Source organism: Pseudomonas sp. S2_A05 (genome assembly GCF_054668485.1).
Genome location: NZ_CP162775.1, coordinates 5,163,358 through 5,221,028, shown reverse-complemented (window position 1 = coordinate 5,221,028; position 57,671 = coordinate 5,163,358). Strand labels below are relative to the sequence as shown.

At 61.6% G+C, this 57,671-nt stretch carries 49 protein-coding genes and 3 pseudogenes (2 of these 52 only partly in view); 33 read left to right on the top strand and 19 right to left on the bottom strand.

The window, feature by feature from the left end; all coding sequences use genetic code 11:
- The 16 genes and pseudogenes from AB4O12_RS23725 to AB4O12_RS23650 form a co-directional block, all read left to right on the top strand.
- A protein-coding gene (locus AB4O12_RS23725; protein WP_252877295.1) for a glycosyltransferase family 2 protein crosses the window boundary here: on the top strand, positions 1 to 160 show its final stretch. It extends 575 nt beyond the left edge of the window; 160 of the gene's 735 nt are visible here — the last part of the coding sequence; the start codon falls outside the window, past its left edge; it ends in the stop codon at positions 158 to 160.
- Positions 157 to 1,104: an LpxL/LpxP family acyltransferase gene (locus tag AB4O12_RS23720; protein WP_122881227.1), complete on the top strand. Its 948-nt coding sequence runs from the start codon at positions 157 to 159 to the stop codon at positions 1,102 to 1,104. The genes AB4O12_RS23725 and AB4O12_RS23720 overlap by 4 nt, the downstream gene beginning before the upstream one ends.
- Positions 1,085 to 2,629 carry an HAL/PAL/TAL family ammonia-lyase gene (locus tag AB4O12_RS23715; protein WP_252879297.1) on the top strand — a complete coding sequence of 515 codons (1,545 nt, stop codon included), beginning with the start codon at positions 1,085 to 1,087 and terminating at the stop codon, positions 2,627 to 2,629. The genes AB4O12_RS23720 and AB4O12_RS23715 overlap by 20 nt, the downstream gene beginning before the upstream one ends.
- A complete protein-coding gene (locus AB4O12_RS23710) occupies positions 2,622 to 3,047 on the top strand; it encodes an acyl-CoA thioesterase (RefSeq protein WP_122508515.1) in 426 nt (141 codons plus the stop codon). The genes AB4O12_RS23715 and AB4O12_RS23710 overlap by 8 nt, the downstream gene beginning before the upstream one ends.
- Positions 3,044 to 3,646, top strand: coding sequence for an outer membrane lipoprotein carrier protein LolA (locus AB4O12_RS23705; RefSeq protein WP_122601438.1), 603 nt, complete (start codon positions 3,044 to 3,046; stop codon positions 3,644 to 3,646). Before AB4O12_RS23710 ends, AB4O12_RS23705 begins: the two co-directional genes overlap by 4 nt.
- Positions 3,630 to 5,960: an MMPL family transporter gene (locus AB4O12_RS23700; protein ID WP_460059805.1), complete on the top strand. Its 2,331-nt coding sequence runs from the start codon at positions 3,630 to 3,632 to the stop codon at positions 5,958 to 5,960. The genes AB4O12_RS23705 and AB4O12_RS23700 overlap by 17 nt, the downstream gene beginning before the upstream one ends.
- Entirely contained in the window at positions 5,957 to 7,120 is a 1,164-nt protein-coding gene (locus AB4O12_RS23695) for a cation:proton antiporter (RefSeq protein ID WP_460059804.1), read from the top strand. The genes AB4O12_RS23700 and AB4O12_RS23695 overlap by 4 nt, the downstream gene beginning before the upstream one ends.
- Positions 7,107 to 8,354 carry an NAD(P)/FAD-dependent oxidoreductase gene (locus AB4O12_RS23690; protein WP_460059803.1) on the top strand — a complete coding sequence of 416 codons (1,248 nt, stop codon included), beginning with the start codon at positions 7,107 to 7,109 and terminating at the stop codon, positions 8,352 to 8,354. The genes AB4O12_RS23695 and AB4O12_RS23690 overlap by 14 nt, the downstream gene beginning before the upstream one ends.
- The gene (locus tag AB4O12_RS23685; protein WP_125925750.1) at positions 8,351 to 9,076 is read left to right on the top strand and encodes a class I SAM-dependent methyltransferase; all 726 of its coding nucleotides are present in this window, start codon (positions 8,351 to 8,353) and stop codon (positions 9,074 to 9,076) included. Before AB4O12_RS23690 ends, AB4O12_RS23685 begins: the two co-directional genes overlap by 4 nt.
- Positions 9,076 to 9,687, top strand: a complete 612-nt coding sequence (locus AB4O12_RS23680; RefSeq protein WP_460059801.1) for a hypothetical protein — start codon at positions 9,076 to 9,078, stop codon at positions 9,685 to 9,687. The genes AB4O12_RS23685 and AB4O12_RS23680 overlap by 1 nt, the downstream gene beginning before the upstream one ends.
- Complete coding sequence (locus tag AB4O12_RS23675; RefSeq protein ID WP_310219283.1) at positions 9,684 to 10,880, top strand: beta-ketoacyl-[acyl-carrier-protein] synthase family protein; 1,197 nt, start codon at positions 9,684 to 9,686, stop codon at positions 10,878 to 10,880. Before AB4O12_RS23680 ends, AB4O12_RS23675 begins: the two co-directional genes overlap by 4 nt.
- Positions 10,877 to 11,341: a hotdog family protein gene (locus AB4O12_RS23670; protein ID WP_056787367.1), complete on the top strand. Its 465-nt coding sequence runs from the start codon at positions 10,877 to 10,879 to the stop codon at positions 11,339 to 11,341. Before AB4O12_RS23675 ends, AB4O12_RS23670 begins: the two co-directional genes overlap by 4 nt.
- Complete coding sequence (locus AB4O12_RS23665; RefSeq protein ID WP_460059800.1) at positions 11,334 to 12,062, top strand: 3-ketoacyl-ACP reductase FabG2; 729 nt, start codon at positions 11,334 to 11,336, stop codon at positions 12,060 to 12,062. The genes AB4O12_RS23670 and AB4O12_RS23665 overlap by 8 nt, the downstream gene beginning before the upstream one ends.
- Positions 12,062 to 13,288: a beta-ketoacyl-ACP synthase gene (locus tag AB4O12_RS23660; RefSeq protein WP_150741717.1), complete on the top strand. Its 1,227-nt coding sequence runs from the start codon at positions 12,062 to 12,064 to the stop codon at positions 13,286 to 13,288. Before AB4O12_RS23665 ends, AB4O12_RS23660 begins: the two co-directional genes overlap by 1 nt.
- 29 nt (positions 13,289 to 13,317) lie before the next feature.
- Positions 13,318 to 13,761, top strand: coding sequence for an excinuclease (locus tag AB4O12_RS23655; protein WP_095181023.1), 444 nt, complete (start codon positions 13,318 to 13,320; stop codon positions 13,759 to 13,761).
- Between the two features lie 135 nt (positions 13,762 to 13,896).
- Positions 13,897 to 14,333, top strand: a pseudogene (locus tag AB4O12_RS23650) (excinuclease).
- Between the two features lie 103 nt (positions 14,334 to 14,436).
- Here the strand turns inward: AB4O12_RS23650 and AB4O12_RS23645 are convergent.
- Complete coding sequence (locus tag AB4O12_RS23645; RefSeq protein ID WP_056787362.1) at positions 14,437 to 15,339, bottom strand: LysR family transcriptional regulator; 903 nt, start codon at positions 15,337 to 15,339, stop codon at positions 14,437 to 14,439.
- A 118-nt stretch (positions 15,340 to 15,457) separates the two neighbouring features.
- Here AB4O12_RS23645 and AB4O12_RS23640 point away from each other — a divergent pair, with 118 nt between their 5' ends.
- Positions 15,458 to 16,732, top strand: coding sequence for an MFS transporter (locus AB4O12_RS23640; protein ID WP_056787358.1), 1,275 nt, complete (start codon positions 15,458 to 15,460; stop codon positions 16,730 to 16,732).
- Positions 16,733 to 16,908: 176 nt separating this feature from the next.
- Here AB4O12_RS23640 and hemE read toward each other — a convergent pair whose 3' ends face one another.
- From hemE to AB4O12_RS23585, 11 genes and pseudogenes are all read right to left on the bottom strand, one after another.
- Positions 16,909 to 17,976: a uroporphyrinogen decarboxylase gene (hemE, locus tag AB4O12_RS23635; protein WP_076565240.1), complete on the bottom strand. Its 1,068-nt coding sequence runs from the start codon at positions 17,974 to 17,976 to the stop codon at positions 16,909 to 16,911.
- Between the two features lie 251 nt (positions 17,977 to 18,227).
- Positions 18,228 to 19,646, bottom strand: a complete 1,419-nt coding sequence (locus AB4O12_RS23630; protein WP_007909438.1) for an FAD-dependent oxidoreductase — start codon at positions 19,644 to 19,646, stop codon at positions 18,228 to 18,230.
- A 33-nt stretch (positions 19,647 to 19,679) separates the two neighbouring features.
- A complete protein-coding gene (gene gltB, locus AB4O12_RS23625; RefSeq protein ID WP_252887194.1) occupies positions 19,680 to 24,125 on the bottom strand; it encodes a glutamate synthase large subunit in 4,446 nt (1,481 codons plus the stop codon).
- 350 nt (positions 24,126 to 24,475) lie between these two features.
- Positions 24,476 to 26,062 carry an AAA family ATPase gene (locus tag AB4O12_RS23620; RefSeq protein ID WP_041477574.1) on the bottom strand — a complete coding sequence of 529 codons (1,587 nt, stop codon included), beginning with the start codon at positions 26,060 to 26,062 and terminating at the stop codon, positions 24,476 to 24,478.
- 10 nt (positions 26,063 to 26,072) lie between these two features.
- Positions 26,073 to 27,173 (bottom strand): 3-dehydroquinate synthase, encoded by a 1,101-nt coding sequence (gene aroB, locus AB4O12_RS23615; protein WP_460059798.1) that lies wholly within the window; start codon positions 27,171 to 27,173, stop codon positions 26,073 to 26,075.
- A 152-nt stretch (positions 27,174 to 27,325) separates the two neighbouring features.
- Positions 27,326 to 27,844: a shikimate kinase AroK gene (gene aroK / locus AB4O12_RS23610; protein ID WP_024011270.1), complete on the bottom strand. Its 519-nt coding sequence runs from the start codon at positions 27,842 to 27,844 to the stop codon at positions 27,326 to 27,328.
- A gap of 4 nt (positions 27,845 to 27,848) precedes the next feature.
- Positions 27,849 to 29,927, bottom strand: a complete 2,079-nt coding sequence (gene pilQ, locus AB4O12_RS23605) for a type IV pilus secretin PilQ (RefSeq protein WP_150638039.1) — start codon at positions 29,925 to 29,927, stop codon at positions 27,849 to 27,851.
- Positions 29,928 to 29,940: 13 nt separating this feature from the next.
- Positions 29,941 to 30,465: a pilus assembly protein PilP gene (locus tag AB4O12_RS23600; RefSeq protein WP_041477571.1), complete on the bottom strand. Its 525-nt coding sequence runs from the start codon at positions 30,463 to 30,465 to the stop codon at positions 29,941 to 29,943.
- Positions 30,462 to 31,086, bottom strand: a pseudogene (pilO, locus tag AB4O12_RS23595) (type 4a pilus biogenesis protein PilO). The gene AB4O12_RS23600 and the pseudogene pilO overlap by 4 nt, the downstream one beginning before the upstream one ends.
- Positions 31,083 to 31,649, bottom strand: a complete 567-nt coding sequence (locus AB4O12_RS23590) for a PilN domain-containing protein (RefSeq protein ID WP_460059797.1) — start codon at positions 31,647 to 31,649, stop codon at positions 31,083 to 31,085. The pseudogene pilO and the gene AB4O12_RS23590 overlap by 4 nt, the downstream one beginning before the upstream one ends.
- Positions 31,649 to 32,713 (bottom strand): pilus assembly protein PilM, encoded by a 1,065-nt coding sequence (locus tag AB4O12_RS23585; RefSeq protein WP_150741723.1) that lies wholly within the window; start codon positions 32,711 to 32,713, stop codon positions 31,649 to 31,651. Before AB4O12_RS23585 ends, AB4O12_RS23590 begins: the two co-directional genes overlap by 1 nt.
- A 219-nt stretch (positions 32,714 to 32,932) precedes the next feature.
- Here AB4O12_RS23585 and AB4O12_RS23580 point away from each other — a divergent pair, with 219 nt between their 5' ends.
- The gene (locus AB4O12_RS23580) at positions 32,933 to 35,377 is read left to right on the top strand and encodes a penicillin-binding protein 1A (protein ID WP_374046344.1); all 2,445 of its coding nucleotides are present in this window, start codon (positions 32,933 to 32,935) and stop codon (positions 35,375 to 35,377) included.
- A gap of 321 nt (positions 35,378 to 35,698) precedes the next feature.
- Here the strand turns inward: AB4O12_RS23580 and AB4O12_RS23575 are convergent, their stop codons facing one another.
- The 3 genes from AB4O12_RS23575 to rpmE all read right to left on the bottom strand — a co-directional run bounded on the left by AB4O12_RS23575 (position 35,699) and on the right by rpmE (position 38,197).
- Positions 35,699 to 36,967 carry a malic enzyme-like NAD(P)-binding protein gene (locus tag AB4O12_RS23575; protein WP_016772053.1) on the bottom strand — a complete coding sequence of 423 codons (1,269 nt, stop codon included), beginning with the start codon at positions 36,965 to 36,967 and terminating at the stop codon, positions 35,699 to 35,701.
- Positions 36,968 to 37,151: 184 nt separating this feature from the next.
- Positions 37,152 to 37,934 carry a thermonuclease family protein gene (locus AB4O12_RS23570; protein WP_460062501.1) on the bottom strand — a complete coding sequence of 261 codons (783 nt, stop codon included), beginning with the start codon at positions 37,932 to 37,934 and terminating at the stop codon, positions 37,152 to 37,154.
- A 41-nt stretch (positions 37,935 to 37,975) separates the two neighbouring features.
- On the bottom strand, positions 37,976 to 38,197 hold the full coding sequence (rpmE, locus tag AB4O12_RS23565) for a 50S ribosomal protein L31 (RefSeq protein ID WP_041477565.1): 222 nt from the start codon (positions 38,195 to 38,197) through the stop codon (positions 37,976 to 37,978).
- Between the two features lie 284 nt (positions 38,198 to 38,481).
- Here rpmE and AB4O12_RS23560 point away from each other — a divergent pair, with 284 nt between their 5' ends.
- Positions 38,482 to 40,701 carry a primosomal protein N' gene (locus AB4O12_RS23560; protein ID WP_041477564.1) on the top strand — a complete coding sequence of 740 codons (2,220 nt, stop codon included), beginning with the start codon at positions 38,482 to 38,484 and terminating at the stop codon, positions 40,699 to 40,701.
- Positions 40,702 to 40,791: 90 nt separating this feature from the next.
- On the opposite strand, the gene AB4O12_RS23555 is transcribed toward AB4O12_RS23560, so the two are convergent.
- A complete protein-coding gene (locus AB4O12_RS23555) occupies positions 40,792 to 40,914 on the bottom strand; it encodes a hypothetical protein (RefSeq protein WP_256674698.1) in 123 nt (40 codons plus the stop codon).
- Between AB4O12_RS23555 and argS the strand changes: the two genes are divergently transcribed.
- The 9 genes and pseudogenes from argS to AB4O12_RS23510 all read left to right on the top strand — a co-directional run bounded on the left by argS (position 40,913) and on the right by AB4O12_RS23510 (position 51,586).
- On the top strand, positions 40,913 to 42,649 hold the full coding sequence (gene argS, locus AB4O12_RS23550; protein WP_041477563.1) for an arginine--tRNA ligase: 1,737 nt from the start codon (positions 40,913 to 40,915) through the stop codon (positions 42,647 to 42,649). The genes AB4O12_RS23555 and argS overlap by 2 nt on opposite strands.
- Position 42,650: 1 nt before the next feature.
- Positions 42,651 to 43,361 (top strand): SPOR domain-containing protein, encoded by a 711-nt coding sequence (locus AB4O12_RS23545; protein ID WP_076565226.1) that lies wholly within the window; start codon positions 42,651 to 42,653, stop codon positions 43,359 to 43,361.
- Between the two features lie 290 nt (positions 43,362 to 43,651).
- Positions 43,652 to 44,182 (top strand): ATP-dependent protease subunit HslV, encoded by a 531-nt coding sequence (hslV, locus tag AB4O12_RS23540; RefSeq protein ID WP_007968352.1) that lies wholly within the window; start codon positions 43,652 to 43,654, stop codon positions 44,180 to 44,182.
- Positions 44,183 to 44,237: 55 nt separating this feature from the next.
- The gene (gene hslU / locus AB4O12_RS23535) at positions 44,238 to 45,575 is read left to right on the top strand and encodes an ATP-dependent protease ATPase subunit HslU (RefSeq protein WP_041477561.1); all 1,338 of its coding nucleotides are present in this window, start codon (positions 44,238 to 44,240) and stop codon (positions 45,573 to 45,575) included.
- Positions 45,576 to 45,728: 153 nt separating this feature from the next.
- The gene (locus AB4O12_RS23530) at positions 45,729 to 46,106 is read left to right on the top strand and encodes a gamma-butyrobetaine hydroxylase family protein (RefSeq protein WP_056787320.1); all 378 of its coding nucleotides are present in this window, start codon (positions 45,729 to 45,731) and stop codon (positions 46,104 to 46,106) included.
- 257 nt (positions 46,107 to 46,363) lie between these two features.
- A complete protein-coding gene (phaC, locus tag AB4O12_RS23525; protein WP_041477559.1) occupies positions 46,364 to 48,043 on the top strand; it encodes a class II poly(R)-hydroxyalkanoic acid synthase in 1,680 nt (559 codons plus the stop codon).
- 215 nt (positions 48,044 to 48,258) lie between these two features.
- Positions 48,259 to 49,113, top strand: coding sequence for a poly(3-hydroxyalkanoate) depolymerase (gene phaZ / locus AB4O12_RS23520; RefSeq protein WP_016772063.1), 855 nt, complete (start codon positions 48,259 to 48,261; stop codon positions 49,111 to 49,113).
- Positions 49,114 to 49,253: 140 nt separating this feature from the next.
- Positions 49,254 to 50,935 (top strand): annotated as a pseudogene (gene phaC / locus AB4O12_RS23515) (class II poly(R)-hydroxyalkanoic acid synthase).
- A gap of 30 nt (positions 50,936 to 50,965) precedes the next feature.
- Complete coding sequence (locus AB4O12_RS23510) at positions 50,966 to 51,586, top strand: TetR/AcrR family transcriptional regulator (protein WP_024011259.1); 621 nt, start codon at positions 50,966 to 50,968, stop codon at positions 51,584 to 51,586.
- Between the two features lie 254 nt (positions 51,587 to 51,840).
- On the opposite strand, the gene AB4O12_RS23505 is transcribed toward AB4O12_RS23510, so the two are convergent.
- The 3 genes from AB4O12_RS23505 to AB4O12_RS23495 all read right to left on the bottom strand — a co-directional run bounded on the left by AB4O12_RS23505 (position 51,841) and on the right by AB4O12_RS23495 (position 53,686).
- Positions 51,841 to 52,746, bottom strand: a complete 906-nt coding sequence (locus AB4O12_RS23505) for a phasin family protein (protein WP_150638025.1) — start codon at positions 52,744 to 52,746, stop codon at positions 51,841 to 51,843.
- 10 nt (positions 52,747 to 52,756) lie between these two features.
- A complete protein-coding gene (locus tag AB4O12_RS23500; RefSeq protein WP_076565216.1) occupies positions 52,757 to 53,179 on the bottom strand; it encodes a phasin family protein in 423 nt (140 codons plus the stop codon).
- Between the two features lie 231 nt (positions 53,180 to 53,410).
- Positions 53,411 to 53,686: a polyhydroxyalkanoic acid system family protein gene (locus AB4O12_RS23495; protein ID WP_056787308.1), complete on the bottom strand. Its 276-nt coding sequence runs from the start codon at positions 53,684 to 53,686 to the stop codon at positions 53,411 to 53,413.
- A gap of 154 nt (positions 53,687 to 53,840) precedes the next feature.
- Here AB4O12_RS23495 and ubiE point away from each other — a divergent pair, with 154 nt between their 5' ends.
- The 5 genes from ubiE to AB4O12_RS23470 all read left to right on the top strand — a co-directional run.
- Positions 53,841 to 54,611: a bifunctional demethylmenaquinone methyltransferase/2-methoxy-6-polyprenyl-1,4-benzoquinol methylase UbiE gene (gene ubiE / locus AB4O12_RS23490; protein WP_016772069.1), complete on the top strand. Its 771-nt coding sequence runs from the start codon at positions 53,841 to 53,843 to the stop codon at positions 54,609 to 54,611.
- Positions 54,611 to 55,234 carry a ubiquinone biosynthesis accessory factor UbiJ gene (locus tag AB4O12_RS23485; RefSeq protein WP_016772070.1) on the top strand — a complete coding sequence of 208 codons (624 nt, stop codon included), beginning with the start codon at positions 54,611 to 54,613 and terminating at the stop codon, positions 55,232 to 55,234. The genes ubiE and AB4O12_RS23485 overlap by 1 nt, the downstream gene beginning before the upstream one ends.
- A complete protein-coding gene (gene ubiB / locus AB4O12_RS23480) occupies positions 55,231 to 56,835 on the top strand; it encodes a ubiquinone biosynthesis regulatory protein kinase UbiB (protein WP_056787303.1) in 1,605 nt (534 codons plus the stop codon). Before AB4O12_RS23485 ends, ubiB begins: the two co-directional genes overlap by 4 nt.
- Positions 56,836 to 56,955: 120 nt before the next feature.
- Entirely contained in the window at positions 56,956 to 57,357 is a 402-nt protein-coding gene (gene hisI / locus AB4O12_RS23475) for a phosphoribosyl-AMP cyclohydrolase (RefSeq protein WP_007899278.1), read from the top strand.
- Positions 57,350 to 57,671 carry the 5' portion of a phosphoribosyl-ATP diphosphatase gene (locus AB4O12_RS23470; RefSeq protein ID WP_003220849.1) on the top strand. 11 nt of this gene lie beyond the right edge of the window, so only the first 322 of its 333 coding nucleotides appear in the window; it begins with the start codon at positions 57,350 to 57,352; the stop codon falls past the right edge of the window. Before hisI ends, AB4O12_RS23470 begins: the two co-directional genes overlap by 8 nt.

Below are 57,671 nucleotides of genomic sequence, written 5' to 3'. Positions count from 1 at the left end.
GATGCGCTGGCTGCAGACCAGCGTGCATTACCCGCTGGACGGCGTGTCGCACTTCCGCCTGTTCCACGACAACGCGCTGATTTCCAGCATGCACACGCGGCTGTTCTTCGGCATGTTGCTGCGTTGGCCGGTGATCCTCTGGCGGCGGTGGAAACCATGAGCGAAGAAGTCGACAAGAAGCACTGGGCCGACCGCGAAGAGCGCGGAAGTTTCCTGCTGATGAAATTCACCGCGTTCGCCGCCAAAGTCCTCGGCCGGCGCCTGCTCAGCCCGTTGCTGTACGGCATCGTCCTGTATTTTTTCCTCTTCGGCCGCGTCGCCCGGCGCAGTGCCTGGCAGTACCAGCAGCGGCTGGCTGAGTGGAGCCGGCGCGACGACCTGCGCCCGAGCCACTGGCGGGTGTTTGGCCAGTTCATGACCTTTGCCGATTCGCTGCTCGACAAGCTCGACGTGTGGAACGGCAAGCTGAGCATCGAGCAGATCGAAATCATCGACCCGGCGCTGCTGCGCAAGCAGTTGCGCGGCAGTCGCGGGCAACTGCTGGTCGGCGCGCATCTGGGCAATCTCGAAGTGTGCCGGGCGCTGGCGGAGATCGGCGAAAAGGTCACCATGAACGTGCTGGTGCACACCAAGCACGCCGAGCAATTCAATCGCCTGCTCGGCGAGGCCGGGGCGACCAATCTGCGCCTGATTCAGGTCAGCGAACTCGACCCGGTGATCATGCTGCAACTGCACGAACGGCTGGAACGCGGCGAGTGGCTGGCGATTGCCGGTGACCGCGTGCCGCTGCACGGCGGGCGCAGCGTGACGGTGGACTTTCTCGGCCATCCGGCGCCATTTCCGCAAGGCCCGTGGTTACTGGCCGGCCTGCTCAAGTGCCCGGTCAATCTGCTGATGTGCCTCAAGCAACCCGACGGCCACTATCGCCTGACTCTCGAACCGTTCGCCGACGCGGTGGTGTGGACACGCCGCGAGCGCGAGCAGGTCATTCATCAGTGGGCCACTCGCTACGCGCAGCGCCTGAGTCACTATTGCCTCGAAGCCCCGCAGCAATGGTTCAACTTTTACCCTTTCTGGAAGACCGATGACGACGCCAACCCATGAGCCGGTAACCTTCGGCGAACGCCCTTTGCGCATCGAAGACGTGCTGGCCCTGGCCAACCGTCAGGCGCCCGTGGAATTGCAGGCTGACGCCGACTATCGCGAGCGCATCGCCAAGGGCGCGCGGTTTCTCGATTCGCTGCTGGACAAGGAAGGTGTGATCTACGGCGTCACCACCGGTTACGGCGATTCCTGCGTGGTCGCGGTGCCGCTGCATCACGTCGAGGCGCTGCCGCGTCATCTCTACACCTTTCATGGTTGCGGCCTGGGCAAACTGCTCGACGCGCAGGCGACCCGCGCGGTGCTGGCGGCGCGCTTGCAGTCGTTGTGTCACGGCGTTTCCGGGGTGCGCGTCGAACTGCTCGAGCGTCTGCACGCGTTTCTCGAATACGACATCCTGCCGCTGATTCCCGAAGAAGGTTCGGTGGGTGCCAGCGGCGATCTGACGCCGCTGTCCTATGTCGCCGCAACCCTGTCCGGCGAGCGCGAAGTGCTGTTCCGTGGCGAACGTCGTCAGGCTGCCGACGTGCATCGCGAGCTCGGCTGGACGCCGCTGGTGCTGCGCCCGAAAGAGGCGCTGGCGCTGATGAACGGCACAGCGGTGATGACCGGCCTCGCCTGTCTCGCTTTCGCCCGCGCCGATTACCTGCTGCAACTGGCCACGCGCATCACCGCGCTCAATGTCGTCGCGCTGCAAGGCAACCCGGAGCACTTCGACGAACGCCTGTTCGCCGCCAAACCGCACCCGGGGCAGATGCAGGTCGCCGCGTGGCTGCGCAAGGATCTGGCGATCGACGCGCCGACCGCGCCACTGCATCGTCTGCAGGATCGTTATTCGCTGCGTTGCGCGCCGCATGTGCTCGGCGTGCTGGCCGACAGCCTGAACTGGCTGCGCGGCTTCATCGAAACCGAGCTGAACAGCGCCAACGACAACCCGATCATCGATGCCGAAGCCGAGCGCGTTCTGCATGGCGGGCACTTCTACGGCGGGCACATTGCCTTTGCCATGGACAGCCTGAAAAACCTCGTGGCCAACGTCGCCGATCTGCTCGATCGGCAATTGGCGTTGCTGGTCGACGAGCGCTACAACCACGGCTTGCCGAGCAACCTCTCCGGCGCCCCCGCCGATCGGGCCATGATCAATCACGGCTTCAAAGCCGTGCAGATCGGCACCAGCGCCTGGACCGCCGAAGCACTGAAAAACACCATGCCGGCCAGCGTGTTCTCGCGCTCCACCGAGTGCCACAACCAGGACAAGGTGAGCATGGGCACCATCGCCGCCCGTGATGCGATTCGCGTGCTGGAGCTGACCGAACAGGTCGCCGCCGCCACGCTGCTCGCCGCCAATCAGGGCGTGTGGCTGCGCGCTCAAGCCGCCGATGCGCGCCCGCTGCCGCCGGCACTGGCAGCGATGCACGAAGAGCTGGGCAAGGACTTCCCGCCGGTCATCGAAGACCGCGCCCTGGAAGGCGAACTGCGCCTGTGCCTGCAACGCATCGCCGCGCAACACTGGAGGCTGCATGCGTAGTGCCGGAGTGCTTCACGCCGATACCGAGATTCTGGTGCCGTTTTTCGACGTCGACACCATGCACGTGGTCTGGCACGGCCATTACGTCAAATATCTCGAAGTGGCACGCTGTGCGCTGCTGGACAAGATCGGCCATAACTACACGCACATGGTCGACTCGGGTTACGCCTGGCCGATCATCGACCTGCAACTTCGCTACGTGCGCGGCGCGGTGTTCGGCCAGCGGCTGAACGTGCGCGCCAGTCTGGTCGAGTGGGAAAACCGTCTGAAGATCAATTACCTGATCACCGACCTGCAGACCGGCGAACGCCTGACCCGCGCCAGCTCCGTGCAGGTCGCCGTCGAAGTCAGCAGCCGCGAGATGCAACTGGCTTCACCCAAAGTCTTCACCGATGCCGTGGAAAGGATGCTGCGATGAATGTGTTTTATAGAAGCCTCGGCGCGTTGACGCTGCTGGCCGTGTCGTCATGGGCCAATGCCTTCGAACTGCAACAACTGAGTGAACAACTGGCGAAACCGGATGTTATCCACGGCCAGTTCATCCAGGAAAAACACCTGCGCGCCCTGCCGCAGCCGCTGATCAGCAAGGGCAGCTTCGTCCTCGCTAAAAATCATGGCCTGCTGTGGCTGTTGAAAACTCCGCTGCAACAGGATTACCGCATCACCGCCAATGGCATCGCCCGCCGTGACACCAACGGCTGGCAACTGCTGCCGAACAAGAGCGCCGGCGCCGAGCAGAACCGTTTGTTCCTCGCCGTACTGCAAGGTGACAGCAGCGGTTTGCAGCGGGATTTCGAACTGGCCCTGAGCGGCACGGCGCAGCAGTGGCAACTGACCCTGACGCCGCGTTCGGTGCTGCTCAAGCAAGTGTTCAAGCAGATCAATATCGACGGCGGCGCCCTTGTGCAAACCATCGAGCTGCTGGAAACCCAGGGCGACAGCACCCTGCTGCGCATGCAGGACAGCACGGCCGAGCAACCCTTGAGCGAAGCGGAGCAACATGACTTTGCCGAGTGAACGCAAGCTGCCCTGGCTGTTTCTGAGCCTGCTGCTGGCCGTCGTCGCGCTGGCTGCCTGGCAGTGGCGCGACGGTGCGCCGCTGTCGGCCAATCTCATGGAGCTGGTGCCCGGGACCGATCCCGACGCGCTGGAATTGCGCGCCGAACAGCGCATGCAGGAGCCGCTCAACCGCGAAATGCTGGTGCTGGTCGGCCACGCCGATCGCCAGCAAGCGCTGACCATGGCTCAACAACTGGGCGAACAATGGCAGGCCAGCGGTCTGTTCGAAACCGTGCAGTGGAACCTGCAAGCCGACTTGCCGGCGCTGCGCAAGCAATTGCTGCAAGGACGCCTTGCGATGCTCTCGGCGGATGATCGGCAGCTACTCAGCAAGCACCCCGACGCGTTCATCCAGCAGCGGGTGCAGGCGCTGTTCGATCCGTTCAGCGGCTTTACCCTGGTGCCGAGCCAGGACGACTGGCTGGGCCTGACCGGGCGCATCCAGAACAGCCAGCCGAAACATGGCGCAGTGCAACTGGACATTGGGAGCGGCGCACTGGTCGCCGATGCCGACGGCAAGAGCTGGGTGATGCTGCGTGCGCGCACCACCGGTAACGCCTTCGATATGAATCTGCCGCTGCAAGTGGCAGAGCTGCTCCAGCACAGCCGCGAACAGGCGGCGAAAGGCGACGTGCAGTTGCTCGCCGCCAGTGGCCTGCTCTACGCCGCCAACGGCCAGCAACAAGCCACCCGCGAAATGACCTGGGTCGGCGGTGGTGCGGCGGTCGGCATTCTGCTGTTGCTGCTGTTGGCGTTTCGCCGCTGGGGCGTGCTGCTGGCATTTGTTCCGGTGCTGGTCGGCATGCTGTTCGGCGCGGTGGCCTGCGTGGCGCTGTTCGGCCACATGCATGTGATGACGCTGGTGCTCGGTTCGAGTCTGATCGGCGTCGCCGTCGATTACCCGCTGCACTATCTGTCCAAGAGCTGGAGCCTCAAGCCGTGGCGCAGCTGGCCGGCCCTGCGCCTGACCTTGCCGGGGCTGACCCTGAGCCTGATCACCAGCGTTATCGGCTACCTAGCGCTGGCCTGGACACCGTTCCCGGCGCTGACGCAGATCGCCGTGTTCTCCGCCGCCGGCTTGCTCGGTGCCTATCTGTCGGCGGTCTGCCTGCTGCCGGCGCTGCTGAAAAATGTCCAACTGCGCCCGGCGCAATGGCCGCTGCGTCTGGCCGAGCGCCTGATTCATCTGCGCGAGGCGCTGCTCGGTTGCATGCGCACGCCCGCGCTGCTGGCCCTGCTGATCGCCTTCTGCATCGGCGGCTTGATGCAGTTGCAGAGCAAGAACGACATCCGCCAATGGGTCGGCGCGCCGCAGCATCTGACCGACGAAGCGCAGACCATCGCGCGCATCACCGGGTATCAACCGACCAGCCAGTTCTTCCTGATCCGCGCTGCCAATCAGGAGCAATTGCTCGAGCGCCGGGCAGCGCTGAGCGAACGGCTGCAGCAGCTGGTCAACCTCGACAAACTGCAAGGCTATCTGGCCCTTGATCAACTGGTCAGTGCGCCGAGCCAGCAACAGCAAGTGCGCGAATCACTGAACAAGCTGCCGTCGTTCTGGCAACCGCTGCTCGATCTCGGCGTGCCGGCGGCTGCGTTGCAAAATGAATTGCAGCAGTTGCAGACCCTGCCCGCCGAAGACATCGACGCCGCGCTGGCCGGCCCGCTCGGTGAGCCGTATCGGACACTGTGGCTTGGACCGACTGAAGACGGCGTCGCAGCGATGACCAGTTTGCAGGGCTTGAACAATCCGTCGTTGTTGCGCGTGCAGGCGCTCGATTTGCCGGGAGTGGTGCTGGTCGATCGCCTCGGTGATCTGAACAAGGTGTTCGCCGCCACGCAGATCAGCGCCGCCGAACTGAAACTGGCCTCCTGCGTGTTGATCGTGCTGGTGCTGATGCTGCCGTTCGGCCTGACCGGCGCCCTGCGTATCGTCGCCCTGCCGCTGCTGGCGGCGCTGTGCAGTCTGGCCAGCCTTGGCTGGCTCGGTCAGCCACTGACCCTGTTCAGCCTGTTCGGCCTGTTGCTGGTGACGGCGATCAGCGTCGATTACGCAATCCTCATGCGCGAACAGGTGGGCGGCGCGGCGGTGAGCCTGCTCGGCACCTTGCTCGCCGCCGTCACCACGTGGCTATCGTTCGGCCTGCTGGCGGTGTCCAGCACCCCGGCGGTGAGCAATTTCGGCCTGTCGGTGAGCCTCGGCCTGGCGTTCAGCTTCATGCTCGCGCCGTGGGCCGGGCGCCATGAACCGGTTGCGGAGCCAGCGGCATGATGGTCTTCGGCTTCTGGTTGCTGGCCTTGGCGCTGTTTGCCCTGGCGACTCGTGTCGGCCGTCACTTCGGCCTGATTCCGATCGTCAGCCAGTTACTGCTGGCGAGCTTCGGTTTGCCGTTGCTGATGTATTTCTGGATCGAGCCGGGCTGGCAGCTCAGCGGCGCACAACTGATCGCCCCTGACTGGCTGAAAGATCTCTACAGCCTGAGCTTCGCCTTGCTGCTCGGGCACATCCTCAGCGATGTCATCGATCTGCGTCTGGATCGCCAGAGCGTAAAAATCGCTGTGCCGAGTTTCGCTGTGCCGTTCGCTTGCGGGCTGGCGGTCGCGTATTGGTTGCTGCCGTCGCAGCCGTGGCTCAGCGCATTGGCCATCGGACTGGTCTTCGCCATTACCGCGATCCCGGTGTTGTACCTGTACCTGCGTCATATCGATTACCCGCCCGCTGCCACGCGGCGGCTGGTGCAGACCGCGATCCTTATCGATCTGACTTGCTGGACGCTGTTCGGCCTAGCCCAAGGCAGCCTGCACCTGAGCAGCCTGTTGCTGCCTGTGGCCATGGCCGGCGTGCCGCTGCTTTTGCACCTGCTGCGCGCGCGTCGCCCGCTGACCTACAGCCTCGGCTTCTTCGCGTTGCTGGTCATGGCCGAGCATTACAAACTCAACGCGCTGATTTTCGGCATCGGCTACCTGCTGTGCATGGCGCTGTTGAAAGTGCCGTTGGTGCTGCCGTTGCCGGCGCGCTGGATGAGCCGTTTGCAGACATGGATCGCGATCCCGCTGATCCTCACGTTCGGCATCGTTCAGATCGACGTGCATAGCGCCCTCGCCAGCCTCGACGCCGGGCAGTGGGCGGCGCTGCTGCTGTTGCCGATTGCCAGTAAACTGCTCGGCAACTGGCTCGGCCTCGGTTGGGCGGGCGCCTCGTTCGCGGGTGCCAGCCGCTGGCGCGAAAGCGTGCTGCTGAACATTCGCGGCCTGAGCGAAATCGTCTTTCTCAATCTGTTGTTGCAGCAACAGCTCATCACCCCGGCGCTGTATTTCGCGCTGATGCTGATGGGCCTGATCGCGACGCTGCTGCCGGCCCTGATCGGCCTGCATCGCGCGCCCCTGAATCTGAACAGTCCTCTGCCCCGGAGCTCACGTGCCAATCGTTGAAATGGAATCCCGTCAGGTCGTGATCATCGGTGCCGGCCCGTCCGGTGCTATCGCCGCTGCCCTGCTCAAGCGCAAGGGCCACGATGTGCTGGTGCTCGAGCGCCAGCACTTCCCACGCTTCTCCATCGGCGAAAGCCTGCTCAGCCACTGCCTGGACTTCGTTGAAGAAGCCGGCATGCTCGACGCCGTCAACGCCGCCGGGTTCCAGCGCAAGACCGGCGCGGCGTTTGCCTGGGGCGAGCGCTACAGCGCTTTCGATTTTGGCGACACTTTCACCGCCGGCAAGCCGACCACGTTCCAGGTGCAGCGCGCCGATTTCGACAAGTTGCTGGCCGATCAAGCAGCATTGCAAGGTGCGGAAATCCGTTATGGCGATGCGATTGTCAGCGTCGATTTCGATCAGGCGAAACCACAACTCGATGTGCGCCGCGAAGATGGCAGCGAGTACCGCGTCGAAGCCGATTTCGTCCTGGACGCCAGCGGCTACGGCCGCGTGCTGTCGCGCTTGCTCGACCTCGAAGCACCTTCGAATTTCCCGGTGCGTCAGGCCGTGTTCACCCATGTCGAAGATCACATCGACAATCCGGCGTTCGACCGCGAAAAGATCCTCGTCACCACCCATCCCGAGCATCGCGATGTGTGGTTCTGGACCATCCCGTTCAGCAACGGCCGCTGCTCGGTGGGCGTGGTCGCGGCTGAAGAACATTTCCGGGGCCGCGACAGCGACCTCGATGCCTGCCTGCGCAGCTTCATCGCCGAGACGCCAAGCCTCGCCGGGGTTCTAAACAACGCGGTCTGGGACACCCCGGCGCGCACCCTCGGCGGCTATGCGGCCAACGTGAAAACCCTGCACGGCCCGGGCTTTGCGCTGCTGGGCAACGCCGCAGAATTCCTTGACCCGGTATTCTCCTCCGGCGTGACCATCGCCATGCGTTCGGCGAGCATGGCCGCCGGTGTGCTGCATCGTCAGTTGCAGGGGGAAGCGGTCGACTGGCAACGTGAATTTGCCGAACCGTTGAAACGCGGCGTCGATACCTTCCGTTGCTACGTCGAAGGCTGGTACGCCGGCACCTTCCAGGACGTGATTTTCTATGAGGACAGCCAAGCGGAAATTCGCCGGATGATCTGCTCGATCCTCGCCGGTTACGCCTGGGACGAGCGCAACCCGTTCGTCAGTGAAGCGCGGCGCCGGCTGAAGATGATTTCCCAACTCTGCGCGCAGGACGCCTCATGAATTACTTGAGCGACAGTTACGTCGAGGAAACCCGCTTCGGTCTCTGGTTCTTGCGCAGCCACACCTGGCAGCACCATGTGCTGCGCGTGGCGATCAACGATTTGCGTGGATTATTCAGTGAGCCGCTGCCGGAACACCCGGTGCTGCTCGACGCCGGTTGCGGTCAGGGCAAGTCCTTCGGCCACCTGCGTCAGACCTTCGCCCCGCAGCGACTGATCGGCGTCGACGCCGACCCGCACAGTTTGCAACTCAGCGCCGAAGAGGCCACCCGCCTGGGCATGCCAGTCGAGTTGATCGGCAGCGATTGCGCCACGCTCAACGTCGCCGATGCCAGCGTCGACCTGCTGTTCTGCCACCAGACCTTCCATCATCTGGTCGAGCAGGAAAAGGCCTTGGCCGAGTTCTATCGCGTGCTCAAGCCAGGCGGCTATCTGCTGTTCGCCGAATCCACCGAGGCTTACATTGATACCTGGGTGATTCGCTGGCTGTTCCGCCATCCGATGCATGTGCAGAAGAGCGCCGCCGGCTACCTGCAGATGATCCGCGAGCAGGGCTTCGAGTTTGCCGAGCGCAATGTGTCCTACCCGTATCTGTGGTGGAGCCGGTCGAAGGATTTTGGTTTGCTGGAGCGGTTGGGGTTGAGCAAACCCAAGCCATTCGGTGAGCGCGAAGAGACGCTGGTGAATGTCGTCGCGCGCAAGCCATTGCAGGAATCTGTCTGATGTACGGCTATCGATCTGAACACCTGAAACCCTGTGGGAGCGAGCCTGCTCGCGAAAGCGGTGTATCAGTCAGCCAAAGTGGCGAATGTCAGATTGCATTCGCGAGCAGGCTCGCTCCCACAGGGTTTGCTGCATGGCTGGTGATCGTTTTGTCAGCCCTGCTGCTCAGCGCCTGCGCCAGCCAGCCACCGCTACCAGCGGCCAACCCGACGCTGCCTCTGCCGCTGCAACTGCACATTGAGCGCGAGCAAGCCGGGCAGCGTCAGGACTGGCTGCTGGTGATCCAGCGCGAAGGCGCCGGCACGCGTTGGTCGATGATGGATCCGCTGGGCATTCCCCAAGCCCGTCAGCAACTGATCGACAGGCACTGGCAGGCCGATGGTCTGCTGCCACCGAACCCGGAAGCGCGGGAGTTGTTCGCCGCATTGCTGTTCGCCCTGACGCCTCCTGCCGAACTGCTGCGCAATTATCCCGACGCCCGGCAACAGGCCGATCAGCGTTCACTGCCGGCGCGCTGGAACGTCCGCTATTCACAACCGTTGAGCTTCCAATTGAATCTGCCCCAAGGCCCGCACTATCGCGTTTCCCAGTTAGGTGAATCGACGCCATGACCGCTTACCTGAATGCCCTCGGCGTGATCTGCGCCCTGGGCCGCGACAAGTCTGAAGTCGCGCGCAATCTGTTTGCCGGCGACTGTTCGGGGATGCGCCGCGAGTCCGGCTGGGTCGCCGAACGTGAACTGCCTGTGGCTGGCGTACACGGTGAATTGGCGGCGATCCCTGCGGACCTGGTCGAGCACAGCAGTCGCAACAATCAGCTGTTGCTGGAAGCCGCGCTGCAGATCCGGGACGACATCGATCGTGCGATCCAGACCTTTGGCCGCGAGCGCATAGGCGTGGTGCTCGGCACCAGCACCTCAGGCATCGACGAGGCCAGCCGGGGTCTGGCGCATTACATCCGCGAACAGCAATTTCCCCACGAGTACGACTATCGCCAGCAGGAACTCGGCGCCCCGGCGAATTTTCTCGCCGAATGGCTGCAACTGAGCGGCCCGGCCTACGTGATTTCCACCGCCTGTACCTCCAGCGCCCGCGCGCTGATGAGCGCTCAGCGCCTGCTCGATCTGGGCCTGTGCGACGCGGTGCTGTGCGGCGGCGTCGACAGTCTGTGCAAGCTCACGCTGAACGGTTTCTCATCGCTGGAAGCCGTTTCAGATGAGCGCTGCAATCCGTTCTCCGCCAACCGCAACGGCATCAATATTGGCGAAGCAGCGGTGCTGTTCGTGATGAGCAAACAGCGCGGCGAAGGCCCGGGAATCGCCCTGCTGGGTGCGGGCGCCAGCTCGGATGCGCACCATATCTCCGCGCCGGAGCCGAGCGGTCGCGGCGCCCTGCAAGCCATGCAGAAAGCCCTTGGTCGCGCGCATCTGCAAGCCGGGCAAATCAACTACCTGAACCTGCACGGCACCGCCACCCAGCACAACGACGCGATGGAAAGTCTGGCGGTCGCGGCGCTGTTTCCCCAAGGCGTCGCCTGCTCGTCAACCAAGCCGCTGACCGGCCACACCCTCGGCGCGGCTGGCGCGCTGGAAGCGGCGTTCTGCTGGCTGAGCCTGAGTGCCGACAACCCTGAGCAGGCGTTACCGCCGCATATCTGGGACGGCCAGGCCGATCCCGCGCTGCCGCCGCTCAAGTGGGTGACCGCGAGCGAACGCCTGACGTCCATTGCACCGCGCTACCTGATGAGCAACTCGTTTGCCTTCGGCGGCAACAACGTCAGCCTGATTATCGGAGACGCCCCATGAGCCACTGGCCGCTCGCCGAACTGCTGCCGCATGCCGGCGACATGATTCTGATCGACGCCATCGAGCGCTTCGATGACGAGCAGATTTTCACTCGCCTCACGGTCAAGCCCGACGGCCTGTTCAACCTGCCCGACGGCAGCCTGCCGGCGTGGGTCGGCGTTGAGCTGATGGCGCAGAGCGTCGCCGCTTTCGCCGGTTGCCACGCCCGGCAAAAAGGCAATCCGCCGGAGCTGGGCTTTCTCCTCGGCACGCGCAAATTCGAGTGCAACGTCGAAGCCTTCGCGCCTGGCAGCGTGCTGACCATCCACGGCCTGCGCTCACTGGAAGACGACAACGGCATGGGCGTATTCGAATGTCACATCCACGGTGACGGCATTCATGCCAGCGCCCGGCTGAACGTGTTCCGTCCGCCGCATGCCAACCAATATCTGCAACAGACAAAGGAGTCGCACGATGACTGAATTCGTACTGGTCACCGGCTCCAGCCGTGGCATCGGCCGCGCCATTGCCTTGCGTCTGGCGCAAGCCGGGCACGACATCGTCCTGCATTGCCGCAGCGGCATGACCGAAGCCCAAGCGGTGCAGGCCGAAATCGAAGCGCTGGGCCGCAGCGCACGCATCCTGCAATTCGACGTCGCCGACCGCGAATCCTGCAGAAGCATTCTCGAAGCCGACGTTGAAAACCATGGCGCCTATTACGGCGTGGTGCTCAACGCCGGGCTGACCCGCGACGGCGCGTTTCCGGCGCTGAGCGATGACGATTGGGACGTGGTCCTGCGCACCAACCTCGACGGTTTCTACAACGTTCTGCACCCGGTGATGATGCCGATGATCCGTCGTCGCGCCGCCGGGCGCATCGTCTGCATCACCTCGGTGTCGGGCCTGATCGGCAACCGTGGCCAAGTCAATTACAGCGCCTCGAAGGCCGGCGTGATCGGTGCGGCAAAGGCATTGGCGATCGAGCTGGGCAAGCGCAAAATCACCGTTAACTGCGTCGCCCCTGGCCTGATCGACACGGCCATGCTCGACGAAAACGTGCCGGTGGAGGAACTGATGAAAATGATCCCCGCGCAACGCATGGGCACCCCTGAAGAAGTGGCCTCTGCGGTGAATTTCCTGATGTCGGCGGAAGCCTCGTACATCACCCGTCAGGTCCTGGCGGTCAACGGAGGCCTGTGCTGATGAAGCGCGTCGTCGTCACCGGCATGGCCGGCATCACCTCGCTGGGCAGCGACTGGCCGACCATTGCCGGCAATTTCGCGGCCAATCGCAGCGGCATTCGCCGCATGGACGAGTGGGATCGCTTCACTGAACTCAACACACGTCTGGCCGGACCTATCGATGATTTTCTCGTACCGTCGCACTGGACCCGCAAGCAGTTGCGCAGCATGGGCCGGGTTTCGCGACTGGCGGTCGGCGCAGCGGAAAAAGCCTTGGCTGACGCTGGCCTGCTCGGTGACGAATCGATCAAGGACGGGCGCATGGGCGTCGCTTGTGGTTCATCTACCGGTAGCACTGACGAGATCAAAGCCTTCGGCAACATGCTGCTCAACTCGGTGGCCGAGGGGCTCAACGCCAACTCCTACGTGCGGATGATGCCGCACACCACCGCCGCCAATATCAGCATTTTCTTCGGCCTCACCGGCCGCCTGATCCCGACCTCCAGCGCCTGCACCAGCGGCAGCCAGGGCATCGGCTACGCCTACGAAGCAATCAAGTTCGGCCGCCTGCCGTTGATGCTCGCCGGCGGTGCCGAAGAGCTGTGCCCGACTGAAGCCATGGTGTTTGACGCGCTGTACGCCACCAGCCTGAAAAACGATGCACCACAGACCAGCCCACGCCCGTACGACAAGGGCCGCGACGGTCTGGTGATTGGTGAAGGTGGCGGCATGCTGGTGCTTGAAGAGCTGGAACACGCCCTCGCCCGTGGCGCGCACATTCACGCGGAAATCGTCGGTTTCGGCAGCAACGCCGACGGCCAGCACACGACCCGCCCGGAACAGGTCACCATGCGCCGCGCCATGGAGCTGGCCTTGGAAGATGCCGGCCTCAGTCCGGACGCCATTGGCTATGTGAACGGCCACGGCACCGCGACCGAACAGGGCGACATCGCCGAAACGTTGGCCACCAGCGGCTTGTTCGGCGAACACATGCCGATCAGCTCGCAAAAGAGCTTTCTCGGCCACACCCTCGGTGCCTGCGGTGCGCTGGAGTCATGGTTCAGCATCGAGATGCTCAACAGCGACCGTTACGTGCACACCTTCAACCTCGACGAGGTCGACCCGCACTGCGGCAAGCTCGATTACCTGCGCGGCGAGTTTCGTCAGATGCACCACGATTACGTGATGAACAACAACTTCGCTTTCGGTGGCGTCAACACTTCGTTGATCTTCCGCCGCTGGGCATAACCGAATCAATCCAGGTCAAGGAGACCTACATGCACTTCAAGAAATTCGCCGCCGTTACCCTGCTGCTCTGCGCCCTGCCAGCGGTCAGCCAGGCCCGCGACACGGCGGTCTACCTGCCATTCGACAAAGCCGTCGCCGAAGCCACCCGCTCCGGCAAGATCGATGGCAGCGTGAAATTCTATCTGGCCGGCAACACCCCGGCCGGTAAAGTCACCGTGGTCAGCGCCGACGCCGTGACCAACAAGAAAACCAACGCCTTCAACAAGTCCGACGAAGTCGCCTGCGAATGGGTTGCCCAATCGGCAATCATCAGCCTGCACCAGGCCGCGAAAAACGCCGGCGCCAACGCCGTGACCAACATCGTCAGCTTCTACAAGCGCAACGAGCGCAAGGACGCGCAAACCTACGAATGCCACGCCGGCGCGATCATGGCGGGCGTTGCGCTGAAGGGTGATCTGGCGAAGGTTCAGTAAACGCCAGAAATGACAAAGGGCGCCGTTTGGCGCCCTTTTTATTTGCAGTGATTCAGCAGCATCTACACTCGCTGATGCAGGTCGCAGCACCGTCACCTGCCCTCGCAGTCTCTTTCACCGTCAAAGGAGATGACCATGCAAGTGAAAGCCCTGATGGCCGCTGCGCTTATCGCCCTGCTGCCAAGTGCCAGCCATGCCACCAACCTCATGTACATGCCTTTCGAAACCGTGCTGTCGGACGCCATTCGCGCCGGTCGGCTGGATGGCAGTGTGAAGTTCTACCTGATCGGCAACGGGCCGCAGGGCACTCAGCAGTTGCTGGCCAAGGGGTGGTCAGTGATTTGAAAACCAACGGCTTCAACAAGAGCGATCAGGCTTCGTGTGAATGGGTGTTGCAGTCGAATCTGATCAAATTGCAGGCTGATGCCAAGCGGGTCGGGGCGAATGCGGTGGTCAATATCGTCAGCTACTACGACCAGCGTGTACGCAAGGATTTGAATACCTACGAGTGCCGGGCAGGAGTTTTTGTTACCCGGGTGGCTTTGAAGGGGGATTTGGTGCGGTTGCCCTGAAATCTGTGATGTTTGGGCCGACGCCTTCGCGAGCAGGCTCGCTCCCACCTTGGAATGCGTTTCCCTGTGGGAGCGAGCCTGCTCGCGAAAGCGCCAGCCGCCTTCACACCGTCAGCGGTTCAACCTTGCGCGTAAGCAGTTCGACAAACGCCTTGGCCATCGGCGATTTCTGATCTTTGCGCTGCACCAGCCACACCGCCGAAATCGCTTCGGGATCGAGCAGCGGGCGGTAGACCACGCCGTCGATGCGCATGCGTTGGTAGGACGCTGGCAGCACCGATACACCCAAGCCCGCCGCCACCAGACCAATAATGGTCATCGCCTCACCAGCCTCTTGAGCGAAGTGCGGGCTGAAGCCGGCGTCACGGGCCAGGTTTAGCAGTTGCGCATAGAGCCCGCTGCCATAGCTGCGCGGGAAAAATACGAACGGTTCCAGCGCCAGCGCCGAGAGAAACAGGCCTTCATCGCTACTTTGGGCCAGTGGATGCTTGGAACTGAGCACCGCCACCAATGGCTCGCGCATCAACTCCACAACACTCAGTGAATCTGGCAATCCCAGCGGGCGCATGATGCCGACTTCGATCGACTCGTCCACCAGAGCGTCGGCGACCATGGTGCTGCTCATTTCGCGCAAATTCAGATGCACCGCCGGAAAGCGCTGACGAAAGGAAAAAATCGCCTGCGGAATGGTCGAGTTGAACGGCGCCGACGAGGTGAAACCAATCTTCAACTCACCCAGCTCACCAAGTTGCGCACGCCGGGCAACATCCGCGGCCTTGTCGACCTGCGCCAGCACCAGCCGCGCCTCCTGCAGAAACAGCCTGCCCGCCTCGCTCAATTCGACCCGACGATTGGTGCGCTCGAACAAGCGCGCGCCGAGCTGTTGCTCCAGCGCCTGAATCTGCTGGCTCAGCGGTGGCTGGGAGATGCCCAGCACCTGTGCGGCGCGGCCAAAATGCAGTTCTTCGGCGACGGCGATGAAGTAACGCAGATGACGCAATTCCATAGAATTTCCATTAGGTCGCAAAAGCTATCAAACAGGTCGAACAATATATTGGATAGAAACATTAGCCAGCTATATGATTTTTTCATTGCCTGCCCGGCTGTGCTTTCCGAGGTCTGAAGTGAAAACTGCTGTCGCGCCCCTTGCCCACGAAATCCCGCCCGCAGCCGACGACGATGCCCTCGCCGAGCTGCAGGAGATCTACATCGAAAAAGGCACGCCGGCGTTCATGCGCACGGTGCTGGCGCTTTTCTGTGGCGGCTTTGCGACGTTCGCGCTGCTCTATTGCGTGCAACCGATGATGCCGCTGCTGTCCCACGAATACGGGATCAACGCGGCGCAGAGCAGTCTGATCCTCTCGGTGGCAACCGGCATGTTGGCCTTCGGCCTGCTGATCACCGGGCCGATCTCCGACCGCATCGGCCGTAAACCGGTGATGGTCGCGGCATTGTTCGCTGCCGCGCTATGCACCATCGCCAGTTCGATGATGCCGAGCTGGCACGGAGTGCTGATCATGCGCGCATTGATCGGCCTGTCATTGAGCGGTCTGGCAGCGGTGGCGATGACCTATCTGAGCGAAGAAATCCATCCTCAACACATCGGCCTGGCGATGGGTTTATACATCGGCGGCAACGCGATCGGCGGGATGAGCGGACGCTTGATAACTGGCGTGCTGATCGACTTCGTCAGCTGGCACACGGCGATGCTGGTGATCGGCGGTCTGGCGCTGGTCGCGGCGGCGGTGTTCTGGAAGATCCTCCCGGAGTCGCGCAACTTCCGCGCCCGCTCACTGCACCCGCGCAGCCTGCTCGACGGCTTCACCATGCACTTTCGCGACGCCGGCCTGCCGCTGCTGTTTCTTGAAGCGTTCGTGCTGATGGGCGCGTTTGTCACGCTGTTCAACTACATCGGCTACCGCTTGCTGGCTGCGCCGTACAACCTCGATCAGGTATTTGTCGGATTGCTCTCGGTGGTCTACCTGTCGGGGATCTACAGCTCGGCGAAGATCGGTTCGCTGGCGGACAAACTGGGGCGGCGCAAAGTGCTCTGGGCGACGATTGCGCTGATGTTCGCCGGGCTCGCGCTGACGATGTTCACGCCGCTGTTGCTGGTCATCATCGGCATGCTGGTGTTCACCTTCGGCTTCTTCGCTGCGCACTCGGTGGCGAGCAGCTGGATCGGCCGGCGCGCGTTGACCGCCAAGGGTCAGGCGTCGTCGCTGTATCTGTTCAGTTATTACGCCGGGTCGAGCATTGCCGGGACTGCGGGCGGGGTGTTCTGGCATCTGGGCGGGTGGAACGGCATCGGCCTGTTTATTGGTGCGTTGTTGCTGATTGCCCTGCTGGTGGCGTTGAAGCTGGCGAAGTTGCCGCCGTTGCAGGGTGTCAAAGCCTGACATAAAACCCTGTGGGAGCGAGCCTGCTCGCGAATGCACTGTGTCAGGCAACATCAGTGTTGAATGACACACCGCTTTCGCGAGCAGGCTCGCTCCCACAGTTGATTTGGGTACGACATTAGATCGTGCAAAAGAAAACGCCCGGCATTGGCCGGGCGTTTTTTATTGGGCGCTGATCACTCGTGATACTGCGCTGACAGCTCATGCACCGCACGCAGGAACGCGCCGGCATGTTCCGGATCAACTTCCGGGGTGATGCCATGACCAAGGTTGAACACGTGGCCGCTGCCCTTGCCATAACTGGCCAGAATGCGCCCGACTTCAGTGCGGATCGCTTCCGGTTTGGCGTAGAGCACGGTCGGGTCCATGTTGCCTTGCAGCGCGACCTTGTCGCCGACACGGGCACGGGCGTTGCCGATGTCGCAGGTCCAGTCCAGGCCGAGGGCGTCGGCGCCGGCTTCGGCGATGCTTTCCAGCCACAGGCCGCCGTTCTTGGTGAACAGAATCACCGGCACTTTGCGTCCGTCGTTCTCGCGGATCAGGCCGCTGACGATTTTCTTCATGTAAGCCAGGGAGAATTCCTGATACGCCGCCGCCGACAGGTTGCCGCCCCAGGTATCGAAGATCTGCACCGCTTGCGCACCGGCCATGATCTGGCCGTTGAGGTACGAAGTCACCGACTGCGCCAATTTGTCGAGCAGCAGGTGCATGGCTTGCGGGTTGTCGTAGAGCATCGCCTTGGTCTTGCGGAAGTCTTTCGAGGAGCCGCCTTCAACCATGTAAGTCGCGAGGGTCCACGGACTGCCGGAGAAACCGATCAACGGCACGCGACCGTTGAGTTCGCGACGGATGGTGCTGACCGCATCCATCACGTAGCCGAGGTCTTTGTGCGGATCCGGGATCGGCAGGGCTTCGATATCGGCCAGGGTACTGACGACTTTCTTGAAGCGCGGACCTTCACCGGTCTCGAAGTACAGGCCCTGGCCCATGGCATCGGGAATGGTGAGGATGTCGGAAAACAGGATCGCCGCGTCCAGTTGCGGGTAGCGGTCGAGCGGTTGCAGGGTGACTTCGCAGGCGAATTGCGGATTCATGCACAGGCTCATGAAGTCGCCGGCATGCGCGCGGCTGGCGCGGTACTCCGGCAGGTAGCGACCGGCCTGGCGCATCATCCACACAGGGGTGACGTCAACGGGTTGCTTGAGCAGGGCGCGGAGGAAACGGTCGTTCTTCAGGGCAGTCATGTCGGCATCCGGAAAAAAAGTGCGGGCATTTTCTCAGAGCGCGAGGCAAAAGGCACGGATGTGGGTCAGCCTTTTGTCTATCGGGTCAATTTGTCGCGCTGGAATGCGCTATCAGCAACACCGAGAAACAACTGTGGGAGCGAGCCTGCTCGCGAAGAGGGCTTCACATTCAACATCTCTGTTGACTGATCCACCGCTTTCGCGAGCAGGCTCGCTCCCACAATTAATCCCATTCCAATTTTGGAAAGTGATCAGACACCCAGGTAATCGAGGATCCCTTCAGCCGCATTGCGCCCCTCGAAGATCGCCGTCACCACCAGGTCGGAACCGCGCACCATGTCGCCGCCGGCGAAGATTTTCGGGTTGCTGGTCTGGTGCTTGTACTGACCTTGCTCAGGCGCAACAACGCGGCCCTGGCTGTCGGTCTGGATCTCGAACTGTTCGAACCACGGCGCCGGGCTCGGGCGGAAGCCGAAGGCGATGACCACGGCATCGGCCGGAATGATCTCTTCGGAACCCGGGATCGGCTCGGGGCTGCGACGGCCACGGGCATCCGGTTCGCCGAGACGGGTCTCGACCACCTTCACGCCTTCGACCTTGTCTTCACCGACGATAGCGATCGGCTGGCGGTTGTAGAGGAATTTGACGCCTTCTTCCTTGGCGTTCTTCACCTCTTTGCGCGAGCCGGGCATGTTCGCTTCGTCACGACGATAAGCGCAGGTCACCGACTTGGCGCCCTGACGGATCGAGGTGCGGTTGCAGTCCATCGCCGTGTCGCCGCCGCCGAGTACCACGACCTTCTTGCCTTTCATGTCGACGAAATCTTCCGGCGACTTTTCAAAGCCCAGGTTGCGGTTGACGTTGGCAATGAGGAAATCCAGCGCGTCATAAACGCCCGGCAGATCCTCCCCGGCAAAACCGCCCTTCATGTAGGTGTAGGTGCCCATGCCCATGAACACCGCGTCGTATTCGGCGAGCAGTTGTTCCATGGTCACGTCTTTACCGACTTCGGTGTTGAGACGGAACTCGATGCCCATGCCGGTGAAGACTTCGCGACGATTGCTCAGCACGGTCTTTTCCAGCTTGAACTCGGGGATGCCGAAGGTCAGCAGGCCACCGATTTCCGGGTTCTTGTCGAACACCACCGGGGTTACACCGCCACGCACCAGCACGTCGGCGCAACCCAGACCCGCCGGGCCTGCGCCGATGATCGCGACACGTTTGCCGGTCGGCTTGACCTTGGACATGTCCGGGCGCCAGCCCATGGCGAACGCGGTGTCGGTGATGTACTTCTCGACCGAACCGATGGTCACCGCGCCGAAGCCGTCGTTGAGGGTGCAGGCACCCTCGCACAGACGATCCTGCGGGCACACCCGGCCGCAGACTTCCGGCAGGGTATTGGTCTGGTGCGACAACTCGGCGGCCTGGAGGATGTTGCCCTCGGCGACCAATTTGAGCCAGTTGGGAATGAAGTTGTGCACCGGGCACTTCCATTCGCAATACGGGTTGCCGCAACCCAAGCAGCGGTGGGCCTGATCGGCCGACTGCTGGGGTTTGAACGGTTCGTAGATTTCAACGAACTCTTTCTTGCGTTGACGCAACAGTTTCTTCTTCGGATCCTTGCGCCCGACATCGATGAACTGGAAGTCGTTATTCAGACGTTCAGCCATTGTTAAAACCTCATCAAACTCTTCAGGCGCATATCACTGCGGGTTGGCACGAGTGCTGGAAAGCAGGGTTTTCAAGCTGGCAGCCTTGGGCTTGACCAACCAGAAACGCCGCAAGTAATCGTCGAGGTTCTCGGCGAGTTCACGACCCCACTCGCTGTCGGTTTCGGCGACGTACTCGTTCAGCACGTTCTGCAGGTGGCTGCGATAGGCTTCCATCGCCTCGCCGCTGATCCGCTGGATTTCCACCAGTTCGTGATTGACCCGGTCAACGAAGGTGTTGTCCTGATCGAGCACGTAGGCGAAACCACCGGTCATGCCAGAACCGAAGTTGTAACCGGTCTTGCCCAGCACGCAGACGAAACCACCGGTCATGTACTCGCAGCAGTGATCGCCAGTGCCTTCCACGACGGTGTGGGCACCGGAGTTACGCACGGCGAAACGCTCGCCTGCGGTGCCGGCGGCGAACAACTTGCCGCCAGTGGCACCGTACAGGCAGGTGTTGCCGATGATGGCGCTTTCCTGAGTTTTATAGACGCTGCCCTTCGGCGGCACGATGACCAGCTTGCCGCCGGTCATGCCTTTGCCGACGTAGTCGTTGGCGTCGCCTTCCAGGTACATGTTCAGACCGCCGGCGTTCCACACACCGAAGCTCTGACCTGCCGTGCCCTTGAAGCGGAAGGTGATCGGCGCTTTCGCCATCCCCTGGTTGCCATGCTTGCGCGCGATTTCGCCGGAGATCCGCGCGCCGATCGAACGGTCGCAGTTGCAGATATCCAGCTCGAACTCGGCACCGCTGAGGTCGTTGATCGCCGACGAGGCCAGCTCGACCATCTTCTCCGCCAGCAGACCTTTATCGAACGGCGGGTTGCGCTCGACGCCGCAGAACTGCGGTTTGTCCGCCGGGATGTGATCGCTGCCCAGCAGCGGGGTCAGGTCCAGGTGATGTTGCTTGGCGGTCTGGCCTTCGAGGATTTCCAGCAGATCAGTGCGACCGATCAGCTCTTCGAGGGAGCGCACACCAAGCTTGGCCAGCCACTCACGGGTTTCTTCGGCGACGTAGGTGAAGAAATTCACCACCATGTCGACGGTGCCGATGTAGTGATCCTTGCGCAGCTTCTCGTTCTGCGTCGCGACGCCAGTGGCGCAGTTGTTCAGGTGGCAAATGCGCAGGTATTTGCAGCCCAGTGCGATCATCGGCGCGGTACCGAAGCCGAAGCTCTCGGCGCCGAGGATTGCTGCTTTGATCACGTCGAGGCCGGTTTTCAGGCCGCCGTCGGTCTGCACCCGGACTTTGCCGCGCAGGTCGTTGCCGCGCAGGGTCTGGTGGGTTTCAGCGAGGCCGAGTTCCCAAGGTGCGCCCGCGTATTTGATCGAAGTCAGCGGCGAAGCACCGGTACCGCCGTCGTAACCGGAAATGGTGATCAGGTCGGCATAGGCCTTGGCCACACCGGCGGCGATGGTGCCGACGCCCGCTTCAGCTACGAGTTTCACCGAAACCAGCGCCTGCGGGTTGACCTGCTTGAGGTCAAAGATCAGTTGCGACAAGTCTTCGATCGAGTAGATATCGTGGTGCGGCGGTGGCGAAATCAGGGTCACGCCCGGCACTGCGTAACGCAGTTTGGCGATCAGCCCGTTGACCTTGCCGCCCGGCAGTTGCCCGCCCTCGCCCGGCTTGGCGCCTTGGGCGACCTTGATCTGCAGCACTTCGGCGTTGACCAGGTATTCCGGGGTTACACCGAAACGGCCGGTGGCAACCTGCTTGATTTTCGAGCTCTTGATGGTGCCGTAACGCGCCGGATCTTCACCACCTTCGCCGGAGTTGGAACGCGCGCCGAGGCGGTTCATGGCTTCGGCCAAGGCTTCGTGAGCTTCCGGCGACAGTGCGCCCAGCGAGATGCCGGCGGAGTCGAATCGCTTGAGCACCGACTCCAGCGGCTCGACTTCACTGATGTCCAGCGGCGTGTCGAGGGTCTTGACCTTGAACAGGTCGCGAATCATCGACACCGGACGGTTGTCCACCAGTGAGGTGTATTCCTTGAACTTGGCGTAGTCGCCCTGCTGCACAGCGGCTTGCAGGGTGTTGACCACGTCCGGGTTGTACGCGTGATATTCGCCACCGTGGACGAACTTCAGCAGACCGCCCTGCTGGATCGGCTTGCGCGGGCTCCAGGCTTCGACGGCGAGGGCTTTCTGCTCGGCTTCGATGTCGACGAAACGCGCACCCTTGATCCGGCTTGGCACACCACGGAAGCTCAGCTCGCAGACTTCTTCGGACAGGCCGATGGCCTCAAACAGCTGCGCACCACGATACGAAGCGATGGTCGAGATACCCATCTTCGACAGGATCTTGAGCAGGCCTTTAGTGATGCCTTTGCGGTAGTTCTTGAACACCTCGTAGAGGTCGCCCAGGACTTCACCGGTACGGATCAGGTCGCCCAGCACTTCGTAGGCCAGGAACGGATACACCGCCGAGGCGCCGAAACCGATCAGCACGGCGAAGTGATGCGGGTCACGGGCGGTCGCGGTTTCAACGAGGATGTTGGAATCGCAACGCAGGCCTTTTTCGGTCAGACGGTGGTGCACTGCACCGGTCGCCAGCGAAGCGTGGATCGGCAGCTTGCCCGGGGCGATATGACGGTCGCTGAGGACGATCTGGGTACGCCCGGCGCGCACGGCTTCTTCAGCCTGATCGGCAACGTTGCGGATCGCCGCTTCGAGGCCAAGGCTTTCGTCGTAGTTGAGGTCGATGATCGCCCGTTCGAAACCCGGACGGTCGAGGTTCATCAGCGAGCGCCACTTGGCCGGAGAGATCACTGGCGAGCTGAGGATCACGCGCGAGGCGTGTTCCGGCGACTCCTGGAAAATGTTGCGCTCGGCACCGAGGCAGATTTCCAGCGACATCACGATCGCTTCACGCAGCGGGTCGATCGGCGGGTTGGTCACCTGCGCGAACTGCTGACGGAAATAGTCGTACGGCGTGCGCACACGCTGGGACAGCACAGCCATCGGCGTGTCGTCGCCCATCGAGCCCACGGCTTCGTAACCTTGCTCGCCAAGCGGGCGCAGCACCTGATCACGCTCTTCGAACGTGACCTGATACATCTTCATGTACTGCTTGAGCTGGTCGACGTCGTAGAAAGCCGAACCGTGGTCGTTGTCTTCCATGGTCGCCTGAATGCGCAGGGCATTCTTGCGCAGCCATTGCTTGTACGGATGACGGGATTTAAGACGGTTGTCGATCGCATCGGTATCGAGGATCTGCCCGGTTTCGGTGTCCACGGCGAAGATCTGGCCCGGGCCGACGCGACCCTTGGCGAGCACGTCTTCAGGCTGGTAGTTCCACACGCCGATTTCCGAGGCGAGGGTAATGAAACCATTCTTGGTGGTGACCCAGCGCGCCGGACGCAGACCGTTACGGTCGAGCAGGCACACCGCGTAGCGACCGTCGGTCATTACTACGCCGGCCGGGCCGTCCCACGGCTCCATGTGCATCGAGTTGTACTCGTAGAACGCACGCAGATCCGGGTCCATGGTTTCGACGTTCTGCCACGCAGGCGGAATGATCATCCGCACGCCACGGAACAGGTCGATGCCACCGGTGACCATCAGTTCGAGCATGTTGTCCATGCTCGAGGAGTCGGAACCGACACGGTTGACCAGCGGGCCGAGCTCTTCCAGATCCATCAGATCATTGGTGAACTTGGTCCGACGGGCCTGCGCCCAGTTGCGGTTACCGGTGATGGTGTTGATTTCGCCGTTGTGGGCGAGGAAGCGGAACGGCTGCGCCAGCGGCCATTTCGGCAGGGTGTTGGTGGAGAAGCGCTGGTGGAACACGCAGATCGCGGTTTGCAGGCGCTCGTCACTCAGGTCCGGATAGAACGCGGCCAGGTCGGCCGGCATCATCAGGCCTTTATAGATGATGGTCTTGTGCGAAAAGCTGCAGATGTAGTGGTCGGTGTCAGCGGCGTTGGCCACCGACGAACGGCGACGGGCGCTGAACAGCTTCACCGCCATGTCCTGATCGCTCAGGCCTTCGCCGCCGATGTAGACCTGCTCGATCTGCGGCAGACGCTCAAGGGCCAGGCGGCCGAGGACGCTGGTGTCGATCGGCACTTTGCGCCAGCCGATCAGTTGCAGGCCTTCGGCGAGGATCTCGCGGTTCATGTTCTCGCGAGCGGCTTCGGCCTTGGCCGGATTCTGATTGAAGAACACCATGCCCACTGCATATTGCTTGGGCATTTCGACACCGAAGCTCTCCTGGGCAATGGCTCGCAGGAAGGCGTCGGGTTTTTGAATCAGCAGACCGCAACCGTCACCGGTCTTGCCGTCGGCATTAATCCCACCGCGGTGGGTCATGCAGGTCAGGGCCTCGATGGCCGTTTGCAAAAGGGTATGACTGGGCTCGCCCTGCATATGAGCTATCAGGCCGAAACCGCAGTTATCCTTGAATTCATCTGGTTGGTACAGACCTGCTTTCATAGACACTTTCTCACCAGGCTGCCTCTACTCGAGGCAAATTTCTTTTCAATTCAACCACTTGCGTTCCGCGCCGAACGTACGCCGGCTTAGCGGGGGCAAAAGGGTGGTCATTGTACACAGCGACACAGAGGCTCACAAATTTGACGACGAACTGTCGCAAATTCATGTCGCATTTGTGAAAGGTTTAAAGCGATCTGCTGTGCTAGTCAAAACTTTTTTAATTTTGACCGCAACGACTCAAAGACTACTGTGACGCAGACACCACAAGGCACGCGGCCCTTTCAGGCGGCGCGCACTCGTGGAGATTTTGAGGTGCCGGGAGAGGCGGCCTGGGTAAGGCCGCCGAATCTTCAGCGAGTTGTTGCCAGTTCCTGTTGGACGCTGGCGACAGTGCGAGGCCAAGGTTTACCAGCCTGAACCTTCGCTGGCAAGGCCTTGATGGCAGAAACGGCCGCATCACGATTGGCAAAGTTGCCATAGGTGATCACGTAAAGCGGCTTGCCGTTGAGGACTTTCTTGAAATAACGGTACTCGCCGCCCTGCTCCTTGACGAAGTTCTGCGCAGCGGTTTCCGAGCTGGTGCCGAGGATCTGCACGACATAGTTGCTGGTCGGCTGACCGGCGTACCAGCTGCCACCGGCGGCTTTGGCAACCGTGACCGGCTTGTCGGCAGGCTTGGACGGAGCGGGGGCCGGTTTCGCGGCTGGCGCTGGCGTGGCCGGAGCAGGCTTGGCCGTGGCGATCTGCGTCGGTGCCGGTGTTGGTGCCGGTTTGGCGGCAGGGGTCGGAGCCGGTGTCGGCGCAGGACCGGCCGGAACGCCCGCAGGCGGTGCAGAGGTGGTTACGGTCGGCGGCGTATCGCTGGAGCCTTCCAGTGGCACGCCGTCGTCGCCTTCGGTAATGCCACCGGCGGCCTCGGCCAGCGGGCCACGCATGACCGGCTGCGAGTTGCCGACCAATGGCAGCGGCATCGGCTGGGTGTTGCCGGCGAATTCGACGGACGGGTTGGCGCCGTTCGCTGCGCCCTGACCCAATGGCAGTTGCGCCTGTTCGTTGGCCGGAGCACCGGTGGTCGGTGCCTTGCTGCGACCCGGCATCAGCCAGGCGGCGGCAACCGCGACCACAACGACGGCGGAAATCGCCAATACGTGTTTCTTCGGCATGTTGAACCCCATACTTGGACGCTTGACCGCGGAGCGGCTGGCAATCATGACTTCGATCAGTGCATCGCGAGCGACCTGGTTGATGTTGCCCGGCCAGCCCTCGGAGCTTTCGTGAATATCAGAGATCTGATCTGCGGTGAAAAGTTCGACACCCCGGCCCGCGCCTTCTAGCCGCTGGTCGAGATATTCGCGGGTCTCTTCTTCGGTGTACGGCTGCAATTCGATGACGTGGAAACGCTCTTCTTCGAGCTGCAACGCCTCAAGCTGAGCGATCAGCGACGACTCGCCGAACAGGAACACATGCGGACGACCTTCCGGCGTGCCGGCGCCGAGCGCCATCAACGCTTCCAGCGCGGACTCGTCGAGCTGCTCGGCATCGTCCACGAGCAGATAGACTTCCTGCCCGGTCAGACCCAGTTGCACCACCTGCTCGAGAATCGCGCCGACTTCGGCCTGCGCGACATCCAGCGCCTGCGCCACCTGGCGCAGCACGCCGGCCGCATCACCGGCGCCACGGGCGGAAACCACCACGCTCTGCACCGATTGCTTATTGGTGCTGGCCACCAGCGCCTGCCGCAGCAGGGTCTTGCCGCTGCCTTGCGGGCCGGTGACCACCAGCAGCAACTGGCTGTAACGCGCCAGGTGATGCAGTTGACCCAGCACCGGTTTGCGCTGGGCCGGGAAGAATTTGAAGCCCGGCACCCGTGGCGCGAACGGGTCGTGACTTAACTGGAAATGGCCGAGAAACGCCTCGTCGGCATGCAAACTAGTCATCGGAATCGTTTTAACCTTTAAGCTGAGCCAGGGCGCGGTAATCCGCTCCCAGCGTGGCCTGTAGAACCTCTTTCGGATAATCGTCGGTCACTACCGCTTCGCCCATCCGGCGCAGCAGCACCAGGCGCAGACGACCGTCGATCACTTTTTTATCAATTGCCATGTGTTGGAGAAAATCGGCTTCGCTCATCTCTTCAGGCGGAATGACCGGCAGACCGGCCCGCTGGAACAGACGAATGCCGCGATCACGCTCCTGTTCGCTGATCCAGCCCAGGCGCGCGGACATTTCCAGCGCCATCACCGTGCCCGCCGCCACCGCCTCGCCATGCAGCCAGACACCATAGCCCATGTGGGTTTCGATGGCGTGGCCGAAGGTGTGGCCGAGGTTGAGCGTAGCGCGGACGCCGGTCTCCTTTTCATCGGCGCCGACCACCGCAGCCTTGGCCGCGCAGGAACGCTCGATCGCATAGGTCAGCGCGGTTTGATCCAGCGCGCGCAGGGCGTCGACGTTTTCTTCGAGCCAGGTCAGGAATGGTTCGTCGCAGATCAGGCCGTACTTGATGACTTCCGCCGGGCCCGCCGACAGCTCGCGCTGCGGCAGGGTTTTCAGCGATGCGGTATCGATCAGCACCACGTTCGGCTGATAGAACGCGCCGACCATGTTCTTGCCCAGCGGATGGTTGATGCCGGTCTTGCCGCCGACCGAGGAATCGACCTGCGACAACAGCGTGGTCGGAATCTGGATGAAATCGACACCGCGCTGATAACAGGCGGCGGCGAAACCGGCCATGTCGCCGATCACCCCGCCGCCCAAGGCGATCACGGTGGTGCGGCGGTCATGACGGGCGGTCAGCAGACCGTCGAAAATCAGTTGCAGGGTTTCCCAGTTCTTGAAGGCTTCGCCGTCAGGCAACACCACCGAGATAACCGAAAACTGCGCAAGGCTGCGGGTCAGACGTTCGAGATAGAGCGGCGCGACGGTTTCGTTGGAGATGATTGCCACCTGCCGCCCGTGGATATGCGGCGCCAGCAGTTCCGGCTGATCCAACAGACCTTCGCCAATATGAATCGGGTAGCTGCGCTCGCCTAGATCGACCTTGAGTGTCTGCATGTGTCCCCACAGTGAAGATGGAAGCAGGCATCCTGCCCTGAAATTATTGGTGTTCTGCGGCCTGTAGCGGTATGACGCCGCTCGCCCGGCATCCGCCACACCCTCGGCGGGCGCTGACAGGACGCCGAGGATAGCGCATTTCGGGCGATGCTTTAACGGGGTGGCAACTGCGCGAGACGGTCGAGAATGTCGAGCACCACCATGCGTGGCGGCCGCTCGTCGGTTTCCACCACCAGATCGGCAATTTCCCGATAAAGCGGATCACGGATCTCGAGCAGGTCGCGCAGGGTTTTCGCCGGATCGGCGGTACGCAGCAGCGGCCGATTGCGGTCGCGGGAGGTGCGGCCGACCTGCTGCTCGACGGAGGCGTGCAGATACACCACGCGCCCGCCTTCATGCAGGGCCTTGCGATTGGCATCACGCATCACTGCGCCGCCGCCGGTCGCCAGCACCACGCCATCGAACGCGCACAGCTCGGCGATCATCGCCTGCTCACGGTCACGAAAGCCGGGCTCGCCTTCCTTGTCGAAGATCCATGGGATATTGGCACCCGTGCGCAGCTCAATTTCCTTGTCGGAATCCTTGAACGGCAGGCGCAGCTCTTTGGCCAGCAATCGGCCGATGGTGCTTTTGCCAGCACCCATCGGTCCTACAAGTATCAAATTTCGCACAGAATCAACGACTCACAGCAATCGCCTGGTTATTCATGATACGCGGAGTGAGAAATACCAGCAGCTCGGATTTTTTCTCCGAAACCACATCACGCCGGAAAAGGCGGCCAAGATACGGCACATCGCCAAGAAATGGCACCTTATCTACGACCTTGCTCTGAGTATTTGAAAAAACGCCGCCGATTACGATGGTCTCGCCGTCATTTACCAGCACTTTGGCGTTGACCTCGTTTTTCTTGATCGGCGGCACATCCTGCACTTTGTTCAGGTAATCGGGCTCATCCTTGGTGACCTTGACCTCCATGATGATGCGGTTGTCCGGGGTGATCTGCGGTGTGACTTCCAGTGACAGCGAAGCCTCCTTGAACGACACCGAGGTCGCGCCGCTGGAGCTGGCCTCCTGATAGGGAATCTCGGTGCCTTTGAGGATTTTTGCGGTTTCCTTGTCCGAGGTGACTACCTTCGGCTGCGAGACGATTTCACCGTTGCCGGTCTTTTCCATCGCCGTCAGTTCCAGATCCAGCAGCACGTTGTCGGTGATGAACGCGATGCCGATCCCCGAGGTATTGTTGACCGTGCCCATGTCGACGAACGGCGAGTTGGTGCCGGTGCTGCCCGGCGTACCGATGGTGCTCGAGGAGCCATTGACCCCGGACGCGTTCCAGTTGCCCTTGTTCTGCACCGAACCGCCCCAGCGCACGCCCAGGCTCTTGTCATAATCGACGTTGGCCTCAACGATGCGCGCCTCGATCATCACCTGGCGTACCGGAATATCCAGCTGCGCGACGATCCGCCGGAGTTCGTCGAGGCGATCCTGGGTCTGGTAGGCAATGATGTTGTTGGTTCGCTCATCGACGGTAATCGAACCGCGCTCGTCGACCTTGGCCTCGGCACTGGTCACCGACTGGAACAGCTTGGCAATGTCCGCTGCCTTGGCGTAATTGACTTGCAGCAGCTCACGACGCAGGGGCGCCAGCTCGGCGATCTGCTTCTGCGATTCCAGTTCCTGACGCTCGCGAGCGGCAATTTCATCGGCCGGCGCGACCAGCAGCACGTTGCCGATCTTGCGCTTGTCCAGCCCCTTGGTTTTCAGCACCAGATCCAGTGCCTGATCCCACGGCACGTTTTGCAGGCGCAACGTGATGCCGCCCTGCACCGTGTCGCTCGCCACCAGGTTGAGATTGGTGAAGTCCGCGATCAGTTGCAGCACCGAGCGCACGTCGATGTCCTGAAAATTCAGCGAGAGCTTGTCGCCGACATAGGCCTGACGGTCGGCGTTGCGCTTTTGCAGGTCGTCGATGCTCATCGGACGAACGCTCACGGTGAGCTTGTTGTCGGTCTGGAATGTGGAATAGTCGAAGGTGCCGCTGGGCTCGACACTGATCACCGTACGATCGCCGGTGAGCGCTGCGTTGACGAACTGCACCGGGGTGGCGAAGTCCTTGACGTCGAGGCGCACGCGCAGTTTTTCCGGCAGTTGCGTACGGGCGAAGCTGAGGATGATCTTGCCGTCGTGCTCCTGGATATCCGGGGCGATGGTCGGATCAGAGAGATCGATGACCACATTGCCCTCGCCCTCGGTGCCGCGCTGGAAATCGACGCCGCGAATCGCCCTGCTGCGTTGCGCGGCCGGTCTGGCCGGTGCTGCGGCGGCCGTGGCGGCACGCGGTGCAGCGACGGCCGGGCGCGGCGCAGTCGCGGAAGCGCCCTGACCGACCACCACAAACAGATTATTGCCCTCGACCCGCGTGCTGTAAGGCGCCAACTGCGTCAGGCTGACAATCAGCCGCGTGCGATCCTTGGCTTCGGCCACCGTGGCCGTGCGCGCGTTGCCGCTGCCCAGATCAAGATTCTTGTTGGTCAGCTGGCTGGTCACGCCCGGCAGATCCAGTGCAATGCGTGCCGGTGACTCGGTTGTGTAGCCCTTGGGCTGCGGTGGCGGGCCGTCGAACGACAGCTTCAGTTCGACGCGGTCACCCGGCAGCGCGGCGACATCCAGCGCTTTCAGACTGGCCGCCATTACCATCGGTGACACCAGCGCTATCCATAGCGAAAAACCGAGGGTGGAGAAAATCCTGTTCATTATTCGACTTCCACTATGAGTGCTCTTTCAAAGGAATGGTGCGCGGCCGCTCCAGCCAGGCGCCGGCGCCGTCGGGCACGATCTCGACGACATCGACCTGGGTAGGACTGATGGCGACGATGCGGCCGTCGTTGCGGCCCAGGTAGTCGCCGACTTTCAGGCGATGCACCCCGCCTGCGCCGCGCAACAGCGCAAACGAGCCCGAGGCATTGGCGATCGTGCCGACCATTTCGAACTGCTCGATATTGAACCCTTCAAGGTATTGCTTGACCCGATTGGGGTCGGGTTTGACGTTGCGCGAACCGTGTTTCTGCCCGGCCAGATCGACCCGCGCCTGCCGCGAAAACGGACTGCGCAGGTTGGCGGCGCTGTATGTGAATGTGGGGTAAGACCGGAATGTCGGCGTTGGTTCAATCCTGCCCGCCGGACGCAGGCGCACTTCGTTGAGGTACGCGTCGAGGTCGCTGAAGTCATCGCCGCCACCGCAGCCGCTTAACGCCAGCATCATGGGCAGGACGAGATAACGAATCGGGGTCATTTCTCCAGCCCCTTGTCGTTATAGCGGTACGTCTTGGCAAGAATGCTCATGCGCAGCTTCGTCCCGCCCTCGGGATTGGCTGGCGCCAGCTCGAAATCGTGCAGAGTGACAATTCGTGGCAGCCCGGCGACGCCGCTGACGAAGGTCGCGAGGTCGTGATAGGCACCGGTCACGGTGATCTGGATCGGCAGTTCGATGTAGAACGGCTGGGTCACTTCCGGCAGCAGCTTGATTTCCTCGAATTCCAGGCCGCTGCCCAGACCGGTGCGGGTGATGTCTTCGAGCAGTCCCGGCACTTCGGTGTCGCTGGGCAATTGCCGCAGCAACACGCCAAAGGTGTTTTCCATTTCCTTCATTTGCTGGGTATACAGCTCAAGGTTCGCCGACAGCCGCGCCTTGCTGGCGAATTGTTCCTTGAGGGTGGTTTCCTCTTCGCGCTTGAGGTCGAGCTGATTTTCCATATCGCTGATAAAGAAGTAATAGCCAAGCGCGAGGATCAACACCATCACCAGCGCACCGCACAGGGTTTTTACCGCCGGGGGCCAGGGAGCCGATGTTGCTGGTGTCGAGGTCGTTGAAATCGATATTGCGCAGGCTTTGCAGCCATTCGGAGGCGTTCATTGCTCGTCCTCCACAACCTTGGGCTGGGTCTGACGAACGGTCAGCTGGAAGACGTTGGCCTGTTCGACCTGATCGGCGCTGGTGGCCTTGACCTCATTCAGGCTTGGCGCGTCGAACCAGTCGGACGCGTCGAGATTGCGCATCAGCTCGGAGACCCGGTTGTTCGACTCCGCCGCGCCACTGATGGACAGGGTCTTGCCGGCCATTTTCACATCGGTGAAATACACGCCGTCCGGCAGGGTACGCGCCAGTTGGTCGAAGACCCGCCCGCTGATCTGCCGATTGCCCTGCAGGTCCTGGATGATGCGCATGCGCTCGACCAGTTGCTGGCGGCGCGCCTTGAGTTCGCTGATCTGTTTGATGCGTTCGTCGACCACGGCAATCTGTTTGCCGATGTAATCGTTGCGCGCCATCTGCCGCTCGATCGCTGTGGTGATGATCTGGTCGGCAATCAGCACCGCGCCGATCGAGCCGGCCAGCACGCCGATAAGTACCAGCAGAAAGCGTTTGCGCCGTTCTTCGCGGCGTTCCTCGCGCCAGGGGAGAAGGTTGATCCGCGCCATCAGTCGAAACTCCTGAGCGCGAGCCCGCAGGCAATCATCAAGGCTGGCGCGTCGCTGGCCAGCGCTCCTGCGTTGACCTTGCTGCCCAAGGCCATGTCGGCGAATGGGTTGGCGACCTGCGTCGGCGTGTCCAGCCGCTGTTCGATCAGACGGTCCAGGCCGGGCACCGAGGCGGTGCCGCCGGCCAACAGGATATGGTCGACCGCGTTGTACTGCCCGGAGGCGAAGAAGAACTGCAGCGAACGCGAGACTTGCTGCACCAGCGCCTCGCGAAATGGCTGCAAGACCTCGCTGACGTAATCGTCAGGCAGCCCGCCCTGTTTTTTCGCCAGGCCCGCCTGTTCGACCGTGAGGCCGTAGCGGCGCTGGATCTCTTCGGTGAGCTGGCGTCCGCCGAACAATTGCTCTCGGGTATAGATGATCTTGCCGTTGTGCAGGACGCTGAGAGTGGTCATGGTCGCACCGATGTCGACCACCGCCACGGTCAGGCGCTCCTGGGAGGCCGCCAGATGCGTCGCCAGCAGACCGAACGAGCGCTCGAGGGCGTAGGCCTCGACGTCCACCACCCGCGGGGTCAGGCCGGCGAGCGCCAGCGCCGCTTCACGTACCTCGACGTTTTCCTTGCGACAGGCGGCAAGCAGCACGTTGACCCGATCCGGGTTGCGCGGCGAGACGCCCTGGACTTCAAAATCGATGGCGACTTCGTCCAGCGGATAGGGAATGTATTGGTCGGCCTCGATCTTGAGCTGGTTTTCCAGTTCGTCGTCGGACAGCCCGGCGTCCATCTCGATGACCTTGGTGATCACCGCAGAACCGGCCACTGCCACCGCCACGCTCTTGACCCCGGTTCGCGCTTTCACCAGCAACCGGCTCAGCGCCTGGCCGACGCCTTCGAGGTCGGCGATGTTCTTTTCGACCACGGCGTTCGCCGGCAACGGCTCCACCGCATAGGCCTCGACCCGGTAGCGCTCGCCCTGACGGCTCAGTTCCAGCAGCTTCACCGACGTGGAGCTGATGTCGATCCCCAGTAACGCATTGGTCTTTTTATTGAAGAGTCCCAGCACTACCAATTCCCTATGACTTTCCGTGAGTTACGGACTCTGTAATACGCATTGCGTTCCTTCACCCCCGTCTTGACAGAAGCGCCAATGACGCCCCCGACGGAAAAGTGCTTATAATGCCCAGCGATTTTTTCCGCTTTTTACTGCCAGCGCGGATGGCTCTGTGTGTAACCGCAGCCCCGTGCCAAATTCATTCTTTGCCCTGGATGTCCAAAAGCCTTGATTCGTCTGCTGAAATTTTTCGGTTGGTCCATCGTCGCCGTTTTCTGCGGACTGCTCTTAGGTCTCAGCGGCGCCTTTCTTTACCTTAGTCCGGGTTTGCCGTCTGTGGAGGCGCTGAGAAGCATTCAGTTGCAGATTCCTCTGCGCGTCTACAGCAGCGACAACAAGTTGATCGCAGAATTTGGCGAAATGCGCCGTACACCGATTCGTTTCGCCGACATTCCGCCCAACTTCATCAATGCGTTACTAAGTGCTGAAGACGACAATTTCGCCAACCACTATGGCGTCGACCCGAGCAGCCTGATGCGCGCGGCGACGCAACTGGTCAAGAGCGGACATATTCAGTCCGGCGGCAGCACCATCACCATGCAGGTGGCGAAGAACTTCTTCCTCACCAGCGAGCGCAGCTTCTCGCGCAAAACCACCGAAATTCTTCTGGCCCTGCAGATCGAACGACAACTGACCAAGGACGAGATTCTTGAGCTGTACGTCAACAAGATCTACCTGGGCAACCGCGCCTACGGCATCGAGGCGGCGGCGCAGGTGTATTACGGCAAATCGATCCGTGACATCAGCCTGGCGCAGATGGCGATGATCGCCGGTCTGCCAAAAGCTCCGTCTCGCTTCAACCCGCTGGCCAACCCGGCGCGCAGCAAAGAACGCCGCGACTGGATCCTCGGGCGCATGTACAAGCTGGGCAAGATCAGCGAAGCCGACTACACCGCCGCGATCAACGAGCCACTGAACGCCAGCTATCACGTGCCGACCCCGGAAGTGAACGCACCGTATATCGCCGAAATGGCCCGCGCCGAAATGGTCGGTCGTTATGGCAGCGAGGCCTACACCGAAGGCTTCCGCGTCACCACCACGGTGCCGAGCAATCTGCAGGAAATGGCCAACACCGCGCTGCACGAAGGCTTGATGACCTACGACCAGCGCCATGGCTACCGTGGTCCCGAGTCGCGCTTGCCGGGCAAGACCCGCGAAGCCTGGGCCAGCGAGCTGACCAAGCAGCGCACCATCAGCAGCCTCGAACCTGCGATCGTCACCCAGGTCGATAAAACCGGCCTGCAGGTGTTGACCCGCACCGGTGAAGAGCACGTAGCCTGGGACACGATGAAATGGGCGCGACCGTTCCTCAACACCAACAGCATGGGCGCCAACCCGCGCCAGCCGTCGGATGTCGCGCAGGTCGGTGATCTGATTCGCGTACAGCGCCAGACCGACAATTCGCTGAAATTCAGTCAGATTCCGCAGGCTCAGGGCGCACTGGTGTCGCTGGATCCGCAGAACGGCGCGATCCGCTCGCTGGTGGGTGGCTTCGCTTTCGAGCAGAGCAACTACAACCGCGCGATGCAGGCCAAGCGTCAGCCTGGTTCGAGCTTCAAGCCGTTCGTCTACAGTGCCGCGCTGGATAATGGCTACACCGCAGCAAGCCTGGTCAACGATGCGCCGATCGTGTTCGTCGACGAGTACCTGGACAAGGTCTGGCGACCGAAGAACGACACCAACACCTTCCTCGGCCCGATCCGCCTGCGTGAAGCGCTGTACAAGTCGCGCAACCTGGTGTCGATCCGCCTGCTGCAGGCCATGGGCGTGGGCAAGACCATCGATTACATCACTCGCTTCGGCTTCAACAAGCAGGACCTGCCGCCGAACCTGTCGCTGGCACTCGGCACCGCAACGCTGACGCCGATGGAAATCGCCACTGGCTGGAGCACCTTTGCCAACGGTGGCTACAAGATCACTCCGTATATCATCGACAAGATCGAAAGCCGTAACGGTGACACTTTGTTCGTCGCCAACCCGCCGACCGTGCCACAGGGTGGCGCGGCGACCGACGGTATCGCTGCGCCGGCTACCGAGTCGTTCACGGTCAATGCCGCTCCGATTGCCGGTGAAGCATCGGCCAATCCGGCAGTGCCACAAGCGCCGGCCGTGGCCGAGCGGATTGTCGATGGACGCACCACCTACATCCTCAACAGCATGCTGCAGGACGTAATCAAACTTGGCACCGGCCGGCGCGCACTGGCCATGGGCCGCAGTGACATCGCCGGCAAGACCGGTACCACCAACGAATCGAAAGATGCCTGGTTCTCTGGCTACAACGCTGATTACGTAACCACGGTGTGGACCGGTTTCGACCAACCGGAAAGCCTCGGTCGCCGTGAGTTCGGCGGTACTGTGGCGCTGCCGATCTGGATGAATTACATGTCGGCCGCGCTGAAAGACAAGCCGCCGCATGTACAGCCTGAGCCAGAAGGCTTGCTCAGCCTGCGGGTAGACCCGGTCAGCGGCCGTGCAGCAACACCGAGCACACCGGGTGCGTACTTCGAACTGTTCAAGGCCGAAGACACGCCGCCATCGGTGAACGAGCTGGGCAACGGCGCAGTGCCAGGCAGCCCGCTGCCGGCGGATGAACAGGCGCCGATCGATTTGTTCTGATCCTGATGCCGCAAAAAGGCCCCGCCTTCGTAAGAAGTGCGGGGCTTTTTTATTACCCGAAGATCAAAAGCCCCTCACCCTAACCCTCTCCCAGAGGGAGAGGGGACTTACCGAGTTGTCTGGGGTCAAACACCGACCTGAAAGTGTGGTGTCGATTATGGATTCAAAACCATACATTCAGGTCGGCGTAGCTCCCAAGCGTCCCCCAATCAGTCCCCTCTCCCTCTGGGAGAGGGTTAGGGTGAGGGGCCCTTGATCTTCAGGCATAAAAAAGCCCCGACTCTCACGAGCCGGGGCTTTTGTTTGACACGCTACAACGACTTAGCCGTTGAACACGTCATCCACGCTTTTCAGCGGGTAGTTCTTCGGATACGGCAGGGTGGCCACGCCGGTCTCGATCGCGGCCTTGGCCACGGCGTCGGAGATCAGGGTGATCAGGCGCTTGTCCATTGGCTTCGGAATGATGTACTCACGACCGAATTCCAGCGGAGCACCGCCGTAGGCATCGCACACGTCCTGTGGAACAGGCAGTTTGGCCAGTTCGCGGAGGGCGTTGGCGGCGGCGACTTTCATTTCTTCGTTGATGCGCTTGGCGCGAACGTCCAGGGCACCACGGAAGATGAACGGGAAGCCCAGTACGTTGTTGACCTGATTCGGGTAGTCCGAACGGCCGGTTGCCATGATCACATCGCTACGGGTGGCGTGCGCCAGTTCCGGGGAGATTTCCGGATCCGGGTTGGAGCAGGCGAACACGATCGGGTTGGCCGCCATCGACAGCAGGCCTTCGGCGCTCAGCAGGTTCGGACCGGACAGACCGACGAATACGTCAGCGCCTGCCAGTGCGTCTGCCAGGGTGCGCTTCTCGGTAGCGTGGGCGAACACGGCTTTGTACTGGTTCAGGTCGTCACGGCCGGAGTGGATCACGCCGGTACGGTCAACCATGAAGATGTTTTCGATGCGAGCGCCCATGCTCACCAGCAGTTTCATGCAGGAGATGGCGGCAGCGCCGGCGCCGAGGCAGACGATTTTTGCTTCCGGCAGGGTTTTGCCAGCGATTTCCAGGGCGTTGATCATGCCGGCAGCGGTCACGATTGCGGTGCCATGCTGGTCATCGTGGAACACCGGAATGTCGCACTGCTCGATCAGAGCGCGCTCGATCTCAAAGCACTCTGGCGCCTTGATGTCTTCCAGGTTGATGCCACCGAAGGTGATGGAGATGCGCTTGACGGTGTCGATGAAGGCTTGCGGGCTTTCCGAGTCGACTTCGATGTCGAATACGTCGATGCCGGCGAAGCGCTTGAACAGCACGCCCTTGCCTTCCATCACAGGCTTGGAAGCCAGTGGGCCGAGGTTGCCCAGGCCGAGAATCGCGGTGCCATCGGAAATGACTGCCACCAGGTTGCCCTTGCCGGTGTATTTGTAGGCCAGTTCAGGATCGCGAGCGATCTCGCGCACTGGTTCGGCTACGCCGGGGCTGTAGGCCAGCGACAGGTCGCGGGCGGTAGCAGTGGCCTTGGTGAGCTCGACACTCAGCTTCCCCGGACGAGGATTGGCGTGGTATTCGAGAGCGGCAGTTTTCAGATCAGACATTTTGGCATTCCGCTTTTTTACTGTTGGACAGACTGGTCAGCGAGGATACGCGCCTCGCAAAGTCCCCACAAGACTGGGCAGTCACCGCTGTCAAGCGCCCTGCCCTACGACTTTGGGCCAAGAGCCACGGCGCACAAGGGCTGGACTGTTCACAATCAACCGGAAAAATGTCTACAATTTTTCTTCAGCGCGGTACGTGCAGCATCGAAGGATCGGTCAACGGCAGCACCCAGCGCGCCTGACCTTTTTGCAATCCACCGCGCCGGGATCGGTCAACGACCCAGCCACGCGCCTCGATCCGCCTGCCTTTCAGTGCTTCCAGACCAGCACTGTCAAATCGTCCGAGCAGATTGGGTGCAACCCGCAATACAACCCTGTCCTGCAACTCGATCCAGATTCCGCCGCGATTGCGCTGCACCTTGCTCACCCGACCGCTGACTACGGCAAAGCCTGAACGCTGGATCTCCTGCGCTTTCCGCACCGGCGATTGCCGCCAGAGACCAACCCCGGCCTGTCGAGCGCTGCGTTCGGCGGCCTGCTGGCAGGCGACCAGGTCGACATTCGGCGCGACCGCAACGTGAAAACCCAAGCCATCGGCAAGCATTTGCGCTTCGAGATTCACTCCGCTGGCGCTGTAAACATGCGCGAGCGTACGGCCGTAATGGTCTTTCGCCTGCTTGCCGGGCCGCAAGCCGACCCGGCCGCCGCTCTCATCCACCAGCGCTTGCAGGCGTTTACGCGCCGCCACGGCGAAGGGTTCGTCGCTGCGGCCCTGCTTGCCCAGTTCCGGCGTATTGAGGCCGATCATGCGCACATTGCGCCCGTCGCTCAGGCGCAGGGTGTCGCCATCGACCACCCGCTGCACGGAGACGCTGGCCAGCCCTGCGGGTGTCGGGCAGAACGCCTGGGCGGCGGACAGCCAAATCGCAGACACAAAAAAGGCGCCCGCAAGGGACGCCTTTTTCATCAGTCTGGAGAAGTCGAAACGACCATCCAAAATGATCAGCCTCAGGCTTTTTTGCCGACGCCGAAAGTAGCGAAACGGTCTGCGAACTTCTGCACACGGCCGCCGGTGTCCAGAGTCTTCTGCTTACCGGTGTAGAACGGGTGGCATTCGTTGCAAACGTCGATCGCCAGGGCTTTGCCGTAGGTCGAACGAGTTTCGAACTTGTTACCGCAGCTGCAGGTAACAGCAATTTCCGGGTAGTTCGGATGGATATCGGCTTTCATGGTGTCTTCCTCAGGCTAGCGTGCCGCCACCCAACACTATTGTTGAATACCGCACGTAATTAGGCCGCGGATTCTACCAGACCTTTTCAATCGCGCAAGCTGTCACCGAGACCGACCGTCTGCTAGGCTCCCGGCCTTGAACGCACTTCCCTGTGGGAGCGAGCCTGCTCGCGAAGGCGCCATGGCAGTCGACACATGTGTTGCCTGACCCACCGCCTTCGCGAGCAGGCTCGCTCCCACAGGTCATGCATATCCGATCATTTTGCGTATCGAGATCCCCCCGCGTGCCCGACGCCATTCTGCGCCTTGCCCTGCCTTCGCCTTTGCGCCGCCTGTTCGATTACCGGGCGCCGGCCGGGGTGCGGCGCGAGCAATTGCAGCCGGGCATGCGCTTGCGGGTGCCGTTCGGTCGGCGCGAGATGATCGGGATTCTGGTCGAGGTCACCGACACCAGCGAGGTGCCGGCAGAAAAACTCAAACCGGCACTGGCCCTCCTCGACTCGACTTCACCGCTGCCGCCGGCGCTGTTCAAGCTGTGCCTGTGGACGGCGCAGTATTATCAGCACAGCCTCGGCGACACCTTGAACTGGGCCTTGCCAGTGCTGCTGCGTCAGGGCGAGTTGGCCGAAGCCCGCCAGGAACGCTTCTGGTCGGTGGCCCCCGGCGCCAGCGTCGATGACCCGCGAGTGGCCCGTGCGCCACGCCAGCGCGAGGCGCTGACCACGCTGGCCCAGCACCCCCACGGCGTCGCCCATCAGTTGTTGAGCAAACTGATGCTGAGCAAGGACAGCCTCGATCTGCTGCTGGCCAAGGGACTGGTGCAAGTCGAAATCCGCCGCCACGCCCCCGGCGTCCGCCATGAACACTGGCTGGCACAACCGGAGCTGCCGCTCAACAGCGAACAACGCGCGGCGTATGAAGCGATTCGCGCCGGTTTCGACAGTTATCACGCGTTTCTCCTGGCCGGCGTCACCGGCAGCGGCAAGACCGAAGTCTATCTGCAACTGATCCGCGAAACCCTCGAAGCCGGCAAACAGGCACTGGTGCTGATCCCGGAAATCAACCTCGGCCCGCAGACCCTGGCGCGTTTCGAACAGCGTTTCAATGCGCGCATCGCCCTGCTGCATTCGGCAGTGAATGATCGCGAACGCCTCGACGCGTGGCTCGCCGCCCGTGATGGCGAGGCCGACATTATTATCGGCACCCGCTCGGCGCTGTTCACGCCAATGAAAAATCCCGGGCTGATCATCATCGATGAAGAGCACGACGGCTCCTATAAACAGCAGGAAGGTCTGCGCTACCACGCTCGCGATCTGGCACTGGTACGCGCGCGGCAGGAAAACATCCCGATCGTGCTCGGCTCCGCCACGCCGTCGCTGGAAAGTCTGCATAACGCTTACACCGGTCGCTATGGCCTGTTGCGCCTGAACGAGCGCGCCGGCGGCGCCAAGCAACCGCGCTTCCTGCGGCTGGACGTGAAAAGCCGTCCGCTCGACAGCGGTATTTCCGGACCGATGCAGCAAGCCATCGGCCAGACCCTCGCCAACGGCCAGCAGGTGCTGGTGTTCCTCAATCGTCGCGGCTTTGCCCCGACCCTGCTCTGCCACGATTGCGGCTGGATGTCCGAGTGCTCGCGCTGCGATGCGCGCATGACCGTGCATCAACGTTACGGCGAATTGCGTTGCCACCATTGCGGCAACGTCGAGCGCACGCCGCGCCAGTGTCCGAAGTGCAGCAAGGTCGATCTGCGCCCCGTCGGCGCCGGCACCGAACGCGCCGAAGAACGCCTGGCGATTCTATTCCCGGATTACCCGGTACTGCGCGTCGATCGCGACAGCACCTCGCGAAAGGACGCGATGAATCAGCTGTTCGCGACAATCCAGAAAGGCCAGCCGTGCATTCTGGTCGGCACGCAGATGTTGGCCAAAGGGCACCATTTCCCACGGGTGACGCTGGTGTCGATTCTCGATGCCGACGGCGGCCTGTTCTCCGGCGACTTCCGCGCCAGCGAGCGCATGGCGCAACTGATCGTCCAGGTCGCTGGGCGCGCCGGGCGGGCTGAGGAGCCGGGCAGGGTGATCATCCAGACGCATTTGGCCGACCACCCTTTATTGGTGCAACTGACCGAGCAAGGATATTTCGCCTTTGCCGAACAAGCCTTGAGCGAGCGCCGCGCCGCGGGGTTGCCGCCGTTCGCCCATCTGGCGCTGTTGCGTGCCGAAGCGCACAAGCCGGGGCAGGCGGAAGGCTTTCTCGATGAAGCGTGCAGCGCGGCCGAACGCTTGCTGGCCGAATTGAATCTGAGCGGCATCGAATTGCTCGGGCCGGTGCCGGCACCGATGGAGCGCCGTGCCGGGCGTTATCGCGCCCAGCTGTTGTTACAGGCGACCGCGCGGGCACCGTTGCACCGGTTGCTGGCGAGCTGGATGCTGGTGCTGGAGCAGATGCCGAGTGGGCGGGCAGTGCGCTGGTCGCTGGATGTTGATCCCGTCGACTTGTACTGATTGATCGATTGCTATCGCTGGCAAGCCAGCTCCCACAGGGACTGCGCCGCTCTTGTGGGAGCTGGCTTGCCAGCGATAACGGTCGAATTGTCACCACAAATCCATAAGCTGCCTGCTAAGGTTGGCAAGCCCGTCTTCGCAACGGATAATGCCCAGTTTTTCCACCCGCGCATCGATGCGCCCGCCGCGCTTGCGGTCGAAAGAGAAGACCATGAAAGACACCATTCGCCAGCTGATCCAGCAAGCCCTCACCCAACTCGTCAACGAAGGTGTGTTGCCTGAAGGCCTGACGCCGGCGATCCAGGTGGAGAACGCCCGCGACAAGACCCACGGCGACTTCGCCAGCAACATCGCCATGATGCTGGCCAAGCCGGCCGGCATGAAGCCACGGGATCTGGCGGAGAAAATCATCGCCGCACTGCCCGCTGACGAGAACGTCACCAAGGCCGAAATCGCCGGCCCGGGCTTCATCAATTTCTTCCAGAACACCCAGGCCCTGGCCTCGCGCCTCGACGCCGCACTGGCCGACGCCCATGTCGGCGTGCGCAAGGCCGGCCCGGCGCAGCGCACCGTGGTCGATCTGTCGGCGCCGAACCTGGCCAAAGAGATGCACGTCGGCCACTTGCGCTCGACCATCATCGGCGACGGCGTGGCCCGCGTGCTTGAGTTCCTCGGCGACGAAGTGATCCGCCAGAACCACGTCGGCGACTGGGGCACCCAGTTCGGCATGTTGATGGCGTACCTGCAGGAAAACCCGATCACCAGCGACGAATTGTCCGATCTGGAAAACTTCTACCGTGCGGCCAAGCAGCGTTTCGACGAGTCCGAAGAATTCGCCGATCGCGCCCGTGGCCTGGTGGTCAAGTTGCAGGCTGGCGATGCCGAATGCCTGGCACTGTGGACCAAGTTCAAGGACATCTCGCTGTCGCACTGCCAGAAGATCTACGAACTGCTCAACGTCAAACTGACCATGGCCGACGTCATGGGCGAAAGTGCCTACAACGACGACCTGATCAATGTGGTCAACGACCTGAAAGCAGCGGGCATGCTGGTCGAGAGCAACGGCGCCCAGTGCGTGTTCCTCGACGAGTTCAAGAACGCCGATGGCGACCCGCTGCCGGTGATCATCGTCAAGGCCGATGGCGGTTACCTGTACGCCACCACTGACCTGGCGGCCGTGCGCTACCGTAGCGGCAAGCTCAAGGCTGATCGCGCGTTGTATTTCGTCGACCAACGTCAGGCCCTGCACTTCCAGCAGGTCTTCGCGGTGGCGCGCAAGGCCGGTTTCGTCACCCATCCGATGGAAATGGAACACATGGGTTTCGGCACCATGAACGGCGCCGATGGCCGTCCGTTCAAGACCCGTGATGGCGGCACCGTGAAGCTGATCGACCTGCTCACCGAAGCCCAGGAACGTGCCTACAACCTGGTGAAAGAGAAGAACCCGACCCTGGCCGAAGACGAATTGCGCAACATCGCCAAGGTCGTCGGTATCGGCGCGGTGAAATACGCCGACCTGTCCAAGCATCGCACCAGCGACTACAGCTTCAACTTCGACCTGATGCTCAACTTCGAAGGCAACACCGCGCCGTATCTGCTGTACGCCTACACCCGCGTGGCCGGTGTGTTCCGCAAACTGGGCAAGGACTTCAGCGAAGTCGACGGCCAGATCGTCCTCGAAGCGGCGCACGAGCAGGAGCTGGCGGCGAAGCTGGCGCAGTTCGGCGAAGTGCTGAACAACGTGGCTGAAAAAGGCACGCCGCACATTCTCTGCACCTACCTGTACGACGTCGCCGGCCTGTTCTCCAGCTTCTACGAGAACTGCCCGATCCTCGCCGCCGACACCCCGGCGCAGATGCAGAGCCGTCTGCGTCTGGCCGCACTGACCGGTCGCACCCTCAAGCAAGGCCTGGAGCTGTTGGGTCTGGAAACTCTGGAGCGTATGTAAGTTGGCTGCCAAGAAAAAACCTGCACCCAAACGCGGCGCCAGCCGCTATCAGGCCCCGGCGAAACAACCGATTCCGGGCTGGCTGTGGATGGCCATCGGCCTGACCGTCGGCGCGTTCATCGTGTTTCTGATGAAACTGGAACCGGGCAAGGGCAGCGACACGGTCAAGCGCGAGAAGGTCGAACAGCAGCAGAAAGCGTCGAAGATCGCCGAGGCCAACAAGACCCCGCCGAGCCCGACGCAACCGGTGAAACCGAAGTACGACTTCTACACCCTGCTGCCGGAATCGGAAGTGATCGTGCCGCCGGACGCGGTGCCGGAAAAGACCCTGCCGACGCCGCAAGTGCCGGCCGTCCCGACCACGCCGGTAACCCCGGCCGAAGCGGCGAAGATCGACACCGCACGGGCACAGGCAGCTCTGGCGGGGATCACGCCGCCGCCAGCGCCACCGGTGAGCAAGGCCGCGCCAGTGACCAAGTTTTTCCTCCAGGCCGGTTCGTTCCGCAAGGAAACCGATGCCGACAAGGTTCGCGCGCAGATCATTCTGCTCGGCCAGGCCGTGTCGGTGGAGTCCGGCACGGTCAAGGATGAAACCTGGTATCGCGTGCTGGTCGGCCCGTTCAGCAACCGTGAACAACTGACCACGGCGCAGAAACAACTGGCTGGCGCCGGCTTCAGCAACCTGTTGTTACAACAACGCCAGAGCCGCTAAGGTTCTCAGAGGTCAGCTGCAACTTGCAGGTGACCTTCAAACTTTGTGGTGAGGGGATTTATCCCCGTTTGGCTGCGGAGCAGCCCTGAAACCAGCCATTGCGGTGCAGCAGGCATACCGCAAATGATGGTTTCGCGACTGCTCCGCAGCCGAACGGGGATAAATCCCCTCGCCACAGTCATCACACACACCATTCGTCTCCCATCGCCCCAACCGGTTGAAATCCCCTCCAGCACCCCCATATGAATGGGCATAAGGCATTTTCGCCCCGCTGCGTGGAGACTCTTCCCTTGACCACCATCGTTTCAGTCCGCCGCCACGGCAAAGTCGTCATGGGCGGCGACGGCCAGGTTTCTCTCGGCAACACCGTGATGAAAGGCAACGCCAAAAAGGTCCGTCGCCTGTACCACGGCCAGGTCATCGCCGGTTTCGCCGGTGCCACCGCCGACGCCTTCACCCTGTTCGAACGTTTCGAAGGCCAGCTCGAAAAACATCAGGGTCACCTGATCCGCGCCGCCGTCGAACTCGCCAAGGAATGGCGCACCGACCGCTCCCTGAGCCGCCTCGAAGCGATGCTCGCGGTCGCCAACAAGGACGCCTCGCTGATCATCACCGGCAACGGTGACGTGGTCGAACCCGAAGATGGCCTGATCGCCATGGGTTCCGGCGGCGCCTACGCGCAAGCCGCCGCCAGCGCCCTGCTGAAAAAGACCGACCTGTCGGCGCGCGAGATCGTCGAAACCGCTCTCGGCATCGCCGGCGACATCTGTGTATTCACCAACCACACCCAGACCATTGAGGAGCAGGATCTCGCTGAGTAAGCCTGTTGCGGCCCCTGTGCCACGGCTTGTTTCTGCTTGAGGACCGTCAATTATTATGTCCATGACTCCCCGCGAAATCGTCCACGAACTCAACCGCCATATCATCGGCCAGGACGATGCCAAGCGCGCCGTCGCGATTGCCCTGCGCAACCGCTGGCGCCGCATGCAGCTGCCTGAAGAGCTGCGCGTTGAGGTGACCCCGAAGAACATCCTGATGATCGGCCCGACCGGTGTCGGTAAAACCGAGATCGCCCGTCGCCTGGCGAAACTGGCCAATGCGCCGTTCATCAAGGTCGAAGCGACCAAATTCACCGAAGTTGGTTATGTCGGCCGTGACGTCGAGTCGATCATCCGTGATCTGGCCGATGCCGCGATCAAAATGCTCCGCGAACAGGAAATGACCCGCGTACGTCACCGGGCCGAAGACGCCGCCGAGGATCGCATCCTCGACGCGTTGCTGCCGCCGGCACGCATGGGCTTCAGCAATGAAGAGGCGCAGAGTTCCGATTCCAACACGCGTCAGCTGTTCCGCAAGCGTCTGCGCGAAGGCCAGCTGGACGACAAGGAAATCGAAATCGAAGTCGCCGAAGTCTCCGGCATCGAGATCGCCACGCCGCCAGGCATGGAAGAGATGACCAACCAGCTGCAATCGCTGTTTGCCAACATGGGCAAGGGCAAGAAGAAGTCGCGCAAGCTCAAGGTCAAGGAAGCGCTGAAACTGGTGCGTGATGAAGAAGCCGGGCGTCTGGTCAACGAAGAAGAACTGAAGGCCAAGGCGCTGGAAGCGGTCGAGCAGCACGGTATCGTCTTCATCGACGAAATCGACAAGGTCGCCAAGCGCGGCAATGTCGGCGGCGCCGATGTCTCCCGCGAAGGCGTACAGCGCGACCTGCTGCCGCTGATCGAAGGCTGCACCGTCAATACCAAACTGGGCATGGTCAAGACTGACCACATCCTGTTCATCGCTTCCGGTGCGTTCCACCTGAGCAAGCCGAGCGATCTGGTACCGGAGCTGCAAGGTCGTCTGCCGATCCGCGTCGAGCTCAAGGCGCTGAGCCCGGAAGACTTCGAACGCATCCTCAGCGAACCGCACGCCTCGCTCACCGAGCAATACTGCGCGCTGCTGAAAACCGAAGGCCTGAACATCCAGTTCCAGCCCGAGGGCATCAAGCGTCTGGCGGAGATCGCCTGGCAGGTCAACGAGAAAACCGAGAACATCGGTGCCCGTCGCCTGCACACCCTGCTTGAGCGTCTGCTCGAAGAGGTGTCGTTCAGCGCCGGCGACCTGGCCAGCGCCCACGATGACAAGGCGATTCTGATCGACGCCGACTACGTCAACAGCCACCTCGGCGAATTGGCGCAGAACGAAGATCTGTCCCGTTATATCCTGTAAGCCATACTTACAGCGGTAGCGGACCCTGTGGGAGCGAGCCTGCTCGCGAAGAGGTCGTGTCAGTCGGTATCAATGCCGTCTGAACCGCCGCTTTCGCGAGCAGGCTCGCTCCCACATTTGAATCAGGGTCGCCCACACATCGGACGCCAGCCCATGAATCGAATCCCCTCCGACATCAAACTGCACAAAGCCTCGAAAACCCTGACGCTCACTTACGCGTCCGGCGAGGAATTCACCCTGCCCGCCGAGTTCCTGCGCGTGCACTCTCCCTCCGCCGAGGTCCAGGGCCACGGCAAACCGATCCTGCAATTCGGCAAGCTCAACGTGGGTCTGAGCAAGCTGGAGCCGGCCGGCAACTATGCACTGAAACTGACCTTCGACGACGGTCACGACAGCGGCCTGTTCACTTGGGAATACCTCTACGAACTCGGCAAGCGCCAGAACGAACTCTGGGACGATTATCTTGCCGAGCTGCGCGCTGCCGGGAAATCCCGCGATCCGAACGAGTCGTTCGTCAAGCTGATGCTCTAGGCCGTGGCTCTCGCTCTTTAGAGGGCATTTTCTAACTTCATCTGTTTGAATGCTCCGCGCATATGGCCCCGGATCGGCCGCTTGCGAAAAAAATTAAACTCGGGTAACCAATGGAGCTGGCAAGTTCCCTGCAGTGCTCTACGACTGTAAAGCAGCTATGCAGAATCAACGGTCACCCGAGCAGTAGTACCCGGCATTGGCTGTGGAAGCGACAGCGTGAAACCGGGTACTCGTCTCAGGACAATGGAGCGTCGTAGATGAGTGACAAGAATAACGATGACCTGAAGTACCAAGCCTCGGAAAACACTCTGGGGCTTAACCCCGTCGTCGGGCTGCGCGGAAAGGATCTGCTGGCCTCTGCTCGAATGGTGCTGAAACAGGCCATCAGACAACCGATTCACAGCGTCAGGCACGTGACCCATTTCGGCCTCGAGCTGAAGAACGTGCTGCTGGGTAAGTCCGCGCTGCAACCGGCCGGTGACGACCGCCGTTTCGCCGACCCGGCGTGGAGCCAGAACCCGCTGTACAAACGTTATCTGCAAACCTACCTGGCCTGGCGCAAGGAACTGCATGCCTGGATCGATGACAGCAGCCTGTCCCCCAAGGACATCGCTCGCGGGCATTTCGTCATCAACCTGATGACCGAAGCCATGGCGCCGACCAACACGGCGGCCAACCCGGCGGCGGTAAAACGCTTCTTCGAAACCGGCGGCAAAAGCCTGCTCGATGGTCTCTCGCATCTGGCCAAGGATCTGGTGCACAACGGCGGCATGCCGAGCCAGGTCAACATGGGCGCGTTCGAGGTCGGCAAGAGCCTGGGCGTCACCGAAGGTGCTGTGGTGTTCCGCAATGATGTGCTGGAGCTGATCCAGTACCGGCCGATCACCGAGCAGGTCCACGAACGCCCACTGCTGGTAGTGCCGCCGCAGATCAACAAGTTCTACGTCTTCGACTTGAGCCCGGACAAGAGTCTGGCGCGCTTCTGCCTGCGCAACAACGTGCCGACCTTCATCATCAGTTGGCGCAACCCGACCAAGGCCCAGCGCGAGTGGGGTCTGTCGACGTATATCGAAGCGCTGAAGGAAGCGGTCGACGTAGTCACCGCGATCACCGGCAGCAAAGACGTCAACATGCTCGGCGCCTGCTCCGGCGGCATCACCTGCACCGCCCTGCTCGGCCACTACGCCGCGCTCGGCGAGAACAAGGTCAACGCCCTCACCTTGCTGGTCAGCGTGCTCGACACCACCCTGGACAGCGACGTCGCCCTGTTCGTCGATGAGCAGACCCTGGAGACCGCCAAGCGCCACTCCTACCAGGCCGGCGTACTCGAAGGCAAAGACATGGCCAAGGTCTTCGCCTGGATGCGCCCCAACGATCTGATCTGGAATTATTGGGTCAACAACTACCTGCTCGGCAATGAGCCGCCAGTGTTCGACATTCTGTTCTGGAACAACGACACCACCCGCCTGCCCGCTGCGTTCCACGGCGACCTGATCGAGATGTTCAAAAACAATCCACTGATCCGCCCCAATGCACTGGAAGTGTGCGGCACGCCGATCGACCTCAAGCAGGTCACCGCCGACATCTTCTCGCTGGCCGGCACCAACGATCACATCACGCCATGGAAGTCCTGCTACAAGTCGGCGCAGCTGTTCGGCGGAAAAGTAGAATTCGTGCTGTCGAGCAGCGGCCATATCCAAAGCATCCTCAACCCGCCGGGCAATCCGAAATCGCGTTACATGACCAGCGAAGAGATGGCGGCGACTGCCGATGACTGGCAGGAAAACTCGACCAAGCACACCGATTCCTGGTGGCTGTACTGGCAGGCATGGCTGGCCGAGCGCTCGGGCAACCTGAAAAAGGCCCCGACGAAACTGGGCAACAAAGCGTACCCGGCAGGCGAGGCTTCGCCGGGCACTTACGTTCACGAGCGGTAACTGACACCACCCATTGTGGGAGAGGGCCTTGTGGCGAGGGGATTTATCCCCGTTGGGTTGCGAAGCGACCCCGAATCCTGAAACCGTGATTTGTCAGACGCACCGCGGCTACTCGATTCACGACTGCTTCGCAGCCGAACGGGGATAAATCCCCTCACCACAAGGTCCGCTCCTACAGGAATACGGGTGGACTTGAAATCTACAGGGCCTCACGCATGCCGCAACCGTTCATATTCCGCACCGTCGATCTGGATGGACAGACCCTCCGCACGGCGGTGCGTCCCGGCAAGCCTCATTTGACGCCTCTGCTGATTTTCAACGGCATCGGCGCCAACCTGGAGCTGGTGTTCCCGTTTGTCGCGGCGCTCGACCCGGATCTGGAAGTGATCGCCTTCGACGTGCCCGGGGTCGGCGGCTCGTCGACGCCGAACCGGCCGTATCGCTTCCCCGGCCTGGCCAAACTGACGGCGCGGATGCTCGACTATCTCGACTACGGTCAGGTCAATGTGATCGGCGTGTCGTGGGGCGGCGCCCTGGCGCAGCAGTTCGCCTACGACTACCCCGAGCGCTGCAAGAAACTGGTGCTGGCGGCCACTGCGGCCGGTGCGGTGATGGTCCCGGGCAAGCCGAAGGTGCTGTGGATGATGGCCAGCCCGCGCCGCTACATTCAGCCATCCCATGTGATCCGCATCGCGCCGATGATCTACGGCGGCTCGTTCCGTCGCGACCCGACGCTGGCTGCCAGCCATGCGGCGAAAGTGCGCTCGGCGGGCAAGCTCGGTTACTACTGGCAACTGTTCGCCGGCCTCGGCTGGACCAGCATCCACTGGCTGCACAAGATCCATCAGCCGACGCTGGTGCTGGCCGGCGATGACGATCCGCTGATCCCGCTGATCAACATGCGCATGCTCGCCTGGCGCATTCCCAACGCCCAGTTGCACATCATCGATGACGGCCATCTGTTCCTGATTACCCGCGCCGAAGCGGTGGCGCCGATCATCATGAAGTTTCTCGAAGAGGAGCGTCTGCGCGCAGTCATGCACCCGCATCCGACCCCGCTCGGCGGCTGATCGCGGCGGCCTGCTTTATGCAGCACTTTTCAAATCAAGCGCGCGGCAGGACGCCGCGCAGGCAGCAACCGGTAACAGCGTCTATGGTGTTCTGGTTCGGTGAGTGTGTTTTTGCCCTGAAGACGAAGGAGTGTTGAGTCATGCGCGAAAAACCAGCGACGGGCGTGGTGCCCAGCCCCGCCGTGTTTATCAACGCCCAAAGTGCGATCGCCGGTCTGCGTGGCAGGGATCTGCTGTCGACACTGCGCAGCGTCGCCGCCCACGGCTTGCGCAATCCGTTGCACAGCGCAAAGCATGCGCTGAAGCTTGGCGGACAGCTGGGCCGCGTGCTGCTCGGCGAAACCCTGCACCCGACCAATCCGCAAGACAGCCGCTTCGCCGATCCGGCGTGGAGCCTCAACCCGTTCTACCGGCGCAGCCTGCAGGCGTATCTGGCCTGGCAGAAACAGGTCAAGAGCTGGATCGATGAAGGCGACATGAGCCCTGAAGATCGTGCCCGTGCGCACTTCGCTTTCACTCTGCTCAATGACGCCGTAGCGCCCTCCAACACCCTGCTCAATCCGCTGGCGGTCAAGGAGCTGTTCAATTCCGGCGGGCAGAGTCTGGTGCGTGGCCTGAGCCATCTGTTCGATGATCTGTTGCACAACGACGGCCTGCCACGGCAAGTGACCAGGCAGGCGTTCGAGGTCGGCAAAACCGTAGCGACCACCACTGGGGCTGTGGTGTTTCGCAATGAAATGTTCGAGTTGATCCAGTACAAATCGATGAGCGAAAAGCAGTACGCCAAGCCCTTGCTGGTGGTGCCGCCGCAAATCAACAAGTACTACATCTTCGATCTGAGCCCGCAGAACAGCTTCGTCCAGTACGCCCTGAAAAACAGCCTGCAGACCTTCATGATCAGCTGGCGCAACCCTGATGTGCGCCATCGCGAGTGGGGCCTGTCGAGTTACGTCGAAGCGGTCGAAGAAGCGATGAACATCTGCCGGGCGATTACCGGCGCCCGCGAAGTGAACCTGATGGGCGCCTGCGCCGGCGGCCTGACCATTGCCGCCCTGCAAGGGCATTTGCAGGCCAAACGGCAACTGCGCCGGGTCGCCAGCGCGACCTATCTGGTCAGTCTGCTCGACAGCCAGATCGAAACCCCGGCGACGCTGTTCGCCGATGAACAAACACTGGAAGCGGCCAAGCGTCGCTCGTATCAGAAAGGCGTGCTCGATGGTCGCGACATGGCCAAGGTCTTCGCCTGGATGCGCCCCAACGATTTGATCTGGAGCTATTTCGTCAACAACTACCTGCTGGGCAAGGAGCCGCCAGCCTTCGACATCCTCTACTGGAACAACGACAACACCCGCCTGCCGGCGGCGCTGCACGGCGATCTGCTGGACTTCTTCAAGCACAACCCGCTGATCCACGCGGGCGGTCTCGAGGTGTGCGGTACGCCGATCGATCTGCAGAAGGTCAATGTCGACAGCTTCAGCGTCGCCGGCATGAACGACCACATCACGCCGTGGGACGCGGTGTATCGCTCGACCCTGCTGCTCGGTGGCGAACGACGTTTCGTGCTGTCCAACAGCGGCCACGTGCAGAGCATCCTCAACCCGCCGAGCAACCCGAAAGCTGCCTACGTCGAGAACGCCAAACTGAGCAGCGACCCGCGTGCCTGGTACTACGATGCCAAACACGTCGACGGCAGCTGGTGGCCGCAGTGGCTGGAATGGGTCGCCCAGCGCTCCGGCGCCCTGAATGAAACTCGCACCACCCTCGGCAATCCGAACTATCCACCGATGGAAGCGGCACCGGCACCTATGTGCATGTGCGCTGACGCTCAACCGAATTTTTCTAAGAAGACTGGATGAAAACCCGCGACCGGATTCTCGAATGTGCGCTGCAACTGTTCAACGAAAAGGGTGAGCCGAACGTTTCCACCATGGAGGTGGCCAACGAAATGGGGATCAGCCCGGGCAATCTCTACTACCACTTCCACGGTAAGGAACCGCTGATTCTCGGCCTGTTCGAACGCTTCCAGCACGAGCTCGCGCCCCTGCTCGACCCGCCGCCGGACGTGGAGCTTGCACCGGAGGATTACTGGCTGTTTCTGCATTTGATCGTCGAGCGCCTGGCGCAATACCGGTTCCTGTTCCAGGACCTGTCGAACCTCGCCGGGCGCTTGCCGAAACTGGCCAAGGGGATTCGCAATCTGCTCAATGCGCTGAAGCGCACGCTGGCGTCGTTGCTGGCGCGATTGAAGGCTTCGGGGCAACTGGTCAGCGATACCCAGGCATTGGGGCAACTGGTGGAGCAGGTGACCATGACGTTGCTGTTCTCGCTGGATTACCAGCGGATTCTTGATCGTGAGGGAGAGGTTCGGTTGGTGGTTTATCAGATCATGATGCTGGTGGCGCCGCATTTGCTGCCGCCAGTGAAGGTGGCGACAGAGCGGATGGCCTTGCAATACCTTGAGGATCACGACTGACCCGAAAAGCCCCTCACCCTAACCCTCTCCCGGAGGGAGAGGGGACTGATTGGGGGATGTTCGCGAGCTACGCCGACCTGAGCGAGCTTCTTTGAATCGATAATCGACTCGATTTGTTCAGGTCGACGTATGACGCAGGACACCTCGGTCGGCTCCCTCTCCTTGGGGAGAGGGCTGGGGTGAGGGGCCGCTTGGAATGCACAAACAAAAACGCCCGACCTTCACAGGCCGGGCGTTTTAGATTTGCCCTGAAATCAGGACTGACTGGATGGCGTCGACGGTGTCGATGCCGCAGTCGGAGTAGCTGCTGCCGTGGGTGCCGCAGCGGAGTTTGCCGCGTTGGCCAGAGCTGTTGGAGCCGTCGATGGTGCGGCGGCCGGTTTCGGCGCAGCGGCTTTCGGCGCGGCCGGTTTTTTCACTGCTGGCTTTTTCGCCGCAGCCGGTTTGGCCGCAGGCTTCGCAGCGGGTTTGGCGGCAGCAGTTTTCGCTGCTGGCTTGGCCGCTGGTTTCGCTGCAGCTTTAGCCGCAGGTTTTGCTGCCGCTTTGGTTGCCGGTTTGGCAGCGGCCTTGGCGGCAACCGGTTTGGCTGCCGCTTTGGCCGCAGGCTTGGCGGCCGCAGTTTTGGTCGCAGCTTTCGCAGCCGGTTTTGCTGCCGCTTTGGTCAGTGGCTTGGCTGCGGTTTTCGCCGCAGGTTTGGCCGCTGCAGTTTTACTGGCAGGTTTCGCCGCAGCGGTTTTCGCCGCCACAGGCTGAGCTTTCAGACCGGTGAGTTTTTCAATCTGCCTGGTCAGCGTATCGACCTTGGCGTTGAGCGCCTTGACCTCATTGCGGCTCGGCACACCCAGGCGCGAAATCGCGCTGTTCAGGCGCTTGTCGAAAGCCCCTTCCAGCTCGTCCCACTTGCCCAGTGCGCGATCTTTCACGCCGCTGATACGCGACTTGGCCGAGGAGGTCGAGTCCTCGACTTTCTTGCCGACGGCAGTCTTGGTGAGCTTCTCGGCTTTCTCGCCGTCTTTGACCAATGCATCGAAGAGTTTGCTGCCGTCAGTGTCGATCTTCGAGTACACGCCTAAACCAGCCAGCCAGATTTTGCGGGAGTAGGACTCGACCTTCCCGACCCACGAGCTGCTTTCTTTATCGGTGTTCTTTTTGCCAGCCATCCCGTTCTCCTTAAGATTTTCGCGCGACGCGTTCGAGCAATGCCGTCAGCTCATCGAGCTTAGCAGAGAGTGCCTCAACGTCATGTTTAGACGGAATGCCGATCCGATTCAAGGCGCTGGCCACACGGTTGTCGAAGGCCTTCTCGACCTTGTCGAGCTGAACTTCAACGCGACCCTTGAACGAGCTGACCTGAGTGGCCGCGTCATCAATCTCGGCGTTGGCCGCATGGAGTTTTTCGCTGACGGCTTTTTTGCCTTTCTTTTCAACAGTTTGACCGGCGGCGACGAGCTCTTGAAAGTACTCGCTGCCCTCTTGGCCGACCTTGGTGTAGGCGCCCAGGCCTGCCAGCCAGATCTTGCGGGCATAGGATTTGACGTCGCTCAGAGTGGAAGTCGGAGCGTCGATTTTTTTCTTCAAAATGACTTTGGCCATGGTGCACCTCACGCGCAGAAGGTTTGAGGAACTGCCGGACGAGTGTCGGGCTCAGGCACAAAATAGGGAGAAAAATTAGAAAGGGCACCCTAACCAGCGGGAGCATCACAAAACAAATGTGGGAGCGAGCCTGCTCGCGAATGCGTCATATCAGCCAACATTTCAGTCAACTGATACACCGCTTTCGCGAGCAGGCTCGCTCCCACAGGGGACTGGATTTCAATCTGGAAATCAGGCCAGGGCTTTGTCGAGGGCTTTCTCGATCTCGGCTTTGATCATGCCGCTCATGGCCGACATCATCAGGCCCAGTTCGACGTCGACCCTGATCGAATCGTCCGCCACATGCACTTCGCCTTTCACGCCGGAGCGCTTGAGGTTCAGGGTGTCGCCCGACCACTGCGGCTCCAGGCCGTATTGTTCGTTGAGCTTTTTGGCCAGTTTGTCGGCCTTTTCGCGGGCGGCTTCCTTGCCCAGGGTGTGGGCGCGCTCAACACTGATTTTGGCCATGGAATGACTCCTGATGATTGAATAGCTGACGTTGAATCTTGACCGCATCTGCGGCAAATCGTCCCGAAGGTTGCCCATCTTACCTTTAGCCATTCCAAGACAAAGCATGGCTTGGGGATTAGAATGTCGCGCATTCTCTTTTGGTGACAGCGATATGACTGATCAGCGCAAAGGCAGCGATGCCGAACCCACCACTCACTTCGGCTTCAAAAACGTTCCGGAAAGCCAGAAAGCGGAAAAAGTCGCTGAGGTTTTCCATTCCGTAGCCGCTAAATACGACCTCATGAACGACCTTCTGTCGGGCGGCATGCACCGTCTGTGGAAGCGTTTCGCGATCGAGCTTTCCGGCGTGCGCAGCGGCAACCGCGTACTCGACATCGCTGGTGGCACCGGCGACCTGACCCGCAAGTTCTCGAACCTCGTCGGCCCGACCGGCCAGGTCGTGCTGGCCGACATCAACGAGTCGATGCTCAAGGTCGGCCGTGATCGTCTGCTCGATCTGGGCGTTGCCGGCAACGTCGAATTCGTCCAGGCCGACGCGGAAAAACTGCCATTCCCGGACAACCATTTCGACTGCGTGACCATCGCCTTCGGCCTGCGCAACGTGACGCACAAAGAGGACGCGTTGCGTTCGATGCTGCGCGTGCTCAAGCCTGGCGGCCGCCTGCTGGTGCTGGAATTCTCCAAGCCGACCAACGCGCTGATGTCCAAAGCCTACGACGCCTACTCGTTCGCCTTCATGCCGCTGATGGGCAAGCTGATCACCAATGACTCGGAAAGCTATCGCTACCTGGCCGAATCGATCCGCATGCACCCGAATCAGGAAACCCTGAAGTCGATGATGGTCGAGGCCGGTTTCGACCGCGTGACCTATCACAACATGACCGCAGGCATCGTCGCCCTGCACCGCGGCATCAAACCCTGATGTTGCTCACCGGGCTGCTCGCCAGCGTCGAACTCGGCCTCAACCGGGTGCTGCGTCTCGACAGCACGGCGCTGCCGCGCCTGGCGCATCTGACCGGCAAGGTGATTGCCGTCGACTGCCGCAGCCCGGCGCTGCAACTGTTCATACTGCCCAGTGACGAAGGCCTGATGCTGGCTTCGCAGTGGGCAGCGGACGTCGATTGCACGTTGCGCGCACCGGCATCTAGCCTGGTGAAACTGGCCCTGAGCAAGGACAAGACCGCCGTGCTGCATGCACCGGAAGTCGAGCTCGATGGCGACAGCGGTGTGTTGCTGGAGCTGGCCGGCGTGCTGCAGGATCTTGAGCTGGACTGGGAGTACGAACTCTCGCGCTGGCTCGGTCCGGTCGCCACGCAATTGCTCGGCGGCCATCTGCGCAGCCGCGCGCGCTGGTATCAACAAGGATTTGCCAGCCTCAACCAGAATCTTGCCGAATACCTCGCCGAAGAATCACGCACCCTTGTCGGGCAGCGTGAAGCCGAAGCGCGATTCAGCGAACTGGACCGGATCAAACTCGATCTGGAACGACTCGAGGCGCGTTTCGAGCGCCTTTCCCGATCCCTCGACCCAAGCGATAACGCATGAAGCTGCTTGCCGTCCGCCGTCTGTTGCGCATCCAGCGCGTCGTGATCCGCTACCGCCTCGATGACCTGCTGTTCGATCTGCCGCTGCCCTGGTTCCTTCTGGCCGTGCGCTTTTTGCTGCCGTGGCGCTGGCTGCCGCGCAAGCCGCTGGAACTCAACCGTGGTGCGCGCTTGCGTCTGGCGTTGCAGGATCTGGGGCCGATCTTCATCAAGTTCGGGCAGATTCTTTCGACCCGCCGTGACCTGCTGCCGGAGGACATCGCCGATGAGCTGATGCTGCTGCAGGACCGCGTGCCGCCGTTCGACTCGCAGCTGTCAATCAAGCTGATCGAAGAACAGCTGGGCAAGAAAATCAGCGAAGTGTTCAGCCGTTTCGACGTCGCCCCGCTGGCCTCGGCCTCGGTGGCGCAGGTGCATGCGGCGCAGCTCAAAAGCGGCGAAGAAGTCGTGGTCAAGGTCATTCGCCCGGGCCTGAAACCGATCATCGCGCAGGATCTGGCGTGGCTGTTCATCCTCGCCCGCGCCGCCGAGAAGTTCTCCGCTGACGCGCGCCTGCTGCACCCGGTCGATGTGGTGCAGGACTACGAAAAAACCATTTACGACGAACTCGATCTGTTGCGCGAGGCGGCCAACGCCAGCCAGTTGCGCCGCAACTTCGAAGGCTCGCAGCTGCTGTACGTGCCGCAAGTCTATTGGGACTGGTGCCGGCCGAAAGTGCTGGTGATGGAGCGCATCTACGGCATCCAGGTCACCGATCTGGCGACCCTTGCCGACCAGCGCACCGACATGAAGATGCTCGCCGAGCGCGGCGTGGAGATTTTCTTCACTCAGGTGTTCCGCGACAGTTTCTTCCACGCCGACATGCACCCGGGCAACATTTTCGTCAGCACCGTCAATCCGTGGAGCCCGCAATACATCGCGATCGACTGCGGCATCGTCGGCAGCCTGACCCCGGAAGACCAGGACTATCTGGCGCGCAACCTGTTCGCCTTCTTCAAGCGTGACTACCGTCGTGTGGCGCAACTGCACATCGACTCGGGCTGGGTGCCGGCGGAAACCAAACTCAACGAATTCGAAGCGGCGATCCGTACGGTGTGCGAACCGATCTTCGAAAAACCGTTAAAAGATATTTCATTTGGCCAGGTGCTGATGCGCCTGTTCCAGACCGCACGCCGCTTCAACATGGAAGTGCAGCCGCAACTGGTGCTGTTGCAGAAGACCTTGCTGAACATCGAAGGCCTCGGCCGTCAGCTGTATCCGGATCTGGATCTGTGGAACACCGCGCAGCCGTTTCTCGAGCGCTGGATGCGCGAACGCGTCAGCCCGAAAGCCTTGCTGGGCAACGTGCAGAGCCAGCTGGAGCAGATTCCGCACCTGTCGAACATGGCCCGCGATCTGCTCGAACGCATGTCGCAACCCCACGCCAAAGACCCTCCGCCGCCGTGGCACAAACGCAAGGACGACTGGTTCCTGCGCCTGCTCGGCTGCGCGCATCTGGCCGGCGGCGCGATCCTCGCAGCGGGTGGTCCGTTGACCGAGTGGGCGCACTGGCCCGCCGGAATCATGATCGCAGTCGGTTTGTATCTGGTCGTTCGCCGATAGCACGATTGAGCTGCAAGTTATAAGCTGCCAGCTTCAAGCTTGACGCTACAGGCACGCCGCAACGTGCGTTTACTTGCAGCTCGAAGCTCATCGCTTGCTGCTGCTTTTCGAGATCTGACGATGAAAAACTGGCTGGACGAGATCAAGTGGGATGCTGACGGCCTGGTGCCGGCGATTGCCCAGGATCACAAGACCGGGCGCGTATTGATGATGGCCTGGATGAACCGCGAAGCGCTGGAACTGACCGCTGCGGAGAATCGTGCAATCTACTGGTCACGTTCCCGTGGCAAGCTGTGGCGCAAGGGCGAAGAGTCCGGCCATGTGCAGACCCTGCATGAAATGCGTCTGGACTGTGATGCCGACGTGATCATCCTGATGGTTGAACAGATCGGCGACATCGCCTGCCACACCGGCCGTCAAAGCTGCTTTTACCGGGTCTTCGAAAACGGCGACTGGAAAACGGTCGATCCGGTACTGAAAGACCCGCACGCTATCTATTCCGCAGGACACACACATGAGTGACACCCTGACCCGCCTCGCTCAGGTACTTGAAGAGCGCAAAGGCGCAGCCGCCGACAGTTCGTATGTCGCCAGCCTCTATCACAAGGGGCTGAACAAGATTCTGGAGAAAGTCGGCGAAGAGTCGGTCGAAACCATTATTGCCGCCAAGGATGCCGCGATCAGCGGCGATTGCAGTGATGTGATCTACGAGACCGCCGACCTGTGGTTCCACAGCATGGTCATGCTCGCCCAACTGGGGCAGCATCCGCAGGCCGTGCTGGATGAACTGGACCGTCGCTTCGGCTTGTCCGGACACGTCGAGAAAGCCTCGCGTC

Coding starts and splice junctions, on each gene's coding strand:
- phaZ (WP_016772063.1), top strand. CDS start 48,259: ATGCCGCAACCGTTCATATTCCGCACCGTCGATCTGGATGGACAGACC.
- AB4O12_RS23500 (WP_076565216.1), bottom strand. CDS start 53,179: ATGGCCAAAGTCATTTTGAAGAAAAAAATCGACGCTCCGACTTCCACT.
- AB4O12_RS23720 (WP_122881227.1), top strand. CDS start 157: ATGAGCGAAGAAGTCGACAAGAAGCACTGGGCCGACCGCGAAGAGCGC.
- ubiB (WP_056787303.1), top strand. CDS start 55,231: ATGAAGCTGCTTGCCGTCCGCCGTCTGTTGCGCATCCAGCGCGTCGTG.
- AB4O12_RS23680 (WP_460059801.1), top strand. CDS start 9,076: ATGTACGGCTATCGATCTGAACACCTGAAACCCTGTGGGAGCGAGCCT.
- rpmE (WP_041477565.1), bottom strand. CDS start 38,197: ATGAAAGCCGATATCCATCCGAACTACCCGGAAATTGCTGTTACCTGC.
- AB4O12_RS23655 (WP_095181023.1), top strand. CDS start 13,318: ATGCACTTCAAGAAATTCGCCGCCGTTACCCTGCTGCTCTGCGCCCTG.
- AB4O12_RS23715 (WP_252879297.1), top strand. CDS start 1,085: ATGACGACGCCAACCCATGAGCCGGTAACCTTCGGCGAACGCCCTTTG.
- AB4O12_RS23675 (WP_310219283.1), top strand. CDS start 9,684: ATGACCGCTTACCTGAATGCCCTCGGCGTGATCTGCGCCCTGGGCCGC.
- AB4O12_RS23600 (WP_041477571.1), bottom strand. CDS start 30,465: ATGACCCCGATTCGTTATCTCGTCCTGCCCATGATGCTGGCGTTAAGC.
- hisI (WP_007899278.1), top strand. CDS start 56,956: ATGAAAAACTGGCTGGACGAGATCAAGTGGGATGCTGACGGCCTGGTG.
- AB4O12_RS23700 (WP_460059805.1), top strand. CDS start 3,630: ATGACTTTGCCGAGTGAACGCAAGCTGCCCTGGCTGTTTCTGAGCCTG.
- AB4O12_RS23685 (WP_125925750.1), top strand. CDS start 8,351: ATGAATTACTTGAGCGACAGTTACGTCGAGGAAACCCGCTTCGGTCTC.
- AB4O12_RS23670 (WP_056787367.1), top strand. CDS start 10,877: ATGAGCCACTGGCCGCTCGCCGAACTGCTGCCGCATGCCGGCGACATG.
- AB4O12_RS23630 (WP_007909438.1), bottom strand. CDS start 19,646: ATGGCTGAACGTCTGAATAACGACTTCCAGTTCATCGATGTCGGGCGC.
- AB4O12_RS23555 (WP_256674698.1), bottom strand. CDS start 40,914: ATGGTCTTCTCTTTCGACCGCAAGCGCGGCGGGCGCATCGATGCGCGG.
- gltB (WP_252887194.1), bottom strand. CDS start 24,125: ATGAAAGCAGGTCTGTACCAACCAGATGAATTCAAGGATAACTGCGGT.
- AB4O12_RS23570 (WP_460062501.1), bottom strand. CDS start 37,934: ATGAAAAAGGCGTCCCTTGCGGGCGCCTTTTTTGTGTCTGCGATTTGG.
- AB4O12_RS23620 (WP_041477574.1), bottom strand. CDS start 26,062: ATGACTAGTTTGCATGCCGACGAGGCGTTTCTCGGCCATTTCCAGTTA.
- argS (WP_041477563.1), top strand. CDS start 40,913: ATGAAAGACACCATTCGCCAGCTGATCCAGCAAGCCCTCACCCAACTC.
- AB4O12_RS23590 (WP_460059797.1), bottom strand. CDS start 31,649: ATGGCGCGGATCAACCTTCTCCCCTGGCGCGAGGAACGCCGCGAAGAA.
- AB4O12_RS23705 (WP_122601438.1), top strand. CDS start 3,044: ATGAATGTGTTTTATAGAAGCCTCGGCGCGTTGACGCTGCTGGCCGTG.
- ubiE (WP_016772069.1), top strand. CDS start 53,841: ATGACTGATCAGCGCAAAGGCAGCGATGCCGAACCCACCACTCACTTC.
- hemE (WP_076565240.1), bottom strand. CDS start 17,976: ATGACTGCCCTGAAGAACGACCGTTTCCTCCGCGCCCTGCTCAAGCAA.
- hslU (WP_041477561.1), top strand. CDS start 44,238: ATGTCCATGACTCCCCGCGAAATCGTCCACGAACTCAACCGCCATATC.
- AB4O12_RS23660 (WP_150741717.1), top strand. CDS start 12,062: ATGAAGCGCGTCGTCGTCACCGGCATGGCCGGCATCACCTCGCTGGGC.
- AB4O12_RS23665 (WP_460059800.1), top strand. CDS start 11,334: ATGACTGAATTCGTACTGGTCACCGGCTCCAGCCGTGGCATCGGCCGC.
- AB4O12_RS23495 (WP_056787308.1), bottom strand. CDS start 53,686: ATGGCCAAAATCAGTGTTGAGCGCGCCCACACCCTGGGCAAGGAAGCC.
- AB4O12_RS23575 (WP_016772053.1), bottom strand. CDS start 36,967: ATGTCTGATCTGAAAACTGCCGCTCTCGAATACCACGCCAATCCTCGT.
- AB4O12_RS23505 (WP_150638025.1), bottom strand. CDS start 52,746: ATGGCTGGCAAAAAGAACACCGATAAAGAAAGCAGCTCGTGGGTCGGG.
- AB4O12_RS23710 (WP_122508515.1), top strand. CDS start 2,622: ATGCGTAGTGCCGGAGTGCTTCACGCCGATACCGAGATTCTGGTGCCG.
- AB4O12_RS23485 (WP_016772070.1), top strand. CDS start 54,611: ATGTTGCTCACCGGGCTGCTCGCCAGCGTCGAACTCGGCCTCAACCGG.
- AB4O12_RS23530 (WP_056787320.1), top strand. CDS start 45,729: ATGAATCGAATCCCCTCCGACATCAAACTGCACAAAGCCTCGAAAACC.
- aroB (WP_460059798.1), bottom strand. CDS start 27,173: ATGCAGACACTCAAGGTCGATCTAGGCGAGCGCAGCTACCCGATTCAT.
- AB4O12_RS23645 (WP_056787362.1), bottom strand. CDS start 15,339: ATGGAATTGCGTCATCTGCGTTACTTCATCGCCGTCGCCGAAGAACTG.
- AB4O12_RS23695 (WP_460059804.1), top strand. CDS start 5,957: ATGATGGTCTTCGGCTTCTGGTTGCTGGCCTTGGCGCTGTTTGCCCTG.
- AB4O12_RS23510 (WP_024011259.1), top strand. CDS start 50,966: ATGAAAACCCGCGACCGGATTCTCGAATGTGCGCTGCAACTGTTCAAC.
- pilQ (WP_150638039.1), bottom strand. CDS start 29,927: ATGAACAGGATTTTCTCCACCCTCGGTTTTTCGCTATGGATAGCGCTG.
- phaC (WP_041477559.1), top strand. CDS start 46,364: ATGAGTGACAAGAATAACGATGACCTGAAGTACCAAGCCTCGGAAAAC.